The sequence below is a fragment of the Brachybacterium phenoliresistens genome (assembly GCF_039530785.1).
Taxonomy (GTDB): domain Bacteria; phylum Actinomycetota; class Actinomycetes; order Actinomycetales; family Dermabacteraceae; genus Brachybacterium; species Brachybacterium phenoliresistens.
On sequence record NZ_BAAAOW010000001.1, the window covers coordinates 1 to 57,516 of the forward strand.

A 57,516-nucleotide genomic window follows, 5' to 3' on the forward strand; every position below is an offset into this window, starting at 1 on the left:
GCCGATGGTACTGCACTTGGGAGGGTGTGGGAGAGTAGGACGCCGCCGGACATTCTTCTAGTACGGAGCGGGTGACACCATGGTGTCCTCCCTGCCGCAGCTACCCGATGGGTGGCGCGCAGGTCGAGGACTGGGTGTCACCCGCTTCGTCATTCCCCGTCCCGTTTCGTTTTTTGCCCTGCTGCCGGTCGTGCAGCGGGGCTTTTCGCGTTCCAGGGCGCCTGGTGCGGGGAGTGGGAGCCGTAGCCGTCTGCCGGCCTATCGCGTTGACCCATGTCCGCGCGGGTACTCCGAGGTGGGGAAGCGGCTACGGCAGGGAGCCGTTTCGCGCCGTGTGCGCCCGATGGAGAGCGGGACGCGCTGTGGTTCGTGGCGGCTCAGCAGGGGCTCAGCAGTCGAATTCCGCCACGTGCCCGCTGTGTGAGGGTGCGGAGCTGCAGGGCGGGCCGGCCGATCATCGGCCGGCGAATCTGTCATGGGGCCTCCTGGGGCCAAGGCAGCGCTGCAACGGCCCCACCGCTGCGTGACAACAGACGAGCCGCCACGGGCCGCTCGTCAGACCAGCTGTCGCTCGGCGCCTCGTGCGGTGCGGTCCAGGGACTGGCGCCGGCTGGTCGCTTTCAGCCCTTTGGACACGCTCATAGGGCATGCAATGGATCATCCGCCCGCAGCGTCGCGACCGTTCTCGTCGCTGCGCGATGGGGATCCAGACCCCTGCTGCGACTGCTTCGGGATGTTCCCATCGTTCGTGTGCCGGCCCGCTGCGCTCATCAGGGCCTTGTGGGGCACTGTCCCGTGCTGCGCGCCGACGTCTGTGCGGGTCGTGGGCCTTGTGCGGGGACAGCGGTGCAGCGGGTCCGATACCAGCTCCCTCAGAGGCCGCTTCTGCGCAACCGGGCTGGCGTCGGCGTCGGTGAACGCATGGCCGTGGGGGCTCGATGGCATGCGGGACAGCGCTTGCTGATTTCCGGCGGTGAGCTGGGATGCTGGGCGTTACGGTGTGTGTCTGTGACCCGCACATCGAGACCTCGGCCGGTACCGGTGAGTGCTGTCACGGTTCGACACCGATGTCATGGTGGCGATCAAGACGTCCCGTATTTTGGATCTTGATCTACGACTACAGCTGAACAGGGTGGCTCACGTGGCGAAGGAAGACTCCGGGTCTGACCGGAACGGGTCCAGGGACCGAGCTCGAGGCAACTCGGGCGCTCGCCCGTCGGCGGGGCGCAGGGACTACGGCAGTTCGCGGCGCGACGGGCGGGATGCACAGGCGTCGCCGGGGCGTCGCGACGGCGGGGGATACCGCGGCGGCGACGATCGACGTCCTCCGCGTGACGAGCGCTCCCGGGATGATCGCCCGTGGCAGAGCCGGCGCGGTGCTGAGCATCGCGGCGCTGACGGCCGCCAGGGGGATCGCCCCTCGAAGGACCGCCGCGAGAATGGTCGCGGAGACAGCCGGTCTTGGGACGAGCGTCGTCCCTCCGGGGATGAGCGTCGTACCTCTGACCGGCCATGGCGGGATCGCCGTGATGATCGTCCTGGGGATCAGCGTCCCTCAGCGGGCGGACGGCCTTCGCGCGACGACCGCGGCGGAGCCGCGCGCGAGCGCCGCGAGGATCGCGGCCAGAACAATCGTCCGTGGCAGGACCGTTCGAGCGATGGTCGCCGGGACGATCGTTCCCGCGGTGAACGACGTCCTTATGACAACGATCGCCGCAGGGACGACCGTTTCTCCTCCGATCGCCGTTCATCGCAGGAGGGCCGCCGGAACTTCGGCGAACAGGCCGATCGCAGTCAGGGTCGGTCCTTCGGCCCTCGGAACGACGGACAGGACGCTCGCAGGCCCTCTGCGAGCCGAGATGATCGCGGTGGGGACCGGCGCAGCTTCGGCGGCCGGGACGATCGTGGTGGGGATCGGCGCGGCTACGGCAACCGGGACGACCGCGGCGGGGACCGGCGCGGCTACGGCAACCGGGACGACCGCGGCGGAGATCGGCGCAGCTTCGGCAACCGGGACGACCGCGGCGGGGACCGGCGCAGCTACGGCAACCGGGACGACCGCGGCGGGGACCGGCGCAGCTTCGGCAACCGGGACGATCGCGGCGGGGACCGGCGCAGCTTCGGCAACCGAGATGATCGCGGCGGGGACCGGCGCAGCTACGGCAGCCGGGACGACCGCGGTCGCGATGATCGCCGGGGCGGCGACCGGACGTGGCCGGCGAGCCGTCCCTCGTCCGAGCGTCACCAGGACGACCCGCGCCACCGCACCGGCCGGTCGTTCTCGGGGCGGGACGATGACCGCCGCCGTGTGCGGGAGGACCGTGACTCGCGTCCGGGCCAGGACCGGCGAGCCGAGCGCGGCAACGAGCCGGAGATCCCCGAGTGGATCACCGGGGCCGAGCTGGACGGCTCGTACCGCGAAGAGCTTCGTGCCCTCAGCAAGGACACCGCTGAGCGCGTCTCGCGCCATCTCGTGGCTGCGCTCATCAGCGTGGAGGAGGATCCCGCAGATGCCGCGGCGCATGCCAAGTTCGCCGTCAGCATCGGGGCCCGTGTCGGGATCGTCCGCGAGACCTACGGCGTGATCGCGTATCAGACCGGCGACTACCACACCGCCGTGCGCGAGCTGCGCACGGCGATGCGGATCACCGGCCGAGCCGACATCCTTCCCATGCTCGCCGACGCGGAGCGCGGCGTGGGCCGTCCCGAGCGCGCTCTGGACATCGCCGCGTCCCCCGAGGCGGAGAAGCTGGGTCTCGAGTCGACGATCGAGCTGATGATCGTCGTGGCCGGCGCCTACGCGGACACCGGAGACGTCGAGACCGCTCTGACCTCCCTGGAGATCCCGGCCCTGCGCCAGAAGGTCGAAGGACGCTGGCAGGTCCGCCTCTGGGTCGCGTACGCGGACCTGCTCGAGCGCGCGGGTCGATCCGAGGAGGCCCGCAAGTGGCTGCTGCTCGCCGCGGACGCCGACACGGAGCGGATCACCGACGCTGCCGAGCGTCTGGGCCGCCCGGCGCCGGTCGAGGAGCCGAACCCCACCTGGTACGACGCCGAGGAGATGCACGTCGTCGACGCATTCGACGAGGATGCCGAGGACGACGAGGTCGAGGGCGACGAGGACGACGACGAGACTGAGGTCGCTGAGGTCGTTGAAGACGACGAGGACGACACCGAGGCTGAGGTCGTCGAGGGCGACGAGGACGACAACGAGCCCGAGGCCGAGCTCGACGGGGAGGACATCGCGGCCGAGGCCGACGAAGCCGACTCGCGTCCCGAGCACCTCGCGTCCGAGGCGGTCTCGTCCGAGGACGCCCCGGTCGATGATGCCGACACGGATCCCGAGCACGTCGCGGCCGATGAGGACTCGGTCGCAGCCGAGCCGGCCATGCCCTCGTCTCAGGCCGAGCCCGAGGCCAGGGAGACGCTCGAGGACGCGGAGGCGGAGGCCGGCGAGGCGTCCGAGGACCGCGACGTGCCGGAGGAGACCGACCAGGAGGCGCGCGCGTGACCGCTGGGCCCGATTCCTGCTACCTGGACCTGTACGACGCTCTGCTGCTGGACCTCGACGGCACCGTGATGCACGGCCCGCGCCCGATCGAGCACGCGGCCGAGGGCATCCTCGCCGGGCGCGACGCCGGCGCCGGCATCGCCTTCGTGACCAACAATGCCTCCCGCACTCCCCGCCAGGTGGTCGACCACCTGCGGACCGTGGGCGTGGAGGCATCGGAGGACGAGATCGTCACCTCCCCGCAGATCGCCGCACGGCTGCTCGCCGAGCAGCTCGAGCCGGGCGCGACGGTGCTGGTCGTCGGCTCCGAGGGACTGGCCGAGGAGGTGCGGGGCGTGGGCCTCGAGCCCGTCGTCGAGGACCGCGAGGACGTCGTCGCCGTCATCCAGGGCTGGGATCCCTCCCTGGGCTGGGCGCGGCTGGCCGAGGGCGGATACGCGCTGCGGCGCGGCGCCCTGTGGATGGCCACCAACACCGACGCCACCCTGCCCACCGAGAAGGGCATCGCTCCGGGCAACGGCTCCCTGGTGGCGGCGCTGCGCCATGCCACCGGGCGGGAGCCCCAGGTCGCCGGCAAGCCGGAGCCGGGGATGTTCCGCGGCGCCGCCGATCGTCTCGGTGCGCGCCGTCCCCTCGCCGTCGGCGACCGCCTGGACACGGACATCGAGGGCGGCAACCGCGCCGGGATGGACTCCCTGATGGTCCTCACCGGTGTCGACTCGGCCCTGGACGCCCTGCGCGCCGACCCGATCCGCCGCCCCACCTGGATCGAGCAGGACCTCTCCAGCCTCGGGCGGCCCGCGCCGCGCGCGGTCCTCGAGGGGGAGCGGGCGCAGTGCGGGCCCGTGCATGCTACCTGGGAGGACGGGGACATCCGCCTCGGCGGCCCCGCGCAGGACATCCGCACCCTGCGCTGCGCCCTGGCGCTCGTCGCGCATCATCGGCCCGAGGCCCGCTTCACCGGGAGCCTGCGCGACGCCGAAGGCCGCGAGCTGGACGCGCTGCCCGCGCCGGATCCGGAGCCGGCCGCCCTGTGAGCCCGCGCCGTCTGGACGTGGCGCTCCACGAGGACGGCCATGCCCGCTCCCGCACGCATGCGCGCCGGATCGTCGAGGAGGGACGGGCCCTGGTCGACGGGAGGGCGGCGACCAAGCCGTCCCTGCCGGTGCCCGAGGGGGCGCTGGTGGAGGTCATCGACGTCCCCGACGGGGTCGAGTACGCCTCCCGCGCGGCCCACAAGCTCGCCGGCGCCCTCGCCGGCGCCGGGGTCCAGGTCGCCGGGCGGCTCTGCCTGGACGCGGGAGCCTCCACCGGGGGGTTCACCGATGTGCTGCTGCGGCGCGGAGCGCGCCGCGTGATCGCGGTGGACATCGGCCACGATCAGCTGGCCCCGCACCTGCGGGAGGATGCCCGGGTGGACGTCCGCGACGGCACCAGCATCCGCGGCCTGCGGCCCGAGGCCGTCGACGGACCGGTCGACCTCCTGGTGGCGGACCTGTCGTTCATCTCCCTGCGCACCGTGATCGCGGATCTCGCCGGCCTGGTCTCCGCCGACGGCGAGCTGCTGGTGATGGTCAAGCCGCAGTTCGAGGTGGGCCGCGCCCGCCTGCCTCGCAGCGGCGTGGTGGTCTCGGCGGAGCACCGCGTCGACGCGCTGCGCGGCGTGGTGGAGGCCGCCGCCGAGACGGGCCTGGAGCTGCGCGGGGCCGGCATGAGCGCGCTGCCCGGTCAGGACGGGAATCGTGAGTACTTCCTCCACCTGCGTCCGGCCCCCGTGGCGGCACCGGTTTCCCCTGCCGCCTATGACATGATCGACCAGGCGGTGCGCCACCCTTCCGCACCGCGCACGACCCCCGAGGGAGGCGAACGCACCCGATGAGACGGTTCCTGCTGTACACGCATGCAGGGCGCGCCTCCGCGCTCCAGGCGCTCCGCTCCGTCCTGCGGCACATGGCCGAGCGCGGCGTCGGCGCCGTGATGATCGACGATCAGGTCGACGAGGTCTGCGCGGACGAGGAGGGCCACATGCCCCCGGGCCTCGACGAGATCCTCCACAGCGACGCCGTCGAGGTGCGCGACGTCGCCCATGCGAGCCTCGGCGTCGAGCTGTGCATCGTCCTCGGCGGCGACGGGACCATCCTGCGGGCCCTGGAGGCCGTCCGCGACGAGGACGTCCCCGTCCACGGCGTGAACCTCGGGCACGTCGGATTCCTGGCCGAGAGCGAGGTGGAGGACCTCTCCACCACCATCGACCGTCTGCTGGACCGCGACTACGAGATCGAGGAGCGCTCCACCCTCGACATCACGGTCCTGGACGAGGACGATCGCCCCGTCGCCTCGCACTGGGCGATGAACGAGGCGTCCCTGGAGAAGGGCGACCGCCAGAAGATGATCTACGTGGTCGTCGAGATCGACGGCCGCCCCGTCTCCTCCTTCGGCTGCGACGGACTGCTGCTGTCGACCTCGACGGGGTCGACCGCGTACGCCTTCAGCGCCGGGGGACCGATCATCTGGCCGGAGGTCGACGCCTTCCTCGTCGTGCCCCTGGCCGCCCACGCCCTGTTCGCCCGCCCCCTCGTGCTGGGCCGCTCCAGCGAGGCCGCGATCGAGATGGCGCTGGACAACAGCGTCGACGCCGTCCTGACCCTGGACGGGCGGCGCACGGAGACCCTCCGGGCCGGCATGCGCCTGGAGGCGCGCCTCTCGCCGCAGTCGGTCCGCCTGGTGCGGCTGTCGCCCACGCCGTTCGCCGATCGGCTGGTGGAGAAGTTCCAGCTTCCCGTCGTCGGCTGGCGGGGGCGCGACGGCCGCGCCGTCTAGGGGGCGCCGATGCTGTCCACCCTGCGGATCCGCCACATCGGCGTGATCGACGACGCCACGCTCGACTTCGGTCCCGGCTTCACGGCCCTGACCGGAGAGACCGGCGCCGGCAAGACCATGATCGTGACGGGACTGTCCATGCTGCTGGGCGAGCGGCTGGACCGCGGCCGCGCCGGCACCGCCAGCAGCGTCGACGGCGTCATCGCCGTGCCCGGCCATGCCCGGCTCATCGAGGGCATCGACGAGCTCGGCGCCGAGATCGAGGACGACGAGGTGCTCATCGCCCGACGGGTCACCAAGGACGGCCGCTCCCGGGCCCACATCGGCGGGGTGCCGGTGCCGATCGGGACCCTGTCCACGCTGGTCGGCTCCGCCGTGACCGTCCACGGGCAGATGGACCAGCAGCGCCTGCGCGGGCCGGAGCCGCAGCGCGAGGCCCTGGACACCTTCGCGATCGCCAGCATCGGCGAGCCGCTGGCGCGCCACCGAGAGCTGTGGGAGCAGCGCCGTGCGCTCGTCGCCGAGCGCGACGAGCTGGCCGGGCTGCTGGCCGAGCGGTCGCGGCGCGGCGACCTGCTGCGCGAGGCCCTCGAGCAGATCGAGCAGGTCGACCCGCAGCCCCACGAGGACGACGACCTGCGCGCCGAGCTCGAGCGCCTGGGCCACGCCGTGGAGCTGCGCGAGGCCGCCGTCCAGTCCTCCCTGGCCCTGGTCGGCGACGACGGCCCCTCCGTGGCCTCCCTGCTGGATCTCGCCACCACCGCCGTGGGCACGGCCGCCCGCACCGACCGCGCCCTGGCCCCGCTCGCCGAGCGGCTCGACGCGGTGCGGCTGGACGTCTCCGACATCGCCGCGGAGCTCTCGCGCTACGCCGAGGACGTCGAGGCCTCCCCGGGGCGCCTGGACGCCGCCAACGAGCGCCTGCACGAGCTCACCCTGCTGCTGCGCGACACCGGCGCGGCCCTGCCGGGAGCGCAGGACGTGACCGAGCTGCTCGAGATCTCCCAGGGCGCCGCCGCGGACCTGGACCGCTTCGACGGGGCCCAGGAGCGGCACGCCGTCGTCGAGGAGCAGCTCGCCGCCCTGGACGCGCAGCTCGACGAGGCCGCATCGGCCCTCACCGCGGCCCGCACCGCGGCCGCAGAGCACCTCGCGCGCGCCGTCGAGGCCGAGCTGCGCGAGCTGGAGATGCCCCAGGCCTCCATCCGCGTCGAGGTCACCGAGCACGCACCGCGCGAGCACGGGCGCGACGCCGTGGCCATCCTCATCTCGCCCCACCCCGGGGCCCGGCACCTGCCCGTGGCCACCTCCGCCTCCGGCGGAGAGCTCTCCCGGGTGATGCTCGCCCTCGAGGTCGCGCTGGCGTCCTCGCGCGAGGACCGGTCCGGGGCGCCCGTGTTCGTCTTCGACGAGATCGACGCCGGGATCGGCGGCCGGGCCGCCCTGGCGGTCGGCCAGCGCCTCGCCCAGCTCGCGCAGCACGCCCAGGTCATCGTCGTCACGCACCTGCCGCAGGTGGCGGCGCACGCGACCACGCACCTGCGCATCGTGAAGACGGCCGAGGGGGACCGCACCAGCTCCACCGTCGAGTCCCTCGACCATGAGGCCCGGGTGCGGGAGCTGGCGCGGATGCTGGCCGGGGACGACGCCTCCCGCACCGCCCGCGAGCACGCCGCCGAGCTCCTGGCCCAGTCCCAGGGCGCCGGGGCGCCCGCGGCGGAGGCCCCATGAGCGCGTCCGATGACGACCTCGCGCTGAGCGGGCCCGCGCGGCTGGGACGACGCACCAAGGAGCTGACGGCCCGCCTCGCGCCCGGGGACATCGCCGTGATCGACCACGAGGACATCGACCGGGTGGCCGCGGAGGCCCTCGTGGAGAAGTCCCCGCTGGCCGTGCTGAACGCCGCCGCCTCCACCTCCGGCCGCTACCCCAACGCCGGCCCGCAGATCCTCGTGGAGGCCGGGATCGTCCTCATCGACGGACTGGGCCCGGAGCTGTTCGCGTCCGTCCGCGAGGGGGATCGCCTCACCCTCGACGGCGGCACCGTGCAGCTGGGCCCCGACCGTGCCCTGCACGGCACGCCGCAGGACGCCGCCAGCATCGAGCGGGACCTGGAGGCCGCCCGCGAAGGGCTCTCGCGCCAGCTCGAGCTGTTCGCCGAGAACACCATGGAGTACATGCTCAAGGAGAAGGACCTCCTGCTCGACGGCGTGGGCGCCCCGGACATCCGCACCGACGTCGACGGCCGTCCCGTCCTGATCGTGGTGCGCGGCTACCACTACAAGGAGGACCTGCTCACGCTGCGGCCCTTCCTGCGCGAGAACCGCCCCGTGATCATCGGCGTGGACGGCGGCGCCGACGCCGTGCTCGAGGCCGGCTGGCGCCCCGACATCATCATCGGCGACATGGACTCCGTCTCGGACCGGGCCCTGCGCAGCGGCGCCGAGCTGGTCGTGCACGCCTATCGCGACGGCCGCGCCCCCGGCATGGCCCGCCTGGAGGAGCTGGGCCTGGCCCGGCGGGCCGTCCCCTTCCCGGCCTACGGCACGAGCGAGGACATCGCCATGCTGCTGGCCGACGAGAAGGGCGCCAGCGTGATCGTGGCCGTCGGCACCCACGGCACCCTCGAGGAGTTCCTCGACAAGGGGCGCGCCGGCATGGGGTCCACATTCCTGACCCGTCTGCGCGTGGGATCGAAGCTCGTGGACGCCAAGGGGGTCTCGCGGCTGTACCGCCAGCGGATCTCCAACCAGCAGCTGGCCCTGCTGGCCGTCGCAGGGCTGCTGGCGCTGGGCGCCGCGCTCTGGGCGACCCCGGGAGGCCAGGCCCTGTTCCAGCTGCTGGGCGCCCGCATGGATGACATGCTGTCCTGGTTCACGGCGCTGTTCGCGCCGCGCACCGGAAGCTCGTAGGAGGCACCGCCCGTGATCGACTTCCGCTACCACCTGGTATCGCTGATCTCCGTGTTCATCGCGCTCGCGATCGGCATCGTGCTGGGGGCCGGCCCCCTGCGCGAGAGCCTCGGCGACCAGCTCGCCGAGCAGGTCGAGCAGCTGCGCACCGAGAAGGACGACCTGCGCGCGGCCAACGAGGGGCTCACCGCCGACCGCGACCAGCTCACCGGCTACGTCGAGGCGAGCGCCCCGCAGCTGCTGGAGGGCACCCTCGAGGGGACCACCATCGCCCTGGTCACCGAGCACGACTCCTCCCGCACCGAGGTCGAGGCGGTCGAGGCGAACATCGCCACCGCCGGCGGGACCGTCGGCCCGCGCATCACCCTGCAGTCGATGCTCTGGGCCCCGGACGCCTCCGCGCAGCGCCGCGACACCCTCGCCGACCTCCGGGCCGTCTCGCCGGAGCTGGTGCCCGCCGACGCCGACGACGACGTCACCGCGCTCACCGGCACCCTGGCCCGGCTGCTGTCCCCGGGGGACGGACCGGACGAGGAGGTGCGCGCGCAGGCCTGGCAGGTCCTCGTCGACCGCCAGGCCGTCACCGTGGACGGGGACCTGGTGCCCGTCGACGCGGTCGCCTACCTCGGCGCGGATCCCGCGGAGATGGTCGTGCCCACCGAGTCCGCCTCGGCCGCCGGGGAGCGGGCCCAGGCCCTGCTGGGCGTGCAGACCTCCTTCATGCTCGGCCTGGTCGACACCGGCACCCCGGCCGTCGTCTCCGCCGTCACCCCGCAGGACAACAGCGGCGACGGCATCCTCGGGACGGTGCGCACCGATGCCCGCTTCCGCGGGCTGTCCACCACGGACCGGCTCCAGCAGAGCGACGGCCCCGTCCTGACCGTGCTCGCGCTGGGCGAGCGCCTGCGCGGCGGCGTGGGGGACTACGGGACCGCGGCCGATGCCGACGCCCGCATCCCCGAGGTCGACACCTCCGTGCCGATCATCGGCCAGGAGGAGCCGGCGGCGTCGGACGGGGGCGAAGGATGAGCCTGCGCGCGCGGGTGCGCCGCGAGCTGGCCCGCACCAACTACGCCGGGCGCACCGTGAGCCTCGCCGAGGGCGCGGCCGTCGTCGCCGGCACCACGGCGGTGCTCGCCCTGGCCGGGCGCCCCCGGGAGGCGGGGATGGTCGGGGGGATCGGCGTGCTCGGCCTCGTCGACGACCTCGTCGAGCCGCATCGGCGCCGCGCCGACGGGGCCGCGCCCGCCAAGGGGCTGCGCGGCCACCTGCGGGCGCTGACGCGGGGGGAGGTGACCACCGGCGCGGTGAAGGTGCTGGGCATCCCGATCATCGCCCTGGTCGGGGTCGCCCCCGCCGGGCGGCCGGGGCCGATGACCCTCGTGGACGGCGCCCTCGTCGCGGGCGGCGCGAACCTCGTGAACCTGCTGGACCTGCGCCCGGGGCGTGCGCTGAAGGTCGTGCTGCCGCTGGCGGCCGTCCTCGCCGTGCGCGGGGAGCGCGCCGCGCCGGGCCCTGCGCCCGCCGCGGGAGGCGACGGCGCCGCGGAGGGGACGGCGCGCCCCCGCGCCCTCGCCCGGACGGCGCTCCTCGCCGGCGGTCTCGCGCTGCCCGCCGACCTGCGCGAGCACGGCATGCTCGGGGACGCGGGCGCCAACGCCCTGGGCGCCCTCGTCGGCGCCGCCGCCGTGCGGACCTTGCCCGCGCCGGCGCGGGTGGCCGCGCTGCTGGCGGTCGCCGGCCTCACCCTCGCCAGCGAGCGGGTCAGCTTCTCGCGGGTCATCGACGCGACCCCGGCGCTGCATGCGCTGGACCGGATCGGCCGCCGCGCCGCGCCGGAGCCGGGGGCCGGCGCATGAGCGCCTCGGCCCCCGGTCCCGAGATCCCTCCCGCGGCCGCCGCCGGCGCGGGGCTCGGCGGCGCGCCCGCGGCCGGGGGGCCGACGCTGCGCAGCACGATCCTCAAGGGCGCCGGCATCATCCTCGTGGTCACCGTCCTCGCCCGGATCGCCGGGTTCCTGCGCAACCTCGTGTTCGGGGCGAGCGTGGGCGCCGGGGACGTGGGCACCGCCTACGCCAGCGCCAACCAGCTGCCCAACGTCCTGTTCGAGGTGGTCGCGGGCGGCGCGCTGGCGGCCGTCGTGGTGCCGCTGGTGGCCGGTCTGGTCCCCGGGCCCGAGGGGCGCCTGGCCGGGCAGGACCGCACCGAGGGGGAGCACCGCGCCGATCGCATCGTCTCGGCCCTGATGACCTGGACGATCCTCGGCATGCTGCCGCTGGTCGCGGTGCTGATCGTCCTCGCCGAGTCGATCGCCCGGCTGCTGCTGAGCGGGGGAGAGGGCACCGAGCCGATGATCGTGCTCGGCGCCGATCTGCTGCGGATCTTCGCCGTGCAGCTGCCGATGTACGCCGTCGCGGTCATCCTCGGCGCCTACCTGCAGGCCCGCCGGCGTTTCTTCTGGCCCGCCCTGCTGCCGCTGCTGTCCTCCGTGATCGTGATGATCTCCTACCGGCTGTATGCCCTGGTGGTGCCGGGCGTCGCGACGGCCTCGACCATCGGTCCGGCAGGGACGCTCCTGCTGGGCTGGGGGACCACGGCCGGCGTGCTGGCCATGGCGCTGCCGGTGGTGATCGTCGCGCACCGCGCCGGGCTTCGCCTGCGCCCCACCCTGCGGATGCCCTCCGGCACCGGGCGCACCGCCCTGGCGCTGGCCGGCTCCGGCCTCGGGGCCGTCGGCGCCCAGCAGCTCGCCCTCGCCCTGGTGCTGGTGCTGGCCATGCGCGCCGGCGGCACGGGGACCCTGGTGGTCTTCCAGTACGCCTACGCCGTGTTCATGCTGCCCTTCGCCGTCCTCGTCGTGCCGCTGATGACCTCGACGTTCCCCCACCTGTCCGAGCAGCGCCTGACCGGGGACACCTGGGGTTTCGCCCGGACCGCGACCTCCGCCGTGCGCCTGGTCGCGGGGGTCGCCACGGGCGGAGCCGCCGTGCTGGTGGCGGCCGCGCCGGCGATCGAGGAGTTCTTCCGCCTGCTGGACCGCGCCAACGCCCAGGGCGTCGGCGCCACGGTCGCCGCGCTCGGCCTCGGGCTGGGCGGCTATGCGGTGACGATGCAGTGCACCCGGGTGCTCTCCGCCGCGGTGCGGGCGAAGGACGCGCTCATGGTCGGGTCGATCGGCTGGGTCATCGCCGCCGCGCTGATCGTGCTGTTCACCCTGTCCTCGCCCACCCGCCGCGCCGCCGAGGCCTCCACGAGCTTCGGCATCGCGATCGCGATCGGCATGCTGTGCGCCGGTCTGCTGGGGATGTCGCGCATCAGCGAGCTGATCGAGGCCAGCGGCCGCCAGCATGCGCTGCGCCGCGTCACCGTCTTCGCCCCGCTGGCGCTCGTGGGCGGGGCCGTGCCCGGGTACTTCGTGAGCAGCCTGCTGCTGCACACCGGCATGTCGATGCTGACGGTGGTGCTGATCGGCATCCTCGCCGGCGCCGTCGCCGGCGCCCTCGCCGGGGGAGTGCTCGCGGCCGCCTCCCCGGCTTCCGCCCGCCGCGGCCTGCGCCTGGCGAGGGCGCGCCTGCGCCGCCTGCGGAGGCGCGGATGAGCGCCCTCCCGCCCCGGTCCGGCCGATCGCCGCGAGGCGCCTCCGGGCCCCGGCACATCGTGCTGCTGGAGCCGACCGCCGTCGGCGGCCTCGCGGCGCATGTGCGCCAGGAGGAGGCGCTGCTGGAGTCCGCCGGGGTGCGGATCACCCGCCCCCCGGTCCGGATCGCTCCCCGCCCCGGTCCGCAGGACCTGGCCACCGTGCGGACGCTGCGCCGGATCCTGCGCCGCCCCGGCAGCGGCATCGGCGCCGTGCACGCCCACGGCCTGCGTGCGGCGGCCCTGGCCGGCCTGGCCCGGGGACCCCGGGGCCGCCGACCGCTGCTCGTGGTCACCCTCCACAACCGGATCGCCGGCGGCGCGGGCGTGCGGATCATCGGCGCGGCGCTGCTGCGCATCATCCGTGCACGGGCCGATGCGGTCCTGACCGTCTCCCCGGATCTCGCGACGGGCCTGGACGGCGTGCCGCGGGTCCTCCACGCCATCGTCCCCGCGCCGGAGCCCTCCGCCCCGGAGCCCTCCGCCTCGCAGCCCCCCGCCTCGGAGCCTCCCGCCCCGGAGGCCCCCGCGGGGCGCGGGACCGACCCGGCCCCGCAGCCCGCGCCGAGCGGGACCGGCCCGGCCCCGCAGCCCGCGCCGAGCGCGCGATCCGGCCCGGCCGGTCTCGAGGTGCTCGTGGTCGCGCGCCTCGCCCCGCAGAAGGGCCTGGACGTGCTGCTGGACGCCGTGCGCCTGCTGGTGGACCGCCGGGTCGACGTGCAGGTGCGGATCGCCGGGGACGGGCCCGAGCAGTCGGCGCTGGAGGCGAGGATCCGGGCCGAGAGCCTGCCCGTGCGGCTGCTGGGGCGGCGCGAGGACGTCCCCGCCCTGCTGGCCTCCTGCGACCTGGTCGTCTCCGCGGCGCGCTGGGAGGGGCAGCCCGTCTTCCTGCAGGAGGCGCTGCGGGCCGGCCGGGCGATCGTGGCCACCCGCGCGGGCGGCACCGAGCTGGTCACGGGCGATGCCGCCGCACTGGTCCCCGTCGAGGACCCCGCGGCGCTCGCCGACGCGATCGCCGCCATGGCCGACCCCTCCGCGCGCCGGCGCGCCGCGCAGGCCTCGGCCCGGCGGGCCCGGGAGCTGCCCGGAGCGGCGGAGATGTCCGCCCAGCTGCTCGAGGTCCTCGGCCTCGGCCCGGCCGCGGGCACCCCGCCGCGGGCCGCCGGGACCCCGATGAGAGATGACGCACCGTGATGCGGCCCGCCGTCGGCGGCGTGTCCTGGCCGCAGCCCCGAGCCCGATGGTAGGTTGACAATCCGTGGCAGACACCGACGCGCAGACCCCCCGAACCGGCCGAGCTCCGCAGCGAATCGCTGCGTCCCAGAGCACTGGCGCCAAGCCGTTCCGCAACACCGGAACCACCAAGCACATCTTCGTCACCGGCGGTGTCGTCTCGAGCCTGGGCAAGGGGCTGACCGCCTCCTCGCTGGGCATGCTGCTGCGCAGCCGGGGCCTGCGGGTGACGATGCAGAAGCTCGACCCCTACCTCAACGTCGACCCCGGCACGATGAACCCGTTCCAGCACGGCGAGGTGTTCGTGACCGAGGACGGCGCGGAGACCGACCTCGACATCGGCCACTACGAGCGCTTCCTGGACGAGAACCTCAGCGCCGACGCGAACGTCACCACCGGCCAGGTGTACTCCAACGTCATCGCCAAGGAGCGCCGCGGCGAGTACCTCGGCGACACCGTCCAGGTCATCCCGCACATCACCGGGGAGATCAAGGAGCGCATGCGCTCCCAGGCCGGCGACGACGTCGACGTGATCATCACCGAGATCGGCGGGACCGTCGGCGACATCGAGTCCCAGCCCTTCCTCGAGGCCGCCCGCCAGGTGCGCCAGGACGTCGGCCGCGACAACGTCTTCTTCATCCACGTCTCCCTGGTGCCGTTCATCGGCCCCTCCAAGGAGCTCAAGACCAAGCCGACCCAGCACTCCGTGGCCGCCCTGCGCAACATCGGCATCCAGCCCGATGCCATCGTGCTGCGCGCCGACCGCGAGCTGCCCGCCTCGGTGAAGTCGAAGATCTCCTCCATGTGCGACGTCGACCTCGACGCCGTCGTCGTCTGCCCCGACGCCCCGTCGATCTACGACATCCCCCACGTGCTGCACGACGAGGGGCTGGACGCCTACGCGATCCGCCGCCTCGACCTGCTCAGCCACGACGTCGACTGGAGCCTGTGGGACTCGCTCCTGCAGCGCGTGCACCAGCCCGAGTACGAGGTCACCGTCGGCCTGGTCGGCAAGTACATCGACCTGCCCGACGCCTACCTCTCGGTCACCGAGGCCCTGCGCGCCGGCGGCTTCCACCACTCGACCCGGGTGAACATCCGCTGGATTCCCTCGGACGAGTGCGCGACCCCGGAGGGCGCCCATGCCGCCCTCAAGGACGTCGACGCGATCGTCGTGCCCGGCGGCTTCGGCGTCCGCGGCCTGGACGGGAAGATCGGCGCCCTGCGTTACACCCGCGAGAAGGGCATCCCCAGCCTCGGGATCTGCCTGGGCATGCAGACGATGGTCATCGAGTACGCCCGCTCGGTGCTCGGCTGGGACGACGCGAACTCCACCGAGTTCGACGCCGCCACCACCCACCCCGTCATCGCGACCATGGCCGAGCAGGAGAGCATCGTCGCCGGCTCCGGGGACATGGGCGGGACCATGCGCCTGGGCTCCTACGACCACCAGCTCACCGAGGGCAGCCTCGCCGCCAGCATCTACGGCAGCACCCTCGTCGCCGAGCGGCACCGCCACCGCTACGAGGTCAGCAACGCCCACCGTCCCCAGCTCGAGAAGGCCGGCCTGGTCATCTCCGGCGTCTCCGCCGACCGCAGCCTCGTCGAGTTCGTCGAGCTGCCGGTGGACGTGCACCCGTACTACATCGGCACCCAGGCGCACCCGGAGCTCAAGTCCCGGCCCACGCGCTCGCACCCGCTGTTCGCCGGTCTGATCGGCGCGGCGATCGAGCTGCAGAAGTCCACCCGGCTCCTCGAGGTGCACGGCGCCGCGCTGCCGGCCTCCGACGGCTCGGAGCCGGCGCAGGTCGCCGCCACCGCCGATCCGGTCGAGGAGGACTGACCCCATGACGGAGGCATCGGCACCGGCGCAGCCCGCGGCCCCGCTGCAGGACGCGCCGGGCCGACGCCCCGTCGCCCGGAGCACCACCGTCTTCGAGGGGGCCATCTTCGACGTGGTCCGCGAGGACGTCGACTTCACCGCCCAGGTGCGCTTCACCCGCGAGTACCTGCGCCACTCCGGCGCGGTCGCCGTGCTCGCCCTGGACGAGGACGAGAACGTGCTCATGATCCGCCAGTACCGCCATCCCGCGGGGGCGGAGCTGTGGGAGATCCCCGCCGGGCTGCTGGACGTGGCCGGCGAGGACCCCGTCGCCGCGGCCGCCCGCGAGCTCGCCGAGGAGACCGGCCATGCCGCCTCCGCGTACGAGCCGCTGGTGACGCTGCGCCCCAGCCCGGGCTGCAGCGACGAGACCATCGAGGTCTTCCTCGCCACCGGGCTGCACGCCCAGGCCGAGGACGACTACGAGCGCACCGACGAGGAGGCGGGCATCCTCCTGCGGAGGGTCCCGCTGGCCGAGGCGGCCACCGCCGCCCTGTCCGGGCGCATCACCAACGCCACCGCCGTCGCCGCGATCCTCGCCGCCCGAGCCCGCCGCGCCTGACCCTCGAGCCCTCTGCGGGCCCGCGCGGCGCCGCGACGGGGTCGCCGACGGCCGCGGTGCTCAGTCCTCCGCGATGAGCGGGGTGCGCACCAGGACCGGGGCGACGAGCTCGGCCTGCCAGGGGCGGGCGCCGAGCGCCCGCAGCTGATCGCGCACCGCGTCCTCGTCCTCGGCATGGGCGTGCTCCCACACCCATTGCCGCAGCAGGGACGGGGTGATCAGGTTCTCCGTGGGCAGATGGAGCTCGTCGGCGAGCTCGCCGACCGCCTCCCGCAGGGGGAGGTAGCGCTCCCAGACCTCGGGGTGCTTCTTGGGCCACAGCTTGTGCGGGGGCGGATAGACGGCCTGCGCACGCCGGGGCAGATGGCCCGCGGGCAGGTCCAGCCCCGAGCGCGCCGCCTTCCACCAGGTGTCCTTGCGCCGCAGCTGCGGCGGCAGGGCGGCGTCGAAGGCCGCCTTGCCCAGCGTCGCGGCCTTGGCCGCGGCCACGATCGACCGGTCCTTGATGATCAGATGGGGCGAGAGGTCCTCATGGCGCGCGATCTCGTCGCGACGCTCCCACATGGCGCGGGCCGCGGCCATCTGCTTGGGGCTGCGCAGCGCGCCGATGCCGCGCACCGACCGCCAGGGCTCGGCGGGCCGCTCCGGGACGGGGCGGGTGCGCAGATGCTCGAACTCCTCGCGGGCCCAGCGGCTCTTGCCCTGCTCCTCCAGACGTGCCGCGAGCACGTCGCGGACCTCGACGAGCACCTCGACGTCCAGGGCCGCGTAGGTCAGCCAGCTCTCCGGCAGGGGCCGCTTGGACCAGTCCGCCGCGGAATGCTCCTTGGCCAGGACCAGCTGCTGGGTGTCCTCGACGACCGCGCCGAGGCTCACGCGCTCCATGCCCAGCAGACGGGCCGCCAGCTCGGTGTCGAACAGCTCGTCCGGGTGCAGGTCCAGCTCGGCCAGGCTCGGCAGATCCTGGGTGGCCGCATGCAGCACCCACTGCCGGCCCTGGAGGGTGCGGCGCAGGGTGTCCGGCACGGTGAAGGGGAGGGGGTCGATGAGCGCGGTGCCGGCGGCGCGGGTGCGCAGCTGGATCAGGTAGGCCCGGGCGCTGTAGCGGTAGCTCGAGGCGCGCTCGACGTCCACGGCCACGGGCTCCTCGGGAGCGGCCGCAGCCGCCTCGCACCACTCCAGCAGGGGCTGGATGCGGTCGATCACGGCGGGCAGGCCGTCACGGGGCTCGCTCAGCCGGCGGGGCGCGCTGTCCTCGGCGCTGTCGGGGACGGTCACGGTCGGTCTGCTCCATCCTGCCGCGGCGCGGTGGCACGGTGAGAGGTGCGCAGGGCGGCGACCTCGGGCGGTGCCGGCGGGAGGCCTCCGGCGGCGGCCAGCATCGCGGCCCAGGCGGCGAAGTGCGGGCCCAGGTCCTCCCCGGAGGGGGTCCACGACACCCGCATCTCGACGTCGACGGTCGAGGGACGCTCGGCCAGGGCCCCGTAGGACTGGGAGACCACACGGGTGGCGGTGCAGCCCAGCTCGAGCGCCCCGGCATCGTGCAGCTCGAGCGACTCGGTCACCCAGCTCCAGGCGACGTCCCCGAGCATGGACTCGACGGCGAACTCGGGCTCGAGCTGCGCCTGGACGAGCACCACCATGCGATAGGTGCCCTTCCAGCTCTCCTGGCCGGCGGGGTCGTGCAGGACGACGATGCGGCCGGCGGCGAGCTCCTCGTCGTGCAGGACGATCTCGCCGGTGGCGGCCCAGGCGTGCGGCGCCATCCGGGAGGGGGCGGGGATCTCCTCCCACTGCAGCTCGGGCCGCAGCCGCGCATCCTGCATGGCCGCGATCGAGGCGCGGAAGGACTCATCGCTGCTGCGGAAACGGTGCACGGACACGCGGCGAGGCTATCGGCACGGACGGGCGGTGCGGGGCAGGCGCGCCGTGCGGCGGGGGCGAGCCCTGCGTCACCCTCGCCCGGGCCCGGTCGCAGGGCGCGCTCCGGCGGCGGACGCGCCCCGGGGGGCGGGCCCGGCCGCGGGGCGGGATCAGTCCTCGAGCTTCAGCGAGAGGGAGTTGATGCAGTAGCGCTCGTCGGTCGGGGTGGGGAACCCCTCGCCCTCGAAGACGTGGCCCAGGTGCGAGCCGCAGCGGGCGCAGCGCACCTCGACGCGGCGCATGCCCAGCGAGGTGTCCTCGAGCAGCTCCACGGCGTCGGAGTCCGCGGGGGCCCAGAAGGCGGGCCAGCCGCAGTGGGCGTCGAACTGCTCGGCGGCGGTGAACAGCTCGGCGCCGCAGGCGCGGCAGGCATAGGTGCCGGCGGGGCGGACCTCCTCGTACTCGCCGGTGAAGGGGCGCTCGGTGCCTCCCTCGCGCAGGACGTGGAACTCGGCGGGGGACAGGCGCCGGCGCCATTCCTCCTGGCTGATGGCCACCGGGTAGCGGCCCTGGCCGATGGGGGTGTCGTTCATGCGTGCCTCCCGGCGGCGAGCACCGCGCGCGGCTGCAGGTGCAGCACGGCAGCGTCGAGGTCGTCCTCCAGCTCATGGGCCCATTCATCGGCCGCCGCGGCGCCCCCGGCCCCGTCGCTGAACAGGATCACCGCCTGGCTGCGACAGCCGGCGGCGAGCGCGGCCCGGACCGCGGCCAGCGGCGCGGCCGTGCACTCGGCGCCGACGATCTCGCAGCCGGCGGCGCGGAACGCCTTCTCGACCGAGGGGAGGATGCGCGGGCCGTCGGCATCGGCCCCGCAGGTGCCTGCGAGGTCGCGCGCGGGATCCCGGGGGACGACCACGCGCACCGCGGGGGGAGCGGCGCCGGCGTCCGGATCCATGTCCGGCGAGAGGCCCAGGTACTCCAGGGCGCTCATGGCGTCCGCCGCCTCGAGCGGTGCACCGGCCAGGACGATGAACGAGCTGTGCATGGGAGCGATCCTACGCCGCTGGATAGACTCCGGAGCATGATGCGAGCCACGCCCTTCGACCGCATGCTCCGCCCCCGCTCCGAACAGGGACGATGGGCTCGCGCGACGGCCGTCGGAACGGCCGGGGCGGGTGTGGCGTTCGTCATCAGCGCCGGGATGCTCGCCGTCGGCGCCCGGGTGATGGCCCGCCTGCCGCTGGTGCCCAACCAGTCGATGCGCCATCGCCCCGACGTCCCGGTCCGTGCCGTGCACGCCGACCGCGTGCACCTGGACGAGACGCCGGAGACCGCCCGCGGCGGGTACCTGGCGCTGCGCCAGCAGGGCGGCGCCGTGCACTGGCGCCTGGGGCCGGTGACCGGCCGCCCCACGCCGACCACCGTGTCCCGTCCGGTGATCGGCCGGGACACGGCCGCCGCGCTGGAGGTCGGCCGGGCGACGACGAACGGGTTCTTCTGGGCGGGCACCCCGGCGACGGCCCACGGGCTGGAGACGGAGGAGGTCGAGGTCGACTCCCCGGTCGGTCCGATGCCGGCCTGGCTGGTGCGGGCCCATGACGACCAGGGCGCGGAGTCGGACACGTGGGCGATCCTCGTGCACGGCCATGGCGCGACCCGCGGGGAGGCGCTGCGGGCCCTGCCGCTGCTGCACGCCCTGGGCATCACCACCCTCACCATCACCTACCGCAACGACACCGGCGCCCCCGTCTCCGCGGACCGGATGATGCACCTGGGCGCCGCGGAATGGGAGGACGCCGAGGCGGCCGTCGAGCACGCCCTGGCCCACGGCGCCCGGCGCGTGGTGCTGATGGGCTGGTCGATGGGCGGGGGCATCGTGCTGCGCACCTCGGTGCTCTCCGCGCACCGGGACGAGATCGCCGCGCTGGTGCTGGACTCCCCGGCGGTGGACTGGCGCGACATCCTCGTCTACCACGCGACCGCGCTCAAGGCGCCGCCGGCCATGCGCCGCCTCGCGCTGTGGATGATGACGTCCCGCCTGGGCGCGCGGATGGTCCGGCTGCACGAGCCGCTGGCCCTGCACGAGATGCGGCCCGAGTTCTACGCCCGCACCCTGCGGCATCGGACGCTGCTGCTGCACGCCATGGACGACACGACCGTGCCGCCGGGTCCCTCGCGGCGCCTCGCGGATCTGCGCGGGGACCTCGTGCGGTTCGTCCCGTTCCCGGGGGCGTCCCATACCCGCGAGTGGAACCGGGATCCGCGGCGGTGGGAGCGCACGGTCGCCCGGCACCTGGTCGAGGTCCTGGACCTGCCCGTCGACGTGGAGGCGATGGACCTGCCGGTGCGGCGCCCGGATTCCCCGGCGCAGGAGGGCTCCATCGGCCTGCGGCTGTGAGGTTCCGCGTCCCCCTCGCGCCGGGGCGTCCCGCCGTGCCGAGCGGTGCTCGCCGTGCCGAGCGGTGCTCGCCGTGCCGGGGCGTCCTCGTCCTCCCGCGCCGTTCAGGCCCGGGTGTAGCGGGTCAGGGTCGCGTGCTCTCCGACGATCAGCGAGGCCAGGTGCCAGTCCTGCTCGTGCGCCGGGCCGTCCAGGACCCGGGAGGAGGGCCCGCCGACGGTCCGATGGGTGAGGGAGAAGCACAGCTCGTCCACGACGCCTGCGGCGACCAGCTGCCCCAGGGCTCTCGGGCCGCCCTCGGCCTGGATCGCCCGATGCCCCATCTCCGCGAGCCGGGCGACGGCATCGGCCGGGGCGTCGGCCGCGAGCACCTGGTCGGCCGGGACGATCCCCGCAGCGACCACCGCCTCCCGCGAGGCCCGCGGCACCAGCAGATAGGTGGGCCAGTCCGGCTCGATGGTCCGCGGCAGCAGCCCGGTGCGGGTGAGGATCGCCAGCGCCGGCCGCGGCCCGCCGCCCGGGCGCCGCGAGGGCTCCAGGAGGTCCGCGCGCCCCTGGGGGCGCCGGTAGTCCTCCTCCCGCACCGTGCGCGCCCCCACCAGGATCACGTCGGCCAGGGCGCGCAGCACCCCGAAGGCGAAGGAGTCGTCGGGGTTGCGCAGCGAGCCGCTGATGCCGTCGGCGCCGGAGACCGCGCCGTCCACGGTGGTGTTCATCATGGCGCGCACATGGACCCGGTCCGGCGGCGGGGCGTACACCGCGGCGAGACGGCGGGCCCCGGCGGCGTCGCGGGGCACCGGCACCGGCGCGGGCAGCGGCCGTCCTCGGTCGTGCAGCAGATGCATGGTCGGGGCCTCCGGTCGCCGTCCTGCGGGGTGTCGTGACCGATCATCCCGCACCGGCGGGCTCCGCGGCGCGCCTAGACTGGCCCGCGTGACCGATGCGCTCTGCTCCCGAAGCCCTGTCCCGACGCTGGAGCGCCTGCTGGCCGACCTCGTCCCCCCGCCCCGCTTCGCGGACGCGCGGCTGGAGACCTACGTGCCCGATCCGCGGTTCCCGTCCCAGGAGCAGGCCAAGGAGCGGATCGGCCGGTTCGCGCAGGGGCTGGGGCGCAGCTCCTCCGGCGGCGGGCTCCTGTCCCGGCTGCGGCGCAGCCGGCCCGCCGCGGCGCGCGGCCTGTACCTCGACGGCGGCTTCGGCGTCGGCAAGACGCACCTGCTGACGTCCCTGTTCCACATCGCTCCGGGGCACCGGGTCTACGGGACGTTCGTGGAGTACACCCATCTGGTCGGGGCGCTCGGCTTCACCCGGGCCGTCGACGTGCTCGCCGACTCGACCCTGCTGGCGATCGACGAGTTCGAGCTCGACGACCCGGGCGACACGCTGCTCATGACCCGCCTGATCCGGGAGCTGTCCGACCGGGGGGTGTCGATCGTGGCGACCTCCAACACGCTTCCCGAGGCGCTGGGGGAGGGACGCTTCGCCGCCCAGGACTTCCTGCGGGAGATCCAGTCCATGTCCGAGCGCTTCGAGGTGCTGCGGATCGACGGCGAGGACTACCGCCGCCGCGGCGGCAGCCTCGAGGTGCCGGCCGTGCGCGAGGAGGACGTGCTCGCGCATGCGGCGGAGGAGCCGGGGGCGACCCTGGACGCCTTCGAGGACCTGCTGGGCCACCTCACCCAGGTCCATCCGTCCCGCTACGGCGCCATGATCGACGACATCTCCGCCGTCCACCTCACCGGGGTGCGCACCCTGTCCCACCACCACGACGCGCTGCGCCTGGTGGTGCTGATCGACCGGCTCTACGACCGGGAGATCCCGGTGCTGGCCTCCGGGATCGACCTGGAGCACCTGTACGCCGACGAGCTGCTGCGCAGCGGGTACCGCAAGAAGTACTTCCGCTCGCTCTCGCGGATCGGCTCCCTGGCCCGCGACGGAGCCGAGCTGCTCGCCGCCGCTCCGCGTCCGGAGTGACCCGCCGCCCGGAGCATCACGGCGCGGGGAGCGGCACGCCCGCGCCCCGCACCGCCGCCGGCACGGCCCGGCTCAGGCCGGGGCGTCCTCCGGCCACAGCGCGACCAGCACCTTGCCGCTGACCGCGGAGTCGCGGGCCAGGTCGAAGGCGCGGGCCGCCTCGGAGGCGTCGACGACGTGGGTGACGACCTCGGCGAGCGCGGGAGTGCGCCGCAGCAGGTCCACCGCGGCGGTGATCTCGTCGTCGAAGCGGAAGGTCCCGCGGTACTGGACCTCCTTGTTCACCATCGGCCCGAGGTTCACCGCGATCCGCTCGTCGGGCAGGATCCCCACCTGCACCACGATGCCGGCACGGCGCACCGCGGCGATGGCGGTGGAGATCGACGCCGGCGCCGCGGCGCACTCGAAGACGACGTCGAAGGCGTCGGAGGGCACCTCCTCCTGGGAGACCGCGATGGTGGCATCGGCCCCCAGGGCGCGCGCCCGCTCCAGCGGACCGGGCAGCACATCGCTGACGGTGATCGATGCGGCCCCGGCGTCCCGGGCCGCGGCGAGGGTCAGCAGACCGATCGGGCCCGCCCCGGAGACCAGCACCGACGCGCCGGAGAGGTCCCCGGCGATCGCGGCCGCATGCAGGGCCACCGCCAGCGGCTCGGCGAGCGCGGCGGTGCGCAGCGGGAGCTCGTGCGGCAGCACCCGGATCTGGTCGGTGCGCACCAGCATCATCTCCACCATGCCGCCGTGGGTGTGCGGATCCGTGGAGGCCGAGCCCAGATAGGAGCCGCCCGGCCGCAGGTGGCGGCCCAGCCCCTCCAGCTCCGGCGTCTCCGGCCCGAAGGTCGCCGGGTGCACGGTCACCGGGGTGCCGGGTGCGAGCGCCCCCGAGGGATCCAGGTCGACGGTCCCGGAGACCTCGTGCCCCGGGATCATCGGCTCCCGGATCTCGTAGACGCCGTTGCGGCCGTGGAAGAAGTAGTGCAGATCGCTGCCGCAGATCCCGGTGTACGCCAGCCGCACCCGCACCTGCCCCGCCGCAGGCTCCGGCACCTCGATCTCCTGCTCGCGCAGATCGGCGGGACCGTGGATGAACAGCGCTCTCATGGGGACTCCTCCGGGATCGGGCATGCTGCCGCCGCTGCGGAGCACGACCGCCAGTCTACGGCGCCATCAGGCACGTCGCCGGGCGGGCCGGCCGCGCGGGACGGCTCCGCGGGCCGAGGGACCGGCGGGCGCCGGGAGCGGCCGCCGGCCGGGCGTCTCAGCCGCGGGCGGGCGGGGTCAGACGCACGACGAGCGCGCCGGGCCCCTCCAGACGCAGGGGAGCGTCATCGGCCGCGCGACCGGACAGGACCGCCGCGGAGGAGGCGAGCAGGCGCGCCCGCGCGGCGGAGGAGGCGGGCAGCTCGGCCCGTCCCGCGCCGCGATGCACGAGCACCTCGATCATCGCCGCCTCCGACGCGGCGCCCGCGCCCGCCCGGGCGCCCTCCCCGGAGACCGGCCGGCGCCCGCCGCCGCGACGCAGCAGCACGGTGTCCTCGCCCAGCACCTCGCAGCGGGTACGGCGCAGGTCCGCGACCTGCAGGATCGGCTCGGAGCGGCGCAGGGCGATCAGCGTGCGGTACCAGTCGCGGATCCGGGCATGCTCCCCGGTGCCCGCCTCGTCCCAGCGCAGGATCGACCCGGTGAACGTCGAGAGGGCCTGCGGATCCGGGACGTCCTCGGCCCACCCCATCCGGCCGAACTCCTCGGTGCGCCCCTGCGTGACCAGGCGGCCCAGCTCGGGCTCGTGGTCGGTGAAGTAGGCGAACGGGGTCGAGGCGGCCCACTCCTCGCCCTGGAACAGCATCGGCGTGAACGGCCCCAGCAGGATCGGGGCGATCGCCGCGGCATGCTCGGCGGGGGAGAGGGAGGCGTGGATCCGGTCGCCGGCCGCGCGGTTCCCCACCTGGTCGTGATCCTGCAGGAACGCCACGAAGGAGTGCGCGTCGTAGTGGGGCGAGGCCGGGTCCACGGGAGCGCCCCACACCTGCTCGCGGAAGCTCGAGTACGTCCCGGCGTGCTCGAAGGCCCGCGTCAGCACCCGGCGCAGGACCTCGCCGGACCCGAAGTCGGCGTAGTAGCCCTGGCGCTCGCCGGTGGCCCAGGCATGCACGCCGTGGTGGATGTCATCGGCCCACTGCATGTCCATGCCGAGCCCGCCGGCGGCGGCCGGGGTGACGGTGCGCGGGTCGTTGCGATCGGACTCGGCGATCAGCGCCAGCGGGCGGCCCGTCTCCTCCGACAGCGCCGCGACCGCCTCGGAGAGCTCCGCGAGCAGGTGCCGGGGGGAGTCGTCGTGCAGCTCGTGCACGGCATCCAGCCGCAGGCCGTCCAGCTGCATGTCCACCAGCCACTGCCGCACGCTGCCCAGGAGGAAAGCACGGACCTGATCGCTGCCGGGGCCGTCGAGGTTCACGGCCCAGCCCCACGGGGTGTGATGAGTATCGGTGAAGTACGGGCCGAAGCGGGAGAGGTAGTTGCCTGCCGGGCCGAGGTGGTTGTGCACCACGTCCAGGATCACGCCGAGGCCGCGGCGGTGCGCCGCGGCGACGAACCGCGCCATGGCCGCGGGCCCGCCGTACGCCTCGTGGACCGCGTACAGCCCGACCCCGTCGTAGCCCCATCCGCGGCGGCCCGGGAAGCTCGCGACCGGCATGATCTCCAGCGCCTGCACCCCGAGGTCCACGAGCTCGTCCAGCCGCTCGATCGCGGAGTCGAACGTCCCGCCGCGCCCCTCGGGTCCGGCGGTGAACGTGCCGACGTGCATCTCGTAGATCACCGCCCCGCGCAGGTCGATGCCGGCCCAGCCCTCCTCGCGCTCCAGCAGGGCCGGGTCCACCACGGTGCTCTCCTCGTGCACGCCGCGCTCCTGCAGCAGGGAGCGGGGATCGGGCAGCCACGTCTCCTCCGCCGGGTCGTCCTGCGCCGTCCCGTGCAGGCGGAAGGAGCAGCGCGAGCCGGGGCGCAGGGTCACGCCGGGCAGCGCCCACCAGCCGTCGTCCCCCGGCTCGAGCGCATGGACCTGCCCGTCCAGGCGCACGTCGACGGCGCTCGCCGCCGGAGCCCACACCGCGCAGCGGTCGTACCTCCGCGGCGCCGGCACCGCGCTCTGCGGACGGCCCGCTCCGGTGCCCCGGCTCATGCCGGTCCCTCGGGATCCTGCGCGGCGGCCGATGCTCCGCCGCCGGGCGCCGTCGCCGTGCTCCCGGGCCCCTCGCGCACCAGCAGGGCGACGGGGAGGCTGTCGAGGAGGCGGGCGAGGGGGACCTCGCCGCCGTCCAGGACCCGCCCGGTGAGGTCCTCGCGCCACGGCCCCTCGGGCAGCACGATGCTGGCCTCTCCCCAGCCGCCGCGGCGCGCCAGGCCCTGCGGCAGGCGGGTCGCGACGGTGACGACCTCGACCTCGCCCTCGTCGACGGCGCGCCCGAAGGCGATCGCCTGCCCGGTGGTGGTGGGCACCGGACGATAGGCGGCCGAGCGGCCCCGGAACAGGTCCGGCCGCTCGCGGCGCAGCCGCAGCGCCCGATGGGTCAGCCACAGCTTCTCCTGCCCGACCCCGTCGGGATGGGCTCCCGAGGACAGGTGCGCGAGCGTCCGCGCATGCGCGGCATGGTCCACCGGGCGGCGGTTGTCGGGATCCACCAGCGTCAGCGTGACGCCCTCGCTGCCCTGGTAGACGTCCGGCACGCCCGGCATGGTCAGCTGCACCAGCTTCTGGCCCAGGATCGCGGCGCGCTGCGCGGCGGCGGTCCGGCGGGTCCAGTCCGCCAGGATCCCTGCCACCTCCTCGGACTCCAGGGCCGCGCGGCCCAGGGCGAGGACCTCCTGCTCGTACTCGGCATCGGGCTCCGTCCAGGAGGTGCGGACCTTCGCCTCCCGCATCGCCTTGGTCAGGTGCTCCTCCAGCCGCGGCGCCGTCATCTCCTCCGCGCCCGAGCCGGGCAGGGGACAGGTCGCGGCGAGGGTCTGCCACAGCAGCAGCTCGATCGCCGGATCGACGTGGTCGCCGCGGTCCGCGGCGGTGGCCCGGTGGAGGGCGAGGACCACCAGGGCCCACTCCTCGGAGGCCTCGGTCAGCACCGCCAGCCGGGCCCGGACGTCCTCGCTGCGCTTGGTGTCATGGGTGGACAGGGTGGTCATCGTGTCCGGGAAGGTGCGCACCATCGTGCGGCAGTGCTCGTGGAGGTCGTCGACCTCCACCCCGATCCGCTCCGGATCCGCACCGACCTCGGTGACCGGCAGGAACCGGGGGTAGCGGTAGAAGGCCGTGTCCTCGAGCGCCTTGGCGTGCACGGGGCCGCAGGTCTGGGCGAAGCGGACGATCAGCTCGGCGCGGTCGGCGCTCGCCGTCCTGCCGGCGCTGCCCACCTCGTCCCCGCACACCAGGGCCACGACGATGTCGAGCGCGGCCAGCACGTCCTCGTCCTCGCCGAGCTGCTCGCGGGCGCGGTCCGCGGCGTGCTCGATGACCTCGCGCTGCGCCCCGGGGGCCGGCTCCCCGGGCACGATGTACGCCCGGTAGCGGTCCATCGCCCCCAGCAGCTCGACCAGCACCCTCTGGATCATGCGGCGCGTGGTGTCCCGCAGACGGATGTCCTCCTGGCAGATGCGGTGCACCAGGGAGGTGAGACGCTCGATCTCCGCCCACAGGCTGGTGGAGACGATCTGCTCGGTCGACTCCCGGGCGATCTCCTCGAACGGCCGCAGGTCGCCGGTGAAGCGCTGCCACACGTGGGTCAGGCCGAGCGCCCCCTGCGGGTCGTGGAACAGTCCGCCCACCCGCCACAGCGCGTCGTAGCCGGTGGTGCCCGCACAGGGGAAGTCGCCGGGGAGGTGCTCGTCGCCCTCGAGGATCTTCTCCACCACGGTCCAGGCGCCGCCGGAGGCGGCATCGAGGTCGCGCAGGTACCCGCGGGGATCCGCGAGCCCGTCCGGGTGGTCGATGCGGAAGCCGTCGATGACGCCCTCGGCCTGCAGGCGCAGCAGCACGGCGTGGGTGGCCTCGAAGACCGCGGGGTCCTCCACCCGGACCGCGGCGAGGGTGTCGACGTCGAAGAAGCGCCGGTAGTTCAGCTCGTCATCGGCGACCTTCCAGTGCGCGAGGCGGTACCACTGGCGCTCGAGCAGGTCGGCGATGCCGAGGGACTCGGTGCCCTGTGCGATCGGCAGCACGTGGTCGAAGTAGCGCACCACGTGCTGGGTGCGCAGGGTGCCGTCGGACTGCGGGATCTCGGCGGTGCCCGTGGTGATCTCGCCGTCGGCGAGGACGGCGCCGATGGGACGCCCGAGCACGGGCACCAGGATCGAGCCCGCCGCGGAGGCGTCCACGTCGAACCACGAGGAGTACTCGGAGGCGGGCCCCTTCTCGAGCACGTCCCACAGCGCCCGGTTGTGCCAGATGGGGGTGGGGATCGCCATGTGGTTGGGCACCACGTCGACGATCAGGCCCATGCCGTGGGCGTGCGCCGCCTCGGACAGCCGCCGCAGCGCCGCCTCGCCGCCGATCTCGGTGCTGATCCGGCTGTGGTCGACGACGTCGTAGCCGTGGGTCGAGCCGGGCGAGGCCTGCAGCACGGGGGAGGCGAACAGGTGCCCCACGCCGAGCTCGGCGAGGTAGGGGACCTGCGCCGCGGCATCGTCCGCGGTGAACCCCGCGTGCAGCTGCAGGCGGTACGTGCTCGTGGGCACGATCCGGGCGGATTCCTCGATCGCGGGCATGGGTCTCCTTCGCACGGTGGGGAGGCGCCCGCGCGCGGTCCGCCGCGGGCGCAGGGCTCAGGCGGTCGTCGGGGGAGCGGGCGGCGTCTGCGAGTCCGGGCCCTCCTCCTGCGCGGGCTCGTCCTCGCTCTCGGGCTCGTCCTCCGGATCCGGCTCGGGTTCGGGCTGGTCCTCCGGCTCGGGCTCGTCCGGGCTCTCCGGCGCGCCGGCGCCGTCCGTCGAGCCGTCCGGCTCGGCCGGGGCGTCGGCCTGCGCGACCGCGCCCTCCTCCTGCGCCTCGGAGCCGCCGGGCTCGGGGGCATCGGCACCGGCCTCGGCGTCGGTGGCGTCGGGGGCGGCCTCGCCGTCCCCCGCCGCCGCGTCATCGGCCTGCGCGGAGGTCTCGGCGTCGGCCTCGCCGGTCCCCTCATCCGCGGACCCGGCATCCTCGGCCCCGGGGTCCACGGCCTCGGCGTCGGCGTCGGCCGGATCCTCGTCCGCACCGTCGGCCCCGGAGGAGCCGTCCTCGGGCTCGTCGGCCGGGTCCTCCGATTCGGGGGCGCCCGGCTCCGTGCCGTCCGTCTCCGCAGCGCCGGCGGGATCGCCCGCGGCCTGCGCCGGGATGGGCCCGGTCGCCGAGGACCTGGGGGCATCGGCCGCGGCGGGAAGATCCTCCGGGCGGCGTCCCAGCAGGAGCACGGAGAAGGCGGGACGCGTGATCGTCTGGCCCGGCTCGAGGACGTCGCCGATGGCGAGCTCGTCGGCCGTCCCGGAGATCACCGTCCAGGTGCTGCCGAAGCGCGCCTCGGGGAGCGTGAAGATGACGTCGTTGCCGGCGAAGTTGAACAGGATCAGCGCCGAGTCGTCCTCGATGCGCTCCCCGCGCGCCCCCGGTTCGGGGATGGCCGAGCCGTTGAGGAAGACCACCAGGCACTTGTTCTGCGGGTCCTGCCATTCCTGCGAGCTCATCTCGTGACCGTCCGTGCCCAGCCACATCACGTCCGGCAGGCTCGAGGCGGTGGAGCCCTTGGTGCCCAGGAAGCGGCGCCGGCGCACGATCGGGTGGCGCCGACGCAGACGGATCGCGGAGCGCGTGAAGGCGAGCATCGCCTTCTGGTCCTCGTCCAGGTCCCAGTTCACCCACGACAGCTCGTTGTCCTGGCAGTAGGTGTTGTTGTTGCCCTGCTGGGTGCGGCCCATCTCGTCGCCGTGGAGGATCATCGGCACGCCCTGGCTCACCAGGAGGGTGGCCATGAAGTTCTTGGCCCGCCGCAGGCGCAGGGCCTTGATCTCCGGATCGTCGGTGGGGCCCTCGGCGCCCGAGTTCCAGGAGCGGTTGTGGCTCTCGCCGTCCTTGCCGCCCTCCCCGTTGGCCTCGTTGTGGCGCTCGTTGTAGGAGACGAGATCGCGCAGCGTGAAGCCGTCGTGGGCGGTGATGAAGTTGATCGAGGCGATCGGCGTGCGCCCCGTGTGCTGGTACAGGTCCGAGGACCCGGCAAGGCGGGAGGAGAAGTCGCCGAGCACGCCGGGCTGCGAGCGACCGGTGTCGCGGACGGTGTCGCGATAGCGGCCGTTCCACTCCGACCACAGGGGCGGGAAGCCGCCCACCTGGTAGCCGCCCTCCCCGAGGTCCCAGGGCTCCGCGATCAGCTTGACCTGGGAGATGATCGGATCCTGCTGGATGATGTCGAAGAACGCCGAGAGCCGGTCCACCTCGTGCAGCTCGCGGGCGAGCGTCGAGGCGAGGTCGAAGCGGAAGCCGTCCACGTGCATCTCGGTGACCCAATAGCGCAGCGAGTCCATGATCAGCTGCAGCACATGCGGGGTGCGCATGAGCAGCGAGTTCCCGGTGCCGGTCGTGTCGTAGTAGTGGGCGCGGTCCTCGTCCACCAGACGGTAGTACGCGGCGTTGTCGATGCCGCGGAAGGACAGGGTCGGGCCCAGGTGGTTGCCCTCGGCGGTGTGGTTGTAGACCACGTCGAGGATGACCTCGATGTTCGCCTCGTGCAGGCTCTTGACCATCTGCTTGAACTCCTGCACCTGCTGCCCCGTGTCGCCGCCGTGGGCGTACTCGTTGTGCGGTGCGAAGAAGCCGATGGTGTTGTAGCCCCAGTAGTTGCGCAGGCCCTTCTCCACCAGGTGCCCGTCCTGGACGAACTGGTGCACCGGCATCAGCTCGACGGCCGTCACGCCCAGCGAGGTGAGGTGGTCGATGATCTCGGGCTGGCCCATGGCGACGTAGGTGCCGCGGATCGACTCGTCGATGCCGGGGTGGAGCATGGTCAGGCCCTTGACGTGGGCCTCGTAGATGACCGTGTCGTGGTAGTCGTGTGCCGGCGGATGGTCGCTGCCCCAGTCGAAGAAGGGGGAGACGACCACCGAGTGCATGGTGTGCGCGGCCGAGTCCTCCTCGTTGCGCCGGGAGTGGTCCTCGAAGTCGTACGAGTACAGCGAGGAATGGTTGGTCGCCATCCCGGCGATCGCCTTCGCGTACGGATCCAGCAGCAGCTTGCTGGGATCGCAGCGGTGCCCCGAGGGCGGGTCGTAGGGGCCGTGCACCCGGAAGCCGTAACGCTGCCCCGGATGGACGGAGGGGAGGAAGACGTGCCACACGTAGGCGTCGACCTCGGTGATCTCGATGCGCCGCTCGGTGCCGTCCTCGTCCAGGAGGCACAGCTCGACACGTTCGGCCACCTCCGAGAAGAGCGCGAAGTTGGTGCCGCTGCCTGTGTAGGTGGCACCGAGCGGATACGGGTGACCCGGCCAGATCTGCATGGGCTCAGGGTAGCGGCATGCCGCTGCGCGCCGCGCAGAACGCCGGAGGTCGGCGACCGGCGGCGCGGCCCGCGTGCATCACGTGCTCGGCGGCGCATCGCGGACGTCGGTCCCGCAGAGGCATGGGGCCGGGGCGGGCCCGGGGCGGCGCCGCGACGAGAAGAGCCCCGGCCGGGGCCGGGGCTCTCAGAGAGTGGGCGATACTGGGATCGAACCAGTGACCTCTTCCGTGTCAGGGAAGCGCGCTACCGCTGCGCCAATCGCCCGTGCGCATCCCGGAGGATGCCCCTCGGGGATCCGAGGATCCCCGAGGACGGGAGCGGACGACGGGACTCGAACCCGCGACCCTCACCTTGGCAAGGTGATGCTCTACCAACTGAGCCACGTCCGCAGTGCGAGATCCGAGGATCTCGCCGTGGGCGATACTGGGATCGAACCAGTGACCTCTTCCGTGTGAAGGAAGCGCGCTACCACTACGCCAATCGCCCAGGGCGTCGAGACTAGCTCTCCGCTCCGGTGCCGCCGTCCTGGCGACTCGAAGTACTTTACACGAGGTCCGCGGCCGATTCGAACCGTGGGGCTGTGGGGTGGAACACCCGTGCCACGCAGCGCTGTCGGCGCCGCGATGGGGTAGATGCGCACGGCGCGGAGAGGAGGCAGGTGCGCACGGCGCGCAGGGGAGGATCGCCATCCCTCGCCCCCGCGCGCGCCGGGCCGTGCCCCGGTCGCCGGCGCGGGGTGCTCGGTCGCCGACCCGTGCCCTCCGGCGTCGGCCGGGGAGCTCGGCCGCCGGCCCGGGGCGTCGGTGCGGGGGCGTCCGTTCGGTGGGGAATCGGCGGGGCGGCCTCCTCGCCGAACCCGGAGGTGACCTGCCCCACGAGCGCCGCACCTCGGTTTGCGAGCGGCCCCGGCGCCGCGTAGAGTCTCTCCTCGTCGGCCCAGCCGATACGCGGACGTGGCTCAGTTGGTAGAGCATCACCTTGCCAAGGTGAGGGTCGCGGGTTCGAGTCCCGTCGTCCGCTCCAGCGAACGGCGCCCCCGGTCAGTCCGGGAGCGCCGTTTCTGATGGCGCCTCCGTGGGATCCAGGGAGGCGTCGCCCCTGGTGGGTTGGCCGAGAGGCGAGGCAACGGCCTGCAAAGCCGTGTACACGGGTTCGAATCCCGTACCCACCTCCACCCCGTCCCGCACGGGCGATTGGCGCAGCGGTAGCGCGCTTCCCTGACACGGAAGAGGTCACTGGTTCGATCCCAGTATCGCCCACCACGATGGTGCAGGTCATGCCCTCGGCGTGCTCCGTGCGACCCGCGTGTGCTGCCGTCTCCCGTCCCGGGAGGCGGCAGTTTGTCGTCTCCGGGGTCGGACATCCCTGCGCGCGCGATCCCTCTCGGACTCCCGCGGATCTCGGACTCCCGCGGATCGAGGGGCGAGGCGCCGGCGTCCGCCCCCCTGGTATGCCGTCAGCTGCTGCGGTGGGGGACGGGGTGGACGATGCGGGGGATGCCGGTGCTGCTGACGAGGATCGCGGCGACCGAGAACGGGATGACGCCCAGAGCGAGCATCGCCGCGCCGGTGCCGCCGGCGAAGCCGACCGCGTCCTGGGAGAGGACCAGCTGCGAGCCGGTCTGGAAGGCGGTGTGGAACCCGATGGGCATCCATACCGAGCCGGTGATCATCCGGAGGTAGCCGAAGCCGATGCCCATCGAGAGGAAGAGCGAGAGATCGGCCGGATCGGCGTTCTGCCGCAGGATCGCGGCGAGGAGGGTGAACAGCAGCGCCTGGACGACGATGACGCCCCATCCGCGGGTGAGGGTCCCGAGCACCGTGGTCACGTACCCGCGGAAGACCGCCTCCTCGGGAAGCGCCTCGGACAGGAGCACGGCCATCAGCAGCAGCAGGACGGTGCGGGCGAGCTCCGGTCCGGTGAGGGTCACCGTCAGCGGGCTGCCGAGGAGGGCGAGCACCCCGAAGGTCGCTGCGGACGGGACGGTCCAGATGATCGCGCCCCACAGGGCCAGCCGCCATCCCGTGCGCACGCTCGTGAGCCCCGCCTCGCTCATCCGGCGGCGGTCGGCGACCCGGACCAGAAGTGCGATCACGGCCAGAGAGGCGGCGCTGATCACGATGCCCGCCGCGATCCGCGCGCCCAGCGTCCCGAGGGCGGAGGGATCCTCGGACGGGGGGAACATGCCCGCCACGAGGAACAGCCCCGCGCCGAGCGGAAGGAGGGCCAGCGCGATCCGCCAGGCGGCGGCGGCGAGCCGGCGGGAGCGCGGGTCCGGTGCTGTCGTCATGGTGTTCCCCGATACCTGTGTGCGAGGGCGTGATAGGAAAGCTTGGGAGTCCAGGTGCCGTCGGCGTGGGCGGCGACGATTCCGTAGCTGGCGAGGTCGAGGTCCCGGCCGGGCTCGTCGGAGGTCGTCAGGGCGGGTTCGCTGAATCCCCAGACGAACGTGCCGTCCACCCCTGCACGGTCGAACACGTCGAGGAGCTCGAGGAGGTGCTCGGCCTGCTCCGGCTCGTCGCGCACGAGGTCCTTCGGCACCGACAGCTCGGTGCGCCCGCGGAGCACTCCCGCCGCGGTGGAGGCTCTCGCGGCCGCACCGCGATAGGTGCAGGAGCCGAACTCGAAGATGTAGCAGGGCTTGCTCTGCGCGTGGGCCTGATCGACGAGCGCGCGGATGTCGTCCTCGAACCGCCACAGGGTGCGTGCGTCGCGGTAACGGTCGGCGCCGACGACATCGAAGATCGACCAGTCCGGACGCTCCCAGCTCCCCGCCCCGTAGGACACCGGCCCGGCGAAGCGCTCCCGCGCCTCGCCGACCAGCGCGGCGAGCAGTCGCCGCAGCCGCAGGTTCGCGATCGGCAGCAGCGGAGACGTCAGCGACAGCAGAGCCCCTCGGGTCCAGAACGTCGGGCCCGGGAGCATGCCCGGCGTCGAGAGCGTGAGCTCGCACCCCACGACCAGCCCGACATCGGCGCCCGATGCACGCAGCTGCTCCGCGGTGTCGGCCGCCGCGCGCACGGCCTGCACGAGCATATGGCGGGGCTGATCGACGGGGCGGGGCTGCAGCCACACAGCGAGCCCTTCCTCCGCGGCGAGGCGGGCCGCGACCGTGAGGCGGTCGGGGTCGCCGGCCATGATCAGCACCGCGTCGCAGCCGAGCTCCTCATGGATCGCCCGGATGTCGCGGCGGGCGCGCCGCGGGGTGAAGCCGGGGTTGCTCTCGAAGCCCTTCTCGTAGAGCACGCCGGCGTCGTAGCCGATCCCGCGCACCTTCTCAGCCATCGGGCGCTCCCACGGCCCGGAACAGGAAGGGGACGATGTGCGCCCGCAGCGTGCTGAGGTCCGCCTCGGGGTCGCGCTGGACGAGGGTGATCGCGCGATCCAGCATGCTCTCGGCCAGCCCGGTCGCGACATCGAGCGGCATCGCCGCGAAGGCGCCCTGGTCGATGCCCTCGCGCAGGATGCTGCGCAGCAGGGCGGATTCCTCCTCGTCCTCGACGAGATAGAGCGGCGTGCCGTCGGCCGTGCGGTGCGAGACGACGATCTCCACCGCCGCCGCGATCGCATGACGCTCCTCGTCCACGTGCGCGACGTACGCCTCCGCATACGCCCGCAGGCGCGCCACCGGGTCCGCGATCCCGTCCACCGCCGCCAGCACGCGCTCTCCGAGAGCGCCGAACACCGTCTGCACCACGTCCAGCAGGAGCCCCTCCTTCGACGCGAAGTAGTACGCCACCGCGCTCTTGACGATGTGCGCCCTTCTCGCGATCTCCGCCAGGGACGCCCGGTGGTAGCCGACCTCGTTCACCGTCACCACCGCGGCCTGGATCAGCTGGGCTCGCCGGGACGTCTCGATGAACGACGGCGCCGGTCCGTGGAGCCCCGCCGTGGTGCCCGCCTCCGTTCTCTCAGAACGCATGTACTGATTTTAGAACGACTGGTCTGATCGGTCCAGGTGCCTCGCGGCCGACCTGCTGGCGGCGTCCGCCTCGGCGATGTCGGCGACCGCCCCTGTCGCAGGATCGCGACGCAGTATCGTCGACCTGAGACGCGGGCGCGACAGCGCTGCGACGGAGCATGGCTAGCGTCGAGGTCAGGACGCGGCGCCGCCGCGGGACACAGATCGAGGAGACCGTCATGACCGCCATCGACCCAGCTCGCCTCCGTGCACGGCACCTCGTGGGCGGTGCCCTCCTGGTGGGCGCGCTGATGCTGACCGGCTGCCAGGTCGGCACCGGGGACATCGGCCCCGACGAGCAGAGCACCCCGGGGACCTCCGCCCCCGCCGGCGGCGCAGCCGGCGCTCCGTCCGAGGACGCGGTCGTCGACGAGGACGCCGCTGCCGCGGGCGTCGATCTGACCGCGCTGGGGGAGCCCGTCGCCAGCGCCGAGGTCCCCGCGATCGTGGAGGGGGACCCGGCGGCGACGATGACCGTCTCCCTGCACGGGCTGCGGCGCGAGGGCGGGACCCTGGTGGCCACCTACTCCTTCACCGTGCACAGCGAGACGTCGGAGGCCGAGGGATGGATCTACGACTACCTGGGCAGTCAGGGATGGCACCCGTACGCCATCGACACCGTGAACCTGAACAAGCACGAGGTGCTCGGAGGCGGCGCGGCGCAGACCGACTACCAGGGCGCGAAGTTCCGCCCCGGCCAGACGCTGTACGCCTACGCCTCCTTCGCGGCGCCGCCGGAGGACGTCACCACCATGGACGTGCTGCTCGTGGAGGGCGCTCCCCTCGCGAGCGGGGTGCCCATCTCATGAGGCGCGTCACCGCTTCCGCCGCCCTCGGCCTCGCCCTCCTCCTGGCGCCGGCAGGCACCGCCCTCGCGGACGACGACGTGACCCCGCTGGATCCGGGCATCACGGCGCTCGACCCCTCGATCACCCCGCTGGCCCCGAGTATCACCCCGCTGGAGACGATCACCACCGAGGACTCCCGGACCGAGATCACGCTCTCCTCGGACATCCTCTTCGACTTCGGCTCGGCGGAGCTCGACGCCCCCGCCGCGGCGAGGATCGGCGAGCTGGTCGCCGAGATCCCGCAGGGCGCAGAGGTCGCCGTGGACGGCCACACCGACTCCGTCCCCTACGCGCGCGGCAACCAGGTCCTCTCCGAGGAGCGTGCCCGGGCGGTGGCCGACGCCATCGCCGCCTCCCGCCCGGACCTCCGGCTGACCGTCACCGGATACGGTGAGACCCGCCCGGTCGCCGCCGAGGAGGTCGACGGACGGGACGACCCCGCGGGCCGCGCCCAGAACCGTCGCGTCGAGATCCGCTACGACGGATGACGCCGTCGACGGCCCCGCCGAGCCCGGCACGACCCCGCGTCCTGCTGGTGGACGACGACGCGACCATCCGCGAGCACCTCCCGCCGGTGCTCGAGCGCAGCGGGCTGCGCGTCGACGTCGCCGCCGACGGGGCCGATGCCCTGCGCAGCATCGGTCGCGCGCAGCCGGACCTCGTGATCCTGGACGTCATGATGCCGGTGCTGGACGGCCGCGAGACGCTGCGGAGGATCCGCGCCGACCACGACTGGCTGCCCGTCATCCTGCTGACGCAGGTGGGGGAGAGCTTCGAGCGGGCGGCAGCCCTGGACGAGGGGGCCGATGACTACCTCAACAAGCCCTTCGACCCCCATGAGCTGCTCGCACGGATCCGGGCGGTGCTGCGCCGCACCGCCCGCGGGACCGCTCCGCTGAGCGCGGCGGGAGCGCTGCGGGCCGGTCCGCTGCGCATCGACCGCCCGGCGCGGCGCGTGGTCCTCGCCGGGGCCGAGGCCCCGCTGACCCCGCGCGCCTTCGCCCTGCTGGAGTTCCTCATGTCCCATCCCGACGAGGTCTTCCCCCGCGAACGCCTGCTGCAGACGGTCTGGGGCTTCGATGCGATCGTCACCACCCGCGCGGTGGACCACCGCATCGCCGAGATCCGGCGGGTGCTGGGGGACGATGCGGCCGCGCCGACCTACCTCGAGACCGTGCCCGGGGCCGGCTACCGCTTCGTGCACCCGGTGGAGCGGGCATGAGCCCCCGCCGGGAGCGGGCCCTGCCGGTGCTCCTGGTCGTCGGGCCGCCGCTGCTCGGTGCCGCGGCCAGCCTGATCTGGTGGACGACCGGCGGGGGAGGGCCCGTCTACCTCCTGACCGATCTCGCCTGGATCCCCCTCGCCGCCGGCGCGGCGCTCGCGCTGCTGGCCGTCCCCGGAGCAGTGTGCTGGCATGCCGCGCGTCGACGGGCGCAGCGAGAGCACCGCGAGATCCTGCGCGAGCACGCGGAGCGCCGCCGGCGGCTGCTCTCCCGGCTGGACCATGAGCTGAAGAACCCGCTGCAGGGCATCCGTGCCGCGCTCGCCGACGAGCCCTCCGACCGCCAGCGCGCGAGCATCGACGCGCAGTCCCAGCGCCTGGTGCGCCTGCTCGGGGACCTGCGCAAGATCGGTGAGGTCGAGCACACCGCGCTGGAGCTCACGCAGGTCGATCCGAGCGCCCTCGCCGAGGAGGCCGTCGCCGCGATCCGCGAGGTGCCCGGGGCGGACGAGCGACGGCTCTCCGTCGCGCTGCCCAGGGCGCCGCGCCCGCTGCCCTGCATCCCCGGTGACGAGGACCTGCTGTTCCTGGTCCTGGTCAACGCCCTGTCCAACGCGGTGAAGTACTCCCGGCCCGGGGACGCCGTCGAACTGCGCGGCCGGGCCGCAGAGGACCAGGTGATCCTCGAGATCGCCGACACCGGACAGGGGATCGCCCCCGCGGAGCTGCCCCTGGTGTGGGAGGAGCTGGGGCGGGGGAGCGCCGCCCGGGGCATCGAGGGCTCCGGGCTGGGCCTGCCGCTGCTGCGCGCGATCGTCGAACGCCACGGCGGCACCGCCGTGCTCGAGTCCTGGCAGGGCGAGGGGTCCACCCTCACGCTCCGCCTGCCCCTGCAGGGGCCGCGGGAGCGAGCTGCTCCCGGGACCGGCGGGCGGCGGCACCCGACCGGCCCGGCCTCCGGTCGCGGATAGGATGACCAGCGGAGCCGGCACGGTCGGCCGGCTCGCCCCGAAACCTAGGAGACACGCCGTGCCCCAGATCGCCATCACCCTCGACTCCAGCCCGCAGCGCATCGAGGAGGGGACGACCGGCACCGCGCTCTACGAGGGCCGCAAGGACGTCATCGCGCTGCGCGTGGACGGACAGCTGAAGGACCTCGACACGGTCCTGGAGGACGGCTGGACAGTCGAGGGCGTCGAGATCACCAGCGAGGACGGCCTGTCGATCCTGCGCCACTCCACCGCGCACGTCCTCGCGCAGGCGGTCCAGGCCATCAACCCGGCCGCGAAGCTGGGCATCGGCCCGCCCATCACCGACGGCTTCTACTACGACTTCGACGTCGAGACCCCCTTCACCCCGGAGGATCTCAAGGAGATCGAGAAGCGGATGGGGCGCATCGTCAAGGAGGGCCAGGCCTTCGTGCGTCGCGAGATCAGCGACGAGGCGGCCCGCGCCGAGGAGGCCTCCGAGCCGTACAAGCTCGAGCTGATCGGCCTGAAGTCCCAGGCGGCCGATGCCGGCGAGGGCGCCAGCGTCGAGGTCGGCGAGGGCGGCCTGACCATGTACGACAACGTGCGCCGCGGCGGCGAGGTGGTCTGGACCGACCTCTGCCGCGGGCCGCACCTGCCCTCGACCAGGCTCATCGGCAACGGCTTCGCCCTCACCCGCAGCGCCGCCGCCTACTGGCGCGGCAGCGAGAAGAACCCGATGCTGCAGCGCATCTACGGCACCGCGTGGGCCAGCAAGGAGGACCTGCGCGCCCACCAGGAGCGCATCGCCGAGGCGGAGCGCCGCGATCACCGCCGCCTGGGCTCCGAGCTGGACCTGTTCTCCTTCCCCGACGAGATCGGCTCGGGCCTGCCGGTGTTCCATCCCAAGGGCGCCATGATCAAGATGGAGATGGAGGACTACTCGCGCCGCCGGCACGTCGCGGCGGGATATTCCTTCGTCTCGACCCCGCACATCACCAAGAAGAACCTCTTCGAGACCTCCCGGCACCTGGAGTGGTACGCCGAGGGCATGTACCCGCCCATGCACATGGACGAGGAGGTGGACGCAGACGGCAACGTCACCAAGCAGGGCCAGGACTACTACCTCAAGCCCATGAACTGCCCGATGCACAACCTCGTCTACCGCTCCCGCGGGCGGTCCTACCGCGACCTGCCGCTGCGGCTGTTCGAGTTCGGCAGCGTCTACCGCTACGAGAAGTCCGGCGTGGTCCACGGGCTGACCCGTGCCCGCGGCTTCACCCAGGACGATGCCCACATCTACACCACCCGGGAGCAGATGAAGGAGGAGCTGGGCAGCCTGCTCGGCTTCGTCCTGGACCTGCTGCGCGACTACGGCCTGGACGACTTCTACCTCGAGCTGTCCACCCGCGACCCGGAGAAGTCCGTGGGCGACGACGCCACCTGGGAGGAGGCGACCCGCACCCTCGAGGAGGTGGCCACCGCCTCCGGCCTGGACCTCGTGCCCGATCCGGGCGGCGCCGCGTTCTACGGCCCGAAGATCTCCGTGCAGGCGAAGGACGCCATCGGCCGCACCTGGCAGCTCTCCACCATCCAGCTCGACTTCTTCGAGCCGGAGCTGTTCGAGCTGGAGTACACCGCTCCGGACGGATCGCGCCAGCGACCGGTGATGATCCACCGCGCGCTGTTCGGCTCCATCGAGCGGTTCTTCGGGGTGCTGCTGGAGCACTACGCCGGGGCGTTCCCGGTGTGGCTCTCCCCGGTGCAGGTCGTGGGCATCCCCGTGGCCGCCGAGTACGTGCCCTACCTCGAGGAGGTCGCCTCGAAGCTGCGGGCGCGCGGCGTGCGCGTGGAGGTCGACGCCTCCGACGACCGGATGCAGAAGAAGATCCGCACGCACACCAAGGAGAAGGTGCCCTACCTGCTCATCGCCGGCGGCGAGGATCAGGAGAAGGGGGCGGTGTCCTTCCGCCTGCGCGACGGCAGCCAGGACAACGGCATCGCCGTGGACGAGGCCGTCGAGCGGATCGTGCGGGCGATCGAGGACAAGGTCCAGGTGTGAGCGACGGCGGCGCGAGCAGGTCGGAGCCGGGCACCGCACCGGGAGCCGGCGGGCCCGTCCCCCTGGAGGACCCGGCGGGCTTCGCCGGCGAGCCCGACGGGATGCAGCGGCTGTGGACGCCCCATCGGATGGCGTACATCTCCGGGGAGGCGAAGCCCGACGACCCGGGCGACGTCCACCAGTGCCCGTTCTGCCTCGCGCCGGCGCGCACCGACGAGGAGTCCCTGATCGTCCACCGCGGCGAGCAGTCCTTCGTCATCCTGAACCTGTTCCCGTACAACACGGGCCATCTCATGGTGTGCCCCTACCGGCACGTCGCGGACTACACCGATCTCACGGTGGAGGAGGTCCACGAGGTCGCCGAGCTCACCCGCACCGCCATGCGGGTGGTGCGGGAGGTCTCCGCCCCGGCGGGCTTCAACCTGGGCATGAACCAGGGCGAGGTCGCCGGGGCGGGGATCGCCGCCCACCTGCACCAGCACGTCGTGCCGCGGTGGATGGGCGATGCGAACTTCCTGCCGATCATCGGCCGCACCAAGGCGCTGCCGATCCTGCTGGCGGACACGCGGCGTGCGCTCGCCGCCGCCTGGCCCGCCCCGGCCGGGCCCTGACCGGCGCGGTTGCTACGATGACCGCGCCGTTCCGGCACCCGACAGCGGAGGATCAGATGGCCACGAGCACCCTCGGCGGCGGATACGCCTACGACGTGCCCCGCACGGACCCGCTGGCGCCCGCGCGCCTGGGCGCCGGCGCGGAAGGGCCCGTGAAGCAGCCCAACCGGTGGATCCCGCGCATCATCTGGGGCGTGGCGATCCTGATGCTGCTGCTGGTCTTCGTCGGCGTCTACTTCTTCACCATCCGCCCGCTCGGCTTCGGCACCTCGCTGGTCGCCTTCACCGCGGCGCTCGTGCCGGTGGCGATCGTGTTCCTGGCCGTGTGGTGGATCGACCGCTACACGCCGCAGCCGCGGATCACGCTGGTGTACGCCTTCATCTGGGGCGCGGCCGGCTCGGTGGGCCTGACCTTCGTCATCGGCGGGGCCTTCACCTTCCTCATCACCCCGGCGGATTCGCAGCAGGCGACCGCGGAGTTCCTCGGCGCGGTGATCCAGGCGCCGGTCGTCGAGGAGGCCACGAAGTCCGCCGGGCTGATCGCCCTGCTGTGCTGGGGGCGGCGGTTCATCGGCGGGCCGATCGACGGCCTCGTCTACGCGGCGCTGATCGCCGGGGGCTTCGCCTTCACCGAGAACATCCTCTACTTCGGGCGCTCCTTCCACGAGGCGCAGGCCGCCGGGGAGGCCGCCGTCTTCTGGCAGACGTTCCTGCTGCGCGGGCTGCTCTCGCCCTTCGCCCACGTGTGCTTCACCGCCCTGTGCGGGCTGGGCCTGGGCATCGCCGCCGAGCGCCGCTCGCTCATGCTCTACTTCGGGCTCGGGATCGGCGGGCTGAGCCTGGGCATGTGCCTGCATGCCCTGTGGAACGGCGCGACCTTCCTGCTGGACATGGACCCGGAGAACCCGCTGCGCAGCTTCCTCCAGTACTACCTCACCGTGCAGGTGCCGATCTTCCTGGTGCTCGCCGCGATGGTCCTCTGGCTGCGGTGGCGCGAGCACGGGATCGTCCGTCGCCAGCTGTCCGCCTACGGGCGCGCCGGATGGTTCGCCCCGCAGGAGGTCGAGATGCTGGTGTCGATGCGCCGTCGCCGCCGCGCCGAGAAGTGGGCCGCGCAGCACGGCGGGGCCGTGGCCCGCACCGCGATGCGCGATCTGATCCTCGCGGCGGTGGCCCTGGCCCTGGACCGCCACGGTGTGCTGCACGGGAAGCCGAGCGCGAAGACGCGCCTGCACGAGCGGCGCCTGCTCGAGCGCATCACCGCCGACCGCCGCCTCATCGCGGCCGTGACCCGGCCCGTGGTGCGGACGGACGCCCCCTCGGCCTGAGCGCCTGCCATGCCCTGGCGCCGCGGCCCGTACAATGGTCCGGCACAGCAGGACGCAGCGATCTTCCGAGGAGACACATGTCGGGTCACTCCAAATGGGCGACGACCAAGCACAAGAAGGCCGCCATCGATGCCAAGCGCGGCAAGCTCTTCGCCAAGCTGATCAAGAACATCGAGGTGGCGGCGCGCACGGGCGGCCCCGACCCGGCCGGCAACCCGACCCTCTTCGATGCGATCCAGAAGGCGAAGAAGACCTCCGTCCCCAACGACAACATCGAGCGCGCCGTCAAGCGCGGCGGCGGCCTGGACGGCGGCGGGGTCGACTACCAGACGCTCATGTACGAGGGCTACGCCCCCGGCGGCGTCGCGCTGCTGGTCGAGTGCCTGACCGACAACAAGAACCGCGCCGTCTCCGAGGTGCGCCTGGCGTTCTCCCGCGGCGGCGGGAACATGGCGGACTCCGGCTCGGTGTCCTACATGTTCAACCGCAAGGGCGTGGTGTCCCTGCCCAAGGGCGAGCACACCGAGGACGACCTGCTCGAGGTGGTCCTCGACGCCGGCGCCGAGGAGATCAACGACGAGGGCGAGTCCTTCGAGATCATCTCCGAGGCCTCCGACGTGGTCGCCGTGCGCACCGCTCTGCAGGACGCGGGCATCGACTACGACAGCGCCGAGGCGCAGTTCGTGCCGAACATCCGCACCGAGGTCGATCTCGACGGCGCGCGCAAGGTGCTGCGGCTGATCGACGCGCTCGAGGACAGCGACGACGTCCAGAACGTCTACTCCAACCTCGACATCCCCGACGACGTCGCCGCCCAGCTGGCCGACGACGAATGATCCCCGGCGCCCGGACGGCCCCGAGCGCGCGCAGGCCGCGATGAGCCTGCGCGTGCTCGGGGTCGACCCGGGCCTGACCCGCTGCGGCTACGGCGTCCTGGACGCCGGCCGCGGCCGGGGGGCGAGCCTGGTGGACGTGGGCGTGGTCCGCAGCGCGCCCGAGGACACCATCGACCTGCGTCTGCTGGCCATCTCCCGCGGCCTCGAGGCGAAGCTCGAGGAGCATGCGCCCGACGTGGTCGCCATCGAGCGGGTGTTCAGCCAGAACAACACCTCCACGGTGATGGGCACCGCCCAGGTCTCCGGGGTGGCGATCCTGCTGGCCGCCCAGCGGGGGATCCGGATCGCGATGCACACCCCCTCCGAGGTGAAGGCCGCCGTCACCGGCAGCGGCCGGGCCGACAAGAAGCAGATCCAGACGGTCCTGGTGAAGATCCTCGGCCTCTCCGAGGCACCCCGGCCCGCCGATGCGGCCGATGCCATCGCCATCGCGCTGACCCAGCTCTGGCGGGGGCCCGGCCCGGTGCGCCTGGATGCCACCGGCGGGGCCCGCACCTCCGCCCAGTCCCGCTGGGCCGAGGCCGAGCGGGCGGCGCGCCGGGCGCGCGAATCCTCCACCTCCCGCTTCTGATCGAACGCATGTTCTAGGGTGGTCCCGTGATCTCCACTCTCACCGGCCGCGTGAGCCACATCGGCCTCGATTCCCTCGTCCTCGAGGTCCACGGCGTGGGCTACCTCGTCCACACCACCGCGCAGTCCCTCGCGGTGACCCGCCACGACGCCGAGCTGACGCTCCATACCGAGCTCGTCGTGCGGGAGGACTCGCTGACCCTGTTCGGCTTCCCGCAGCGCGAGGAGGCGGAGATCTTCCGCATCGTCCAGTCCGTCTCCGGCGTCGGTCCCCGCACCGCGCTGGCCCTGCTCAGTGTGATGGCTCCGGACGATCTGCGCCGCGCCGTCGCCGCGGAGGACGCGAAGGCCATCACCCGCACCCCGGGCATCGGCCCGAAGGGGGCGCAGCGCATGATCCTCGAGCTCAAGGACAAGATCGGAGCGCCCACTTCGGCCGCGCCGTCGCCGGCCGACGTCCCCGCGAGCCCGGAGGAGGCCTCGGTCCTGCGCGGGCCGCAGGCCGACGTGGTGCAGGCGCTGGTCGGGCTGGGCTGGGCCGAGAAGTCCGCCGCCGATGCCGTCGCGACGGCGGCCGCCGAGGGCGAGAGCGACCCCGCGGTCCTCCTGCGCACGGCGCTGCGCGGCCTCGGAGGCAGCCGATGAGCCCCCTGGGGGAGGCCGGAGGCTCCGTCGACGCGGGCGGAGAGGAGGAGTCCGGTCCGGTGACCAGCCCGGACTCCGGCGCCCTCGAGCGCGCCGCGGAGGCGGCGCTGCGCCCGCGGCGCCTGGCCGAGTTCGTCGGCCAGCAGGTCGTGCGCGATCAGCTCTCCCTCGTCCTGGAGGCGGCGACCGCGCGCGGACGCCCGCCCGAGCACGTGCTGCTGTCCGGTCCGCCGGGACTGGGCAAGACCACCCTGGCCATGATCATCGCGGGGGAGATCGGCGCGGCCCTGCGCATCACCTCCGGGCCCGCGATCCAGCACGCCGGGGACCTCGCGGCGATCCTGTCCTCCCTCGAGGAGGGGGAGGTCCTGTTCATCGACGAGGTCCATCGCCTGGCCCGCCCCGCCGAGGAGATGCTCTACATCGCCATGGAGGACTTCCGGGTCGACGTGGTGGTGGGCAAGGGCGTCGGGGCGACGTCGATCCCGCTGGAGCTGCCGCCGTTCACGGTCGTCGGCGCGACCACCCGCGCCGGGCTGCTCCCGGCGCCGCTGCGGGACCGCTTCGGCTTCGTCGGCCACCTGGACTACTACCGCGCCTCCGAGCTGCACGAGGTCGTCACCCGATCGGCGCTGCGGCTGGACGTGCCCCTGGACCCCGACGCCGCCGCCGAGATCGCCGAACGCTCCCGCGGCACCCCGCGCATCGCCAACCGCCTGCTGCGCCGCGTGCGCGACTGGGCGCAGGTGCGCGGCAGCGGCCGCCTGGACCTCGCCGCGGCCCGCGCCGCCCTGGAGGTCTACGAGGTGGACCCGCGAGGGCTGGACCGTCTGGACCGCGGCGTGCTGGCGGCCCTGTGCACCCGCTTCGCGGGCGGCCCGGTGGGCCTGTCGACCCTCGCCGTCTCCGTGGGGGAGGAGACCGAGACGGTGGAGACCATGGTCGAGCCGTACCTCGTGCGCGAGGGCTTCCTCACCCGCACCCCCCGCGGCCGCATCGCCACGCCGATGGCCTGGGAGCATCTGGGCCTGGCCCCGCCGGAGCCCGCGGCCGGCACCACCCCGCCGCTGGGGCGGTTCTGAGCGCGACCGCCGCGCGGGGCCTGCGTCCTCGCCCAGGCGGGCCCGGGTACAGTGGCCGGGTACGTGACCGAGCGGGCCGTGCCATGCCCGGCCGCTGTCCCCGAAAGGACTCCTGTGGACCCGATCTTCCTTCTCCTGATCATCTTCGCCGTGATGATGATCCCCATGCTGCTCATGAGCAGCCGCCAGCGGAAGGCGCAGCGGGCGCACCAGGCGCTCGTGAACCAGCTCGGCGTGGGCGACGAGGTCCGCACGCACTCCGGCTTCTACGGCCTGATCGTCGAGGCGGACGACGACGTCGTCATCCTCGAGACCGAGTCCGGCGCGCAGACCAAGTGGGCCCGTGCGGCGATCGCCATGAAGGTCGAGGACGAGGCCGCGCAGGACGCGTCCGAGGACGCGGAGGATCCGGCGGACGGCTCCGAGGACGACGGTCCCGCCGACGGCGACATCCTGAACTCCCGCCCCTCGACCGACCGCTGACGCCGGCTCAGCCGCCGGGACGCGAAGGATCCATCCCCCATGCCCGCACGTCGTATCGCGCTGCTCGCCCTCGCACTCATCGTGGTGCTGCTGGGCGGCGGCATCGGAGCAGGAGCCTGGAAGGGCGGCTGGGAGCCCTCCCCGAAGCTCGCCCTGGACCTCGAGGGCGGCACGCAGGTCATCCTGCAGGCCAGCTCCCGGGACGGGGCCCCCATCGACCGCGACTCGATGGAGCAGGCCCGTCAGATCATCGCCCAGCGCGTGAACGCGATGGGCGTGGGGGAGACGGAGATCAGCGTCCAGGGCGGCAGCAACATCGTCGTGGACGTCCCCGGGACCTTGGACCAGGAGACCTCGCGGGCCCTGCGGCAGACCGCCGTCATGTCCTTCCGCCCGGTCATCGGCTCCTCGGCCCCTGAGGGCACGGGCGCCTCCGACGGGGGAGGAGCCTCCGACGCCGGCGGCGCCTCCGACGCGGGCGGCGCGGAGGGGGAGAGCCCCGAGTCCTCCGCCGGCGACATCGACCCGGCGCAGGCGACCTTCTCCGGTCTCGTGGACCAGGACGTCGCCAACGCGCCCGCGACCGCCGACGGCTCCAGCGCCCCCTGGGCCCTCGAGCAGGCCACGCCGGAGATGCAGGAGACGTTCTTCGCGACCGACTGCACCGACCCCGCCGCGCAGCAGGAGATCGCCGCCGACGCCCCCGCCGACGAGCCCGTCGTGGTCTGCGACCCCCAGGGCACCGTGAAGTACCTGCTGGGACCCGAGGTCGTCCCCGGATCCGCGGTCCGCTCCGCGACGGTGGGCAGCGAGACCAACCCCACCGGCCAGGCGACCGGGTACTACCTGGTCAACATGACCTTCCAGCCGCAGTACGCCCGCGCGTTCTCCGAGATGAGCAACGCGCTGTACGGCGGGCAGGGCGCGACCACCTCCTTCGCGATCATGCTGGACGGGCAGGTCATCTCCGCCCCGGTGGTGGAGGAGCCCTCCCCGGACGGCAACGCCTCCATCCGCGGCAACTTCGACCAGGAGACCGCGACCACCCTCGCGAACCAGCTGAAGTTCGGGGCGCTGCCGCTGGAGTTCCACGTGCTCTCCGAGCAGCAGATCTCCGCGACCCTGGGCTCCGACCAGCTGGGCAAGGGGCTGATCGCCGGGATCATCGGCCTGATCCTGGTGATCGGCTATGCCTTCGTGCAGTACCGGGTGCTGGCGATCGTCACGATGACCTCGCTGCTGGCCATGGGCACGCTCGCGTACGGGACGCTCACGGTCCTGTCCAACGTGCCCGACATCGGCTATCGCCTCTCGCTCGCCGGCGTGGTCGGCCTGATCGTCGCGATCGCCTTCACCGCCGACTCCTTCATCGTGTACTTCGAGCGCGTCCGCGACGAGATCCGGGACGGCCGCGGGATCGTCAGCGCCGTGGACCACGGCTGGTCCCGCGCCAAGCAGACGATCCTCGCCTCCGACGCCGTGAACCTCATCGCCGCCGTGGTGCTGTACGCCCTGTCCACCGGCAACGTGCGCGGCTTCGCCTTCACCCTCGGCCTGGCCACGCTCCTGGACCTGCTCGTGGTCTTCCTGTTCACCCACCCGCTGCTGCAGGTCCTGGTGCGCACCCGCTTCTTCGGCAAGGGCCACCCGCTCAGCGGCCTCGACCCCGCCGCGCTCGGGAGGGACCTGCCCGCGTACGCCGGCCGCGGCCGGATCCGCGACGTCCAGGAGCGCTCCGCGCGCCGTCGCCGCGGCGAGGACGCCGAGCCGCCGGTCCGCGAGAGCCTCGCCGAGCGCAAGGCCCGCCGCGAGCGCGAGGCGCAGCAGGCCGCCCAGGAGATGGGCGAGGAGCCTCCCCGCCCGGCCGACGACCCCGCCGATCACCCGGAGGACGACCGATGACCGCAGCGTTCGCCCAGTTCGGCAACGATCTCCACGCGGGCCGCCGGGCACTGCCGATCGTCCGCCGCCGCCGCACCTGGTATCTCATCGGGGTCGCGCTGATCGTCGTGCTCGGGGCCATCGCCCTGGTGCGCGGCCCGAACCTCGGCATCGAGTTCACCGGAGGGTCGGAGTTCCAGATCGCCCGGGTCGCCGATGCCGACCAGTCCATCGCCCGGGATGTCGTGCGCGAGCACGTGCCCGACAACGAGCCGAAGATCACCGTGCTCGGGACGGACACCCTGCGCGTCCAGACCAGCGAGCTGAGCAGCGACGAGACCGCGCAGCTGGCCTCCGAGCTGGCCGGCGCCTACGACGTGCCGGCGCAGAACGTCTCCAGCTCCTTCATCGGCCCGGTGTGGGGCGCGGACGTGACGACCAAGATGCTGCGCGGCGTGCTCGCGTTCATCGTCCTCACGGCCGTGGTGATGGCGCTGTACTTCCGCAACCTCACCACCTCGATCGCCGCCATGATCGCCCTGGTCCACGACATGCTGCTGACCGCGGCCGTGTACGGCGTGGTGGGCTTCGAGATCACGCCGGCCACGGTGATCGGCTTCCTGACGATCCTGGGCTACTCCCTCTACGACACGATCGTCGTGTTCGACAAGGTCCGGGAGAACACCGCCGGCCTGCAGGGGCAGCGCGCCCACACCTACGCCGAGGCCGTCGAGCGCGCCGCGAACCAGACCGTGGTCCGCTCGATCAACACCTCGGTGGTCGCCCTGCTGCCGGTCGGAGCGATCCTGGCGATCGGCGCCTTCGTGCTGGGCGCCGGCACCCTCAAGGACATCTCGCTGGCGCTGTTCGTCGGCATCCTCGCCGGCACCTACTCCTCGATCTTCCTCGCCCCCGGGATCCTGGTGGACCTGCGCAACCGCGAGCGCTCCATCGCCGCCCACACCCGTTCCGTCCAGGAGTCCCGCAGCCGCGGCGAGGTCGGCGACCTCGCCCCGCGCCCGCTCGCGGACGCCGCCCCCGACCAGGGAGAGTCATGACCTCAGCGCCGCCGCACCCGCCCGAGGAGATCCAGGGCCTGCTGTCCACGCACATCGCCGAGTACCCGGACTTCCCCCAGCCCGGCGTCCTCTTCCGCGACATCACCCCGCTGCTGCGCGACGCGCGGGCCCTGCGCCGGGTCATCGAGCACTGGGCCTCGATCATCCCCGAGGAAATCGACGTCATCGTCGGCACCGAGGCACGGGGGTTCGTCCTCGGCGCCCCGCTGGCGTACGAGATCGGCGCCGGCTTCGTGCCCGTGCGCAAGGCCGGGAAGCTGCCCGGCACCCCGCGCAGCCGCACCTACGACCTGGAGTACGGCACGGCGACGGTCGAGATCGCCGAGGGCGCCCTGGAGACGGGGGTGCGCACCCTCGTCGTCGACGACCTCCTCGCCACCGGCGGGACGGCGGCCGCGACGGTCGCCCTGGCCCGCGAGCTCGGCGCCGAGGTCCTCGGCGCCTCCTTCCTCATCGAGCTGAGCGCTCTCGAGGGCCGCACCCGGCTCGAGGGCGTCCCCGTGAGCACGGTGTGGTCGCTGGAGGGATGACCGCGTCCCGCCGATGGCCGCGGTCACCGGCACCGTCTCCTGACGCGTAGCATGGATCCACTGCAGGGAGGTGGAACCATGTCGGACCGTGACGAGGTGGAGCGCACCGCGCCGGGCACTGCCCCCGGAGGAGCGAGCTCGGGCGGGCTCACGCCCTGGCGCAGCCGGTCGCGGCTGCCGTTCTTCGGCGCCCGCAGCGCGACGCCGGCCGACACGATCCTCGAGCCCCTGCTGCAGACGATCGGCGCGGTCAGCCCCAAGGAGGACCTGAGCCTCGTCGAGCGCGCCTACCAGGTGGCGGAGACCGCGCATCGCGGCCAGCTGCGCAAGAGCGGCGACCCCTACATCACGCATCCCGTCTCCGTGGCCACGATCCTCGCCGAGCTCGGGGCGCCCCGCGAGGTCATCGCCGCGGCGCTGCTGCACGACACCGTGGAGGACACGGACTACTCCCTCGAGGATCTCCGCCGGGACTTCGGCGAGGAGATCTCGATCCTCGTGGACGGCGTGACCAAGCTCGACAAGGTCACCTACGGGGAGGCCGCACAGGCCGAGACGGTGCGCAAGATGATCGTGGCGATGAGCCGCGACGTGCGGGTGCTGCTGATCAAGCTCGCCGATCGGCTCCACAACGCCCGCACCTGGAAGTACGTCCCCTCCTCCTCGGCCGAGCGCAAGGCGAAGGAGACCCTGGAGATCTATGCGCCGCTGGCGCACCGCCTGGGCCTGAACACCATGAAGTGGGAGCTGGAGGACCTCTCCTTCCAGGTCCTCTACCCGAAGGTGTACGAGGAGATCGTCTCCCTGGTCGCCCACCATGCCCCGGCGCGGGACCAGTACCTCTCCGCGGTGTCCACGCAGATCCTCGACGATCTGCGCAAGGCCCGGATCAAGGCCGAGGTCACGGGCCGGCCCAAGCACTACTACTCGATCTACCAGAAGATGATCGTGCGCGGCCGGGACTTCGCGGACATCTACGACCTGGTGGGCATCCGCGTGCTGGTGGACACGGTGCGCGACTGCTACGCGGTCCTCGGCATCCTCCATGCGCGCTGGTCGCCGCTGCCCGGGCGCTTCAAGGACTACATCGCCCTGCCGAAGTTCAACCTCTACCAGTCGCTGCACACGACGGTCATCGGGCCGACGGGCAAGCCCGTCGAGGTGCAGATCCGCACCCGCGAGATGCACCGCCGGGCCGAGTACGGCGTCGCCGCGCACTGGAAGTACAAGGCCAAGGCGGGGCAGGCCGAGCCCGCCCGGGCGGGCAACCAGGAGATGGCGTGGCTGCGCCAGCTCATGGACTGGCAGAAGGACACGACCGACTCCGGCGAGTTCCTGGACTCGCTGCGCTTCGAGATCGCCTCCCAGGAGGTGTACGTCTTCACCCCCAAGGGCGACGTCCTGGCCCTGCCGCAGGGCGCCACGCCCATCGACTTCGCCTACACGGTGCACACCGAGGTGGGCCATCGCACCATGGGCGCGCGGGTCAACGGCCGGCTCGTCTCCCTGGAGTCCGCGCTGTCCACCGGCGACGTCGTCGAGGTCTACACCTCCAAGGCGGCCGATGCCGGTCCCAGCCAGGACTGGCTCGCCTTCGTCAAGACGCCCCGCGCCCGCAACAAGATCCGCCAGTGGTTCACGAAGGAGCGCCGCGAGGAGGCGCTGGAGAAGGGCAAGGACGAGCTGTCCAAGGCGCTGCGCCGGCAGGACATGCCGCTGCGGCGCCTGCTGACCCACGACACGCTCCAGTCCGTCGCCTCCGACCTCCATCAGAAGGACGTCGACGGGCTGTACACGGCCATCGGTGAGGGGCACATGAGCGCCCAGCACGTCGTGGAGCGGCTGCGCGCCCTGTTCGGCGGGATCGACGCCACCGAGGAGGACGCCGCCGAGGTCACCCTGCCCTCGAAGGTGCTGACCAAGCCGGGGCGGGCCCAGCAGCGCACCGCCGAGACCGACCAGGGCGTGGTGGTCGACGGCCAGAACGACGTGTGGGTCAAGCTCGCCAAGTGCTGCGCGCCGGTGCCCGGGGACCCGATCGTCGGCTTCGTCACCCGCGGGGCCGGGATCAGCGTCCACCACCGCGACTGCACGAACGTCGCCCAGCTGCAGGAGCAGCAGCCCGACCGCATCCAGCCCGTGCAGTGGTCCGGGCGCACCGGGGCCGTCTACCTCGTCCACGTGAAGGTGGAGGCCCTGGACCGGCCCCGCCTGCTCACCGACCTCGCGCATGCCATCTCCGAGCAGCACGTGAACCTGCAGGCCGCCTCCTGCCAATCACACAAGGACCGCCTGGCCACCGCCTACTTCTCCTTCGAGCTGGCGGATCCGGCGCATCTGCAGTCGGTGATCAACACGGTGCGACGGGTCGAGGGCGTCTACGACGTCTACCGGGTCACGGCCGACGGCAAGCAGGTCGACGCCCGGGCCTCCCTGACCGCCCACGCCTGACCCGGGGAACCCGGCCTGTCAGACGGGCCCGCGGTCCGGCCCGCGGTCCGGCCCGCGGTCCGGGCCGGAGCGGGCCGGTCCAGCCGGTCGAGCAGCTCCTGCGCGCGCCGCGTGAACGGCGCGCCGTGCAGCCGGTCCAGACGGCGGCGCACCTCCCGCAGGTCCAGGTGGCCGGAGGCGATCAGGCCCCGGATCGCCGTGGATGCGACGTGCGGGGCGTGCAGGCGCAGCAGGTCCACGGCGGTGCGGCCGGGGACGGTGATCGGCGCGCCGCCGAGCATCTCGACGTCCTGCGGGGCCAGCACGCTCTGGCGGACCACGACCCCGGCGATCACCGTGCGATGGGAGGGGGAGATCAGCTCCATCGGATCCGGAGGGTCCCCGCCCAGCAGCACCCACGCCGCCGACCTCCCTGCGATCACCTGGTGGCTGCGCAGCGCGAGCCCGACCGCGCAGCCGACGGCGACCGCCCGATCCACGGCGGAGGCGCAGGCCACCGGGGGCACGTACATCCCCGCGCGCAGGCGCAGGAGCTCGCCGCGCAGCACCATGCTGCGGGTCGCGGGGCTCTCCGGCCAGGGCTGGATCTGCCCGACCATGCCGGCGGCGAGATCCGCGGCATGACGGGACCAGGCGGCGCAGGCGGCGCTCGCCTCCGTGCCGTCCGGTCCCGAGGGGGCGTCCTCGGCGGCCGCCGAGGACGGGGGAGGGGAGGGATCGACGCGCGAGATCATCACCCGAGGATGCCGCGCCCGCCCGGACGCAGCAAGGCGCCCGTCCCCGGGTGTGGACGGACGCCTGCTGGGGAGGAGGAGCGGCTCTCCCCGAGGACTCAGCCCAGGTCGCGCGCGGAGCGCTCGATCACCGCGAGCCACTCCTTGCGGGCCTCCAGGGCGGCCTCGGCCTCGGCGATCCGGGCGGGGTCGCCGGAGGCGCGCGCCGTCTCGAGGTCCTCCTCGTAGGAGGCGATCGCCGCCTGCAGCTGGGAGGAGGCGCCCTCGACGCGCGCCTTGGTGCGCGGGTCGGTGCGACGCCACTCGTCCTCCTCGGCCTTCTTCACCGCGCGCTCGACGGCGCGCAGGCCGTCGTCGAGGCGATGCATGGCGCTGCGGGGGACCTTCCCGGCGCTCTCCCAGCGGTCCTGGATCGAGCGCAGGGCCTCCTTGGCCGCGTCGAGGTCCGCGCTCGGATCGATCGCCTTCGCCTCCTCGAGCAGGGCCTCCTTGACGACGAGATTCTCCTGCTGCTCGGCGTCCGAGGCGGCGAGATCCGCGTTGCGGGCCTCGAAGAAGCGGTCCTGGGCGGCCTTGAAGCGCGCCCACTGCGCATCGTCCTTGCGGCGGTTGCCGCGCGGCGCGGCCCGCCACTCGTCCATCAGCTCGCGGTAGGCGCGGACCGTCGGGCCCCAGTCGGTCGAGTCCTGCATGGCCTCGGCCCGGGTGATCAGGTCGCTCTTGATCCGCTCCGCCTCGGCGTGCTGGTCGTCCAGCTGGGAGAAGAACTGCTTGCGCTTCCGGTCGAAGGCGCTGCGGGCGGCCGAGAGCCGCTTCCACAGGGCGTCCTCGACGGACCGCTCCATCGCGACGGACTCCTTCTGCATCTGCTTCCAGGTGCCGACCATCGACCGCATCGTCTCCCCGGCGCTGCGCCAGGAGATCTGCGCCGGATCGGTCGCCACGAGCGATTCGATGCTCTCGACGAAGGCCGTGCGCTCCGCGGTCGCGGCCTCGCGGGCGGCGTTGCGCTCGGCCTCGAGCTCCTGGATCTTCGCCTTGGCGGTCTCGCGCAGCTGGGCGGCGCGGGCCCGCAGGGCGGGGATGTCCCCGACGACCTTGGGCTCCTTGAGGTTCTTGCGCAGGTTCTCCAGCAGGCGGTTCAGCTCGACCTGGGTGTGGCGGGGCGCCGAGAGGGTCCGCTCGGTCGCGTCCAGGAACACCGACAGGTCGATGTAGGCGCGCGCGAACGGATCCAGCGCGGCGACCGGATCCTTCTCGGCGGTGGTGCCGATCTCGCGGCGCTGGGTCCCGTCCTGAACGCTGACGGTGCCGTCCTCGGCGACCTCGCCGAAGGCGCGGGCCGCGGCGAGCTGCTCCTCGTCGTACTCGGCGACCGGGGCGGCCACCACGGGGACGAGCGGCGCCGACGGCTTGCGGCCGGCGAGAGCCGCGGGGGAGGGCGGCGTGGGACGGGCACTGGGCTTCGGGGCGGGCGTCTGGGACTCGCTCACGATGCGCTCCTTCGGGGTCGTTCCGCTGCAGGGCGGGGCACTGTCGCTCGGAGGCGACGTCATGGATGCGGCGCGGGCGCCGCAGGGCGGGCGCCACAGGGAGGAACTCTACAGCTCTCCGCGTGTGCGGCCTCTGGCCGTCGCAGGGACGGACTCCTCGGGGACGCGGTGCACGCCCCGGGCGGGCATCGTCGATAATGGTCCGGTCAGCAGTCCCCGCACCCAGGAGCACCTCCGTGGCGAAGATCAGCGCCCTGTCCGGATTCCCCGAATGGCTCCCCGCCCAGCGGCGGGTCGAGCAGCACGTCATCGACGTGTTCCGGCATGTGGCGGAGCTGCACGGGTTCGCCGGCATCGAGACGCGCGCGGTGGAGCCCATGTCCCAGCTGCTGCGCAAGGGCGAGATCGACAAGGAGGTCTACGTCCTGCGGCGGCTCCACGCCGAGGAGGGCGAGGACACCGATCCCGACCGCACCCTCGGGCTGCACTTCGATCTCACCGTGCCGCTGGCGCGCTACGTCCTGGAGCACCAGAACGACCTCTCCTTCCCCTTCCGTCGCTACCAGATCCAGAAGGTGTGGCGGGGCGAGCGCCCGCAGGACGGGCGGTTCCGCGAGTTCTACCAGGCCGATCTGGACATCATCGGCCAGGACTCCCTCCCCGGCCACGTGGAGGCGGAGGTCGCGGTGGTCATGGCGGAGATCCTCGCCCGGCTGCCGCTGCCGGGGTTCACCATCCACGTCAACAACCGCCGGCTCTCCGAGGGCTTCTTCCGCTCGATCGGCATCCAGGACCACGAGGCCGTGCTGCGCGCGCTGGACAAGCTGCCCAAGATCGGCCGGGAGGCGGTCCACGCCCTGCTCGTGCAGGACGCCGGCGTGAGCGACCAGCAGGCCGATGCCTGTCTCGGCTTCGCCGCGATCAGCAGCGCCGACGGCTCCTTCGCCCAGGCGGTCCGCGACCTCGGCGGCAGCGGCGAGCTGATGGAGCAGGGCATCGCCGAGCTCACCGCGGTGCTGGAGCGCGTGCAGGCCGCCGTCCCCGGGGCGATCGTCGCGGACCTCTCCATCGCGCGCGGCCTGGACTACTACACGGGCACCGTCTTCGAGACCTTCGTGGAGGGCCACGCATCGCTGGGCTCCGTCTGCTCGGGCGGACGGTACGACCGCCTGGCCGCGGACAACCGCCACACCTATCCGGGCGTGGGCCTGTCCATCGGCCTGTCCCGTCTGGTCTCCCGCCTCATCTCCGCGGACCTCGCCCGCGCCACCCGCCCCGTGCCCTCGGCCGTGCTCGTGTCGGTGACCTCCGAGGAGACCCGCGGCAGCAGCGAGGCGGTCGCCCGGGCGCTGCGCGCGCGGGGGGTGCCCACCGAGGTCGCCCCCAGCGCCGCGAAGCTCGGCAAGCAGATCCGTGTGGCGGACCGGCGCGGCATCCCCTTCGTGTGGTTCCCCGCAGAGGAGGGCGGCGAGCATGCGGTCCGCGACCTCCGCAGCGGGGAGCAGGTCCCGGCCGACCCGGCGTCCTGGACCCCGCCCGAGGAGGACCTCACGGCGCGGGTCGTGCCGACGGCGTGAGGTGACTCACCTCGCGGCGGCGCGGGAATGCCGGCGCCGCCGCGGGCGTTCTCCCGTCATGGCTACTACCACGCTGACCGCAGCGAACCACGACGAGACCGTCCAGGACGGCGTCGTCCTCATCGACTTCTGGGCCGGCTGGTGCGTTCCGTGCCAGCGCTTCGCCCCCATCTTCGAGCAGGCGTCCGAGGAGCACACGGACGTCACCTTCGCCAAGGTCGACACCGAGGACCAGCAGGAGCTGGCCATGCGCTACGGGGTCACCTCGATCCCCACGCTCGTGGCCTACCGCGACGGGATCCCGGTGTTCTCCCAGCCCGGCGCCCTCCCGCAGAGCGCCCTCGAGGACCTCATCAACCAGGTCCAGAACCTCGACATGGACGAGGTCCGCAAGGCCTACGCCGAGGCGCAGTCCCAGCAGCCCGGCGCCTGAGCCCGGCCGAGCGAGAGCTCGCCGCACCGCGAGAAGGCCCCGCACCGATCGGTGCGGGGCCTTCGTGCTGTGCCCTGCGGGGCCGCGTCCTGCGGGGGCCGCGCGGGAGGCGCGGCCCGGCGGCCGGCAGCCGCGCGGCGCCGGGCCCTGCGGAGCCGGGCCGCGCGGCGCTCAGCGCGCCGACGTGTCAGTCGTGGTGACCGCGGCGGAAGGGACGCGAGCTGTCGTCCCGGCCGAAGCGCGCGGGGCGGCCGCCGCCGCGATGCTCCCGCTTGCCGTCGTAGCGCGCCCGGGGATCGTCGCCCGAGGAGCGCGGACCGGTGCGCGGACCGCGGTCCTCCGAGATCCGCAGCGAGCGGCCGGCGATCTTGGCCCGGCCCACCCGCGCGAGCTGCTCCTCGTCCAGCGTGCCGCGCAGCTGGACCAGCGAGAAGCTCCCGAAGATGTCGATCTTGCCGACGTCCTTGCCCGTCAGCCCGCCCTCGCCGGTGATGGTGCCGACGATCGCCGGCGGCTTGGCGCCGTGGCTGTGGCCGACGCCGATGCGGTAGGTGGTGTAGCCCTTCTCGGCGCGGCCCGGAGCGGCGCCGCCGGGGCGGTCGCCGCGGGAGGGACGGTCGCCGCGGGAGGAGCGGTCGCCGCCGTCGCGGTCCGAGCCGCCCTTGAGCGAGGCCCCGCGGAACTCGTCCTCCTCGGCGCTCTGCGGGCCGGCGTCGCCGACGCTCATGGCGCCGAGCACGGCCGCCAGCTGGCGGGCGTCGAGCTCGGAGTCCGCGAGGAACTCGTCGACCAGCGTCAGGTACAGGTCCAGGCGCCCGGCCTCGGCGCGTGCCGGCACGGAGGCCAGCAGGGAGCGCATGCGGTGACGGGAGACGTCCAGCGGCGAGGGGATCTGCATCTCCTCGAGCGTCTGGCGGGTGGTCTTCTCGATCGCGCGCAGCTTGCGGCGCTCGTGCGGGGCGACGAAGGTCAGCGCCTCGCCGGTCCGGCCGGCGCGGCCGGTGCGGCCGATGCGGTGCACGTACGCCTCCGGCTCGCCGGGGACGTCGAAGTTCACGACCAGGCCGATGCGGTCCACGTCGAGGCCGCGGGCGGCGACGTCGGTGGCCACGAGGACCTGCAGCGAGCCGTCGCGCAGGCGCTCGACGATCTTCTCGCGCTCCTTCTGGGGGACGTCGCCGCTGATGGTGGCGGCCACGAGCCCGCGGGTGATGAGCTCGGCACCGACCTCCTCGGCCGCGGCGCGGGTGCGCACGAACACGATCGCCGCCTGGGCGTCCGAGACCGCCAGCACGCGGGCCAGGGCGCCGGCCTTGTGACGGAAGGGCACCACGGCGTAGCGCTGGGTGACCGAGGAG

46 protein-coding genes, 6 tRNA genes and 1 pseudogene (1 of these 53 only partly in view) are annotated in these 57,516 nt (G+C 73.4%); 35 read left to right on the plus strand and 18 right to left on the minus strand.

Annotated features, from left to right (window positions below; translation table 11 throughout):
- The first annotated feature begins 1,072 nt into the window (after positions 1-1,072).
- From ABD234_RS00005 to ABD234_RS00060, 12 genes are all read left to right on the plus strand, one after another.
- A complete protein-coding gene (locus ABD234_RS00005; protein ID WP_344353221.1) occupies positions 1,073-3,511 on the plus strand; it encodes a hypothetical protein in 2,439 nt (812 codons plus the stop codon).
- Entirely contained in the window at positions 3,508-4,548 is a 1,041-nt protein-coding gene (locus ABD234_RS00010) for an HAD-IIA family hydrolase (RefSeq protein ID WP_051486443.1), read from the plus strand. The genes ABD234_RS00005 and ABD234_RS00010 overlap by 4 nt, the downstream gene beginning before the upstream one ends.
- Positions 4,545-5,390 (plus strand): TlyA family RNA methyltransferase, encoded by an 846-nt coding sequence (locus tag ABD234_RS00015; RefSeq protein WP_051486442.1) that lies wholly within the window; start codon positions 4,545-4,547, stop codon positions 5,388-5,390. The genes ABD234_RS00010 and ABD234_RS00015 overlap by 4 nt, the downstream gene beginning before the upstream one ends.
- A complete protein-coding gene (locus ABD234_RS00020) occupies positions 5,387-6,331 on the plus strand; it encodes an NAD kinase (protein ID WP_038370397.1) in 945 nt (314 codons plus the stop codon). Before ABD234_RS00015 ends, ABD234_RS00020 begins: the two co-directional genes overlap by 4 nt.
- Before the next feature lie 9 nt (positions 6,332-6,340).
- Positions 6,341-8,062: a DNA repair protein RecN gene (gene recN, locus ABD234_RS00025; RefSeq protein ID WP_038370396.1), complete on the plus strand. Its 1,722-nt coding sequence runs from the start codon at positions 6,341-6,343 to the stop codon at positions 8,060-8,062.
- Positions 8,059-9,243, plus strand: a complete 1,185-nt coding sequence (gene steA, locus ABD234_RS00030; RefSeq protein ID WP_038370395.1) for a putative cytokinetic ring protein SteA — start codon at positions 8,059-8,061, stop codon at positions 9,241-9,243. Before recN ends, steA begins: the two co-directional genes overlap by 4 nt.
- Before the next feature lie 12 nt (positions 9,244-9,255).
- The gene (locus ABD234_RS00035; protein ID WP_038370393.1) at positions 9,256-10,272 is read left to right on the plus strand and encodes a copper transporter; all 1,017 of its coding nucleotides are present in this window, start codon (positions 9,256-9,258) and stop codon (positions 10,270-10,272) included.
- Positions 10,269-11,102 (plus strand): hypothetical protein, encoded by an 834-nt coding sequence (locus ABD234_RS00040; RefSeq protein WP_038370391.1) that lies wholly within the window; start codon positions 10,269-10,271, stop codon positions 11,100-11,102. Before ABD234_RS00035 ends, ABD234_RS00040 begins: the two co-directional genes overlap by 4 nt.
- Positions 11,099-12,841, plus strand: a complete 1,743-nt coding sequence (murJ, locus tag ABD234_RS00045; protein ID WP_084148202.1) for a murein biosynthesis integral membrane protein MurJ — start codon at positions 11,099-11,101, stop codon at positions 12,839-12,841. The genes ABD234_RS00040 and murJ overlap by 4 nt, the downstream gene beginning before the upstream one ends.
- Positions 12,838-14,073 (plus strand): glycosyltransferase, encoded by a 1,236-nt coding sequence (locus tag ABD234_RS00050; RefSeq protein ID WP_051486441.1) that lies wholly within the window; start codon positions 12,838-12,840, stop codon positions 14,071-14,073. Before murJ ends, ABD234_RS00050 begins: the two co-directional genes overlap by 4 nt.
- Before the next feature lie 115 nt (positions 14,074-14,188).
- Positions 14,189-15,955, plus strand: coding sequence for a CTP synthase (gene pyrG / locus ABD234_RS00055; protein ID WP_051486467.1), 1,767 nt, complete (start codon positions 14,189-14,191; stop codon positions 15,953-15,955).
- A gap of 4 nt (positions 15,956-15,959) precedes the next feature.
- Entirely contained in the window at positions 15,960-16,556 is a 597-nt protein-coding gene (locus ABD234_RS00060; protein WP_344353234.1) for an NUDIX domain-containing protein, read from the plus strand.
- Between the two features lie 60 nt (positions 16,557-16,616).
- Here the strand turns inward: ABD234_RS00060 and ABD234_RS00065 are convergent, their stop codons facing one another.
- The 4 genes from ABD234_RS00065 to ABD234_RS00080 all read right to left on the minus strand — a co-directional run bounded on the left by ABD234_RS00065 (position 16,617) and on the right by ABD234_RS00080 (position 19,464).
- Positions 16,617-17,834, minus strand: a complete 1,218-nt coding sequence (locus tag ABD234_RS00065; protein WP_344353236.1) for a ribonuclease D — start codon at positions 17,832-17,834, stop codon at positions 16,617-16,619.
- Entirely contained in the window at positions 17,831-18,439 is a 609-nt protein-coding gene (locus tag ABD234_RS00070; RefSeq protein ID WP_344353238.1) for a DUF3000 domain-containing protein, read from the minus strand. Before ABD234_RS00070 ends, ABD234_RS00065 begins: the two co-directional genes overlap by 4 nt.
- 150 nt (positions 18,440-18,589) lie before the next feature.
- On the minus strand, positions 18,590-19,012 hold the full coding sequence (msrB, locus tag ABD234_RS00075; RefSeq protein WP_344353240.1) for a peptide-methionine (R)-S-oxide reductase MsrB: 423 nt from the start codon (positions 19,010-19,012) through the stop codon (positions 18,590-18,592).
- Positions 19,009-19,464 (minus strand): hypothetical protein, encoded by a 456-nt coding sequence (locus ABD234_RS00080; RefSeq protein WP_038370385.1) that lies wholly within the window; start codon positions 19,462-19,464, stop codon positions 19,009-19,011. Before ABD234_RS00080 ends, msrB begins: the two co-directional genes overlap by 4 nt.
- 36 nt (positions 19,465-19,500) lie before the next feature.
- On the opposite strand from ABD234_RS00080, the gene ABD234_RS00085 reads away from it, so the two are divergent.
- On the plus strand, positions 19,501-20,817 hold the full coding sequence (locus ABD234_RS00085) for an alpha/beta hydrolase family protein (RefSeq protein WP_344353243.1): 1,317 nt from the start codon (positions 19,501-19,503) through the stop codon (positions 20,815-20,817).
- A 104-nt stretch (positions 20,818-20,921) separates the two neighbouring features.
- Here the strand turns inward: ABD234_RS00085 and ABD234_RS00090 are convergent, their stop codons facing one another.
- Positions 20,922-21,662: a dihydrofolate reductase family protein gene (locus ABD234_RS00090; RefSeq protein ID WP_344353244.1), complete on the minus strand. Its 741-nt coding sequence runs from the start codon at positions 21,660-21,662 to the stop codon at positions 20,922-20,924.
- An 88-nt stretch (positions 21,663-21,750) separates the two neighbouring features.
- Between ABD234_RS00090 and zapE the strand changes: the two genes are divergently transcribed.
- Complete coding sequence (zapE, locus tag ABD234_RS00095) at positions 21,751-22,791, plus strand: cell division protein ZapE (RefSeq protein ID WP_344353246.1); 1,041 nt, start codon at positions 21,751-21,753, stop codon at positions 22,789-22,791.
- Between the two features lie 72 nt (positions 22,792-22,863).
- Here the strand turns inward: zapE and ABD234_RS00100 are convergent, their stop codons facing one another.
- The 7 genes and pseudogenes from ABD234_RS00100 to ABD234_RS00130 form a co-directional block, all read right to left on the minus strand.
- Positions 22,864-23,892, minus strand: coding sequence for a zinc-binding dehydrogenase (locus ABD234_RS00100; protein WP_344353248.1), 1,029 nt, complete (start codon positions 23,890-23,892; stop codon positions 22,864-22,866).
- 157 nt (positions 23,893-24,049) lie between these two features.
- Positions 24,050-25,972 carry a malto-oligosyltrehalose trehalohydrolase gene (treZ, locus tag ABD234_RS00105; protein WP_344353251.1) on the minus strand — a complete coding sequence of 641 codons (1,923 nt, stop codon included), beginning with the start codon at positions 25,970-25,972 and terminating at the stop codon, positions 24,050-24,052.
- A complete protein-coding gene (gene treY / locus ABD234_RS00110; RefSeq protein WP_344353253.1) occupies positions 25,969-28,548 on the minus strand; it encodes a malto-oligosyltrehalose synthase in 2,580 nt (859 codons plus the stop codon). The genes treZ and treY overlap by 4 nt, the downstream gene beginning before the upstream one ends.
- Positions 28,549-29,190: 642 nt before the next feature.
- A pseudogene (gene glgX, locus ABD234_RS00115) lies at positions 29,191-31,302 on the minus strand (glycogen debranching protein GlgX); the annotation flags it as partial.
- A 194-nt stretch (positions 31,303-31,496) separates the two neighbouring features.
- Positions 31,497-31,568 (minus strand) — tRNA-Val (locus tag ABD234_RS00120).
- Positions 31,569-31,620: 52 nt separating this feature from the next.
- Positions 31,621-31,693, minus strand: a tRNA-Gly gene (locus ABD234_RS00125).
- A 25-nt stretch (positions 31,694-31,718) separates the two neighbouring features.
- Positions 31,719-31,790, minus strand: a tRNA-Val gene (locus ABD234_RS00130).
- 461 nt (positions 31,791-32,251) lie between these two features.
- Here ABD234_RS00130 and ABD234_RS00135 point away from each other — a divergent pair.
- The 3 genes from ABD234_RS00135 to ABD234_RS00145 all read left to right on the plus strand — a co-directional run bounded on the left by ABD234_RS00135 (position 32,252) and on the right by ABD234_RS00145 (position 32,566).
- Positions 32,252-32,327, plus strand: a tRNA-Gly gene (locus ABD234_RS00135).
- Positions 32,328-32,404: 77 nt separating this feature from the next.
- Positions 32,405-32,478, plus strand: a tRNA-Cys gene (locus tag ABD234_RS00140).
- Between the two features lie 13 nt (positions 32,479-32,491).
- Positions 32,492-32,566: transfer RNA gene (locus tag ABD234_RS00145), tRNA-Val, on the plus strand.
- 194 nt (positions 32,567-32,760) lie between these two features.
- On the opposite strand, the gene ABD234_RS00150 is transcribed toward ABD234_RS00145, so the two are convergent.
- Genes ABD234_RS00150 through ABD234_RS00160 form a run of 3 tightly spaced genes read right to left on the minus strand, consistent with a single transcriptional unit; the run spans position 32,761 to position 35,226 of the window.
- Positions 32,761-33,594 (minus strand): CPBP family intramembrane glutamic endopeptidase, encoded by an 834-nt coding sequence (locus ABD234_RS00150; RefSeq protein ID WP_344353255.1) that lies wholly within the window; start codon positions 33,592-33,594, stop codon positions 32,761-32,763.
- Positions 33,591-34,589 (minus strand): hypothetical protein, encoded by a 999-nt coding sequence (locus ABD234_RS00155; protein ID WP_344353257.1) that lies wholly within the window; start codon positions 34,587-34,589, stop codon positions 33,591-33,593. The genes ABD234_RS00150 and ABD234_RS00155 overlap by 4 nt, the downstream gene beginning before the upstream one ends.
- Positions 34,582-35,226, minus strand: coding sequence for a TetR/AcrR family transcriptional regulator (locus ABD234_RS00160; protein ID WP_344353259.1), 645 nt, complete (start codon positions 35,224-35,226; stop codon positions 34,582-34,584). Before ABD234_RS00160 ends, ABD234_RS00155 begins: the two co-directional genes overlap by 8 nt.
- A gap of 218 nt (positions 35,227-35,444) precedes the next feature.
- Here ABD234_RS00160 and ABD234_RS00165 point away from each other — a divergent pair, with 218 nt between their 5' ends.
- The 16 genes from ABD234_RS00165 to ABD234_RS00240 all read left to right on the plus strand — a co-directional run bounded on the left by ABD234_RS00165 (position 35,445) and on the right by ABD234_RS00240 (position 51,921).
- Positions 35,445-36,074, plus strand: coding sequence for a hypothetical protein (locus ABD234_RS00165; RefSeq protein WP_344353261.1), 630 nt, complete (start codon positions 35,445-35,447; stop codon positions 36,072-36,074).
- A complete protein-coding gene (locus ABD234_RS00170) occupies positions 36,071-36,601 on the plus strand; it encodes an OmpA/MotB family protein (protein ID WP_344353263.1) in 531 nt (176 codons plus the stop codon). The genes ABD234_RS00165 and ABD234_RS00170 overlap by 4 nt, the downstream gene beginning before the upstream one ends.
- Positions 36,598-37,335, plus strand: a complete 738-nt coding sequence (locus ABD234_RS00175) for a response regulator transcription factor (protein ID WP_038370378.1) — start codon at positions 36,598-36,600, stop codon at positions 37,333-37,335. Before ABD234_RS00170 ends, ABD234_RS00175 begins: the two co-directional genes overlap by 4 nt.
- Positions 37,332-38,306 carry a sensor histidine kinase gene (locus tag ABD234_RS00180; protein ID WP_344353266.1) on the plus strand — a complete coding sequence of 325 codons (975 nt, stop codon included), beginning with the start codon at positions 37,332-37,334 and terminating at the stop codon, positions 38,304-38,306. Before ABD234_RS00175 ends, ABD234_RS00180 begins: the two co-directional genes overlap by 4 nt.
- A 58-nt stretch (positions 38,307-38,364) precedes the next feature.
- On the plus strand, positions 38,365-40,365 hold the full coding sequence (gene thrS / locus ABD234_RS00185; RefSeq protein ID WP_344353268.1) for a threonine--tRNA ligase: 2,001 nt from the start codon (positions 38,365-38,367) through the stop codon (positions 40,363-40,365).
- A 101-nt stretch (positions 40,366-40,466) separates the two neighbouring features.
- A complete protein-coding gene (locus tag ABD234_RS00190) occupies positions 40,467-40,976 on the plus strand; it encodes an HIT family protein (RefSeq protein ID WP_344354249.1) in 510 nt (169 codons plus the stop codon).
- Positions 40,977-41,032: 56 nt separating this feature from the next.
- Positions 41,033-42,304: a PrsW family intramembrane metalloprotease gene (locus tag ABD234_RS00195; protein WP_038370374.1), complete on the plus strand. Its 1,272-nt coding sequence runs from the start codon at positions 41,033-41,035 to the stop codon at positions 42,302-42,304.
- 77 nt (positions 42,305-42,381) lie between these two features.
- The gene (locus ABD234_RS00200) at positions 42,382-43,140 is read left to right on the plus strand and encodes a YebC/PmpR family DNA-binding transcriptional regulator (protein ID WP_038370373.1); all 759 of its coding nucleotides are present in this window, start codon (positions 42,382-42,384) and stop codon (positions 43,138-43,140) included.
- Positions 43,141-43,180: 40 nt separating this feature from the next.
- Entirely contained in the window at positions 43,181-43,771 is a 591-nt protein-coding gene (gene ruvC / locus ABD234_RS00205; protein ID WP_038370371.1) for a crossover junction endodeoxyribonuclease RuvC, read from the plus strand.
- Between the two features lie 26 nt (positions 43,772-43,797).
- Complete coding sequence (gene ruvA, locus ABD234_RS00210; RefSeq protein ID WP_038370369.1) at positions 43,798-44,415, plus strand: Holliday junction branch migration protein RuvA; 618 nt, start codon at positions 43,798-43,800, stop codon at positions 44,413-44,415.
- Entirely contained in the window at positions 44,412-45,497 is a 1,086-nt protein-coding gene (gene ruvB, locus ABD234_RS00215) for a Holliday junction branch migration DNA helicase RuvB (RefSeq protein WP_038370368.1), read from the plus strand. Before ruvA ends, ruvB begins: the two co-directional genes overlap by 4 nt.
- Positions 45,498-45,611: 114 nt before the next feature.
- Positions 45,612-45,980, plus strand: coding sequence for a preprotein translocase subunit YajC (yajC, locus tag ABD234_RS00220; protein ID WP_038370366.1), 369 nt, complete (start codon positions 45,612-45,614; stop codon positions 45,978-45,980).
- A 39-nt stretch (positions 45,981-46,019) separates the two neighbouring features.
- Positions 46,020-47,882 carry a protein translocase subunit SecD gene (gene secD, locus ABD234_RS00225; protein ID WP_038370364.1) on the plus strand — a complete coding sequence of 621 codons (1,863 nt, stop codon included), beginning with the start codon at positions 46,020-46,022 and terminating at the stop codon, positions 47,880-47,882.
- Positions 47,879-48,919 carry a protein translocase subunit SecF gene (gene secF, locus ABD234_RS00230; RefSeq protein ID WP_038370362.1) on the plus strand — a complete coding sequence of 347 codons (1,041 nt, stop codon included), beginning with the start codon at positions 47,879-47,881 and terminating at the stop codon, positions 48,917-48,919. Before secD ends, secF begins: the two co-directional genes overlap by 4 nt.
- A complete protein-coding gene (locus tag ABD234_RS00235; RefSeq protein ID WP_038370361.1) occupies positions 48,916-49,470 on the plus strand; it encodes an adenine phosphoribosyltransferase in 555 nt (184 codons plus the stop codon). The genes secF and ABD234_RS00235 overlap by 4 nt, the downstream gene beginning before the upstream one ends.
- A gap of 78 nt (positions 49,471-49,548) precedes the next feature.
- On the plus strand, positions 49,549-51,921 hold the full coding sequence (locus ABD234_RS00240; RefSeq protein ID WP_051486434.1) for a RelA/SpoT family protein: 2,373 nt from the start codon (positions 49,549-49,551) through the stop codon (positions 51,919-51,921).
- Here ABD234_RS00240 and ABD234_RS00245 read toward each other — a convergent pair.
- Together ABD234_RS00245 and ABD234_RS00250 are read right to left on the minus strand one after the other, a co-directional pair.
- Positions 51,858-52,655 (minus strand): hypothetical protein, encoded by a 798-nt coding sequence (locus ABD234_RS00245; protein ID WP_051486433.1) that lies wholly within the window; start codon positions 52,653-52,655, stop codon positions 51,858-51,860. The genes ABD234_RS00240 and ABD234_RS00245 overlap by 64 nt on opposite strands.
- 98 nt (positions 52,656-52,753) lie before the next feature.
- Positions 52,754-54,148 carry a DUF349 domain-containing protein gene (locus tag ABD234_RS00250; protein WP_232226161.1) on the minus strand — a complete coding sequence of 465 codons (1,395 nt, stop codon included), beginning with the start codon at positions 54,146-54,148 and terminating at the stop codon, positions 52,754-52,756.
- A 236-nt stretch (positions 54,149-54,384) separates the two neighbouring features.
- Here ABD234_RS00250 and hisS point away from each other — a divergent pair, with 236 nt between their 5' ends.
- On the plus strand, positions 54,385-55,725 hold the full coding sequence (gene hisS / locus ABD234_RS00255; RefSeq protein WP_038370360.1) for a histidine--tRNA ligase: 1,341 nt from the start codon (positions 54,385-54,387) through the stop codon (positions 55,723-55,725).
- Positions 55,726-55,783: 58 nt separating this feature from the next.
- Positions 55,784-56,158: a thioredoxin gene (trxA, locus tag ABD234_RS00260; RefSeq protein WP_038370359.1), complete on the plus strand. Its 375-nt coding sequence runs from the start codon at positions 55,784-55,786 to the stop codon at positions 56,156-56,158.
- A gap of 187 nt (positions 56,159-56,345) precedes the next feature.
- Here the strand turns inward: trxA and ABD234_RS00265 are convergent, their stop codons facing one another.
- A protein-coding gene (locus ABD234_RS00265) for a DEAD/DEAH box helicase (protein ID WP_038370358.1) crosses the window boundary here: on the minus strand, positions 56,346-57,516 show its 3' portion. 749 nt of this gene lie beyond the right edge of the window; 1,171 of the gene's 1,920 nt are visible here — the last part of the coding sequence; the start codon falls outside the window, past its right edge; its stop codon occupies positions 56,346-56,348.

Coding starts and splice junctions, on each gene's coding strand:
- ABD234_RS00005 (WP_344353221.1), top strand. CDS start 1,073: ATGGTGGCGATCAAGACGTCCCGTATTTTGGATCTTGATCTACGACTA.
- ABD234_RS00020 (WP_038370397.1), top strand. CDS start 5,387: ATGAGACGGTTCCTGCTGTACACGCATGCAGGGCGCGCCTCCGCGCTC.
- recN (WP_038370396.1), top strand. CDS start 6,341: ATGCTGTCCACCCTGCGGATCCGCCACATCGGCGTGATCGACGACGCC.
- steA (WP_038370395.1), top strand. CDS start 8,059: ATGAGCGCGTCCGATGACGACCTCGCGCTGAGCGGGCCCGCGCGGCTG.
- ABD234_RS00040 (WP_038370391.1), top strand. CDS start 10,269: ATGAGCCTGCGCGCGCGGGTGCGCCGCGAGCTGGCCCGCACCAACTAC.
- murJ (WP_084148202.1), top strand. CDS start 11,099: ATGAGCGCCTCGGCCCCCGGTCCCGAGATCCCTCCCGCGGCCGCCGCC.
- ABD234_RS00050 (WP_051486441.1), top strand. CDS start 12,838: ATGAGCGCCCTCCCGCCCCGGTCCGGCCGATCGCCGCGAGGCGCCTCC.
- ABD234_RS00060 (WP_344353234.1), top strand. CDS start 15,960: ATGACGGAGGCATCGGCACCGGCGCAGCCCGCGGCCCCGCTGCAGGAC.
- msrB (WP_344353240.1), bottom strand. CDS start 19,012: ATGAACGACACCCCCATCGGCCAGGGCCGCTACCCGGTGGCCATCAGC.
- ABD234_RS00080 (WP_038370385.1), bottom strand. CDS start 19,464: ATGCACAGCTCGTTCATCGTCCTGGCCGGTGCACCGCTCGAGGCGGCG.
- ABD234_RS00085 (WP_344353243.1), top strand. CDS start 19,501: ATGATGCGAGCCACGCCCTTCGACCGCATGCTCCGCCCCCGCTCCGAA.
- ABD234_RS00090 (WP_344353244.1), bottom strand. CDS start 21,662: ATGCATCTGCTGCACGACCGAGGACGGCCGCTGCCCGCGCCGGTGCCG.
- ABD234_RS00100 (WP_344353248.1), bottom strand. CDS start 23,892: ATGAGAGCGCTGTTCATCCACGGTCCCGCCGATCTGCGCGAGCAGGAG.
- treZ (WP_344353251.1), bottom strand. CDS start 25,972: ATGAGCCGGGGCACCGGAGCGGGCCGTCCGCAGAGCGCGGTGCCGGCG.
- treY (WP_344353253.1), bottom strand. CDS start 28,548: ATGCCCGCGATCGAGGAATCCGCCCGGATCGTGCCCACGAGCACGTAC.
- ABD234_RS00150 (WP_344353255.1), bottom strand. CDS start 33,594: ATGACGACAGCACCGGACCCGCGCTCCCGCCGGCTCGCCGCCGCCGCC.
- ABD234_RS00155 (WP_344353257.1), bottom strand. CDS start 34,589: ATGGCTGAGAAGGTGCGCGGGATCGGCTACGACGCCGGCGTGCTCTAC.
- ABD234_RS00160 (WP_344353259.1), bottom strand. CDS start 35,226: ATGCGTTCTGAGAGAACGGAGGCGGGCACCACGGCGGGGCTCCACGGA.
- ABD234_RS00165 (WP_344353261.1), top strand. CDS start 35,445: ATGACCGCCATCGACCCAGCTCGCCTCCGTGCACGGCACCTCGTGGGC.
- ABD234_RS00170 (WP_344353263.1), top strand. CDS start 36,071: ATGAGGCGCGTCACCGCTTCCGCCGCCCTCGGCCTCGCCCTCCTCCTG.
- ABD234_RS00175 (WP_038370378.1), top strand. CDS start 36,598: ATGACGCCGTCGACGGCCCCGCCGAGCCCGGCACGACCCCGCGTCCTG.
- ABD234_RS00180 (WP_344353266.1), top strand. CDS start 37,332: ATGAGCCCCCGCCGGGAGCGGGCCCTGCCGGTGCTCCTGGTCGTCGGG.
- ABD234_RS00190 (WP_344354249.1), top strand. CDS start 40,467: ATGCAGCGGCTGTGGACGCCCCATCGGATGGCGTACATCTCCGGGGAG.
- ABD234_RS00195 (WP_038370374.1), top strand. CDS start 41,033: ATGGCCACGAGCACCCTCGGCGGCGGATACGCCTACGACGTGCCCCGC.
- ABD234_RS00200 (WP_038370373.1), top strand. CDS start 42,382: ATGTCGGGTCACTCCAAATGGGCGACGACCAAGCACAAGAAGGCCGCC.
- ruvC (WP_038370371.1), top strand. CDS start 43,181: ATGAGCCTGCGCGTGCTCGGGGTCGACCCGGGCCTGACCCGCTGCGGC.
- ruvB (WP_038370368.1), top strand. CDS start 44,412: ATGAGCCCCCTGGGGGAGGCCGGAGGCTCCGTCGACGCGGGCGGAGAG.
- secD (WP_038370364.1), top strand. CDS start 46,020: ATGCCCGCACGTCGTATCGCGCTGCTCGCCCTCGCACTCATCGTGGTG.
- secF (WP_038370362.1), top strand. CDS start 47,879: ATGACCGCAGCGTTCGCCCAGTTCGGCAACGATCTCCACGCGGGCCGC.
- ABD234_RS00235 (WP_038370361.1), top strand. CDS start 48,916: ATGACCTCAGCGCCGCCGCACCCGCCCGAGGAGATCCAGGGCCTGCTG.
- ABD234_RS00240 (WP_051486434.1), top strand. CDS start 49,549: ATGTCGGACCGTGACGAGGTGGAGCGCACCGCGCCGGGCACTGCCCCC.
- ABD234_RS00245 (WP_051486433.1), bottom strand. CDS start 52,655: ATGATCTCGCGCGTCGATCCCTCCCCTCCCCCGTCCTCGGCGGCCGCC.
- trxA (WP_038370359.1), top strand. CDS start 55,784: ATGGCTACTACCACGCTGACCGCAGCGAACCACGACGAGACCGTCCAG.